The sequence below is a fragment of the Zestosphaera sp. genome, from assembly GCA_038727705.1.
In the GTDB taxonomy this organism is placed as follows: domain Archaea; phylum Thermoproteota; class Thermoprotei_A; order Sulfolobales; family NBVN01; genus Zestomicrobium.
On sequence record JAVYVJ010000002.1, the window covers coordinates 37,964 to 94,178 of the forward strand.

Consider the following 56,215-nt stretch of genomic DNA (forward strand, 5'->3'; position numbering starts at 1 on the left):
TATTAGTCAGCTCCTCAATTCTTTTGCTGTGCTCGCCTAAGATTCTCGAATGCTCCTCAATCCTCTTAGTCAGCTCCTCAATTCTTTTGCTGTGCTCGCCTAAGATTCTCGAATGCTCCTCAATCCTCTTAGTCAGCTCCTCAATTCTTTTGCTGTGCTCGCCTAAGATTCTCGAATGCTCCTCAATCCTCTTGCTGTACTCTACTGTCTGCTGTTGAAGTGATTTGATCTCCTTCAATACCTCCCCAAGCCCGAGAAACCCTGCCACAGCATAACGGAACTCCTCGTCCTCCTTCAGGAGTTTCAGAAATCCTGTCTTAAGCCTTGACGTCACACGTGTTCCCTGCTACATTACCTCTAAGGGCGTTTTTAAAGCTGATTTTATCCGCCCTTCGAGAAGGCAGACGTTCAGCCGCGGTCCTCTAGTGCATCAAGAAAGCGAGAAATAGGTTTGCGAAAGTTACTATCAAGAGTAGGATAAGGAGTGCTTTAAACGATCTCGACGCTCCCTCCACATTCTCCACTATATATCACCTCTATACCTGCACTATGGGTTTAGGTGGCTTTTAAGCGTTTTTGCACAAGACGCTAGGGTTTTTATTTCTCCACTACCCCATTATTTATGGTGTTGGGCTTTGAGTTTCACAGCTCCGGATGCCAGGGTGTGGACTCACGTGATGGAGGCTGCCGGGAAGTTCACTGAGTCAAGCGTCTTCATTCTCAAGCCGGACGCCCTGTACGTTAAGGCTATAGATCCCTCCAGAACAGCCATGATAGAGTTCATAATTCCTGAGCAGGCCTTCGAGGAGTACAGAGTCGCTAAGGAGACGACCATTCACCTCAGCATGGAGGGGTTAAGCAAGATACTCAAGAGCGCTGAGAGCAGGGATAGACTCAGCATAGAGTTCTCTGAAGACGGTATGAGGATCGACCTCACCGACGGGGTGGTCACCAGGACTTTCAAGCTTCCACTACGGTCGGAAGTCGCTCATGAGGAGATACCTGAGCTGGAGCTCCAGTACCCGAACGAGTACGTTGTGGGTGGCGACATACTCTATGACGCCATCGCAAGCATTGAGAAGGTCGGCGACGTGCTGAAGGTCGGCGGTGATGAGTCGAGTCTGATGCTCAGGTGTGTGGGTGACCTGGGGGAGGCTGAGGTGGTGTTGAGCGTTGAGAAGGGGTCGCTGAAGGACGCTAGGGTCGGGAACCCGGGGTTCGAGGCCTCCTACAGCATCGACTACCTGTCCTACCTGAAGAAACCCATCAGCAGTAGCGAGGAGGCTGTGGTCAGGGTTGACAGGGATATGCCCATGCATCTAGAGCTGAGGTTCCCCTCAGGCAGCAAGCTGAACTACTATGTCGCGCCGAGGACGGAGTGAGGGAGGCAGGTCTTCAGGCCTTCAGAAGTTACTTAGCGAATACTACAGATCCCTCACTGAGATCCCGTTGCCGGATGACTTCATACTCAGGGAGTTCGCCTTCCAGCAGCTGGGGGGAGGCTTCGTCAGGCACCTCACGTTTCAGAGCACCGCCGAACTCAGGGAGTTCCTGGTTAAGGAGACGCCGAGGAACTCATACTACTCGACCGCACTCTACAGGGATCCGGCGGCGCAGAGGATGGAGGATAAAGGACTAATATTCTCAGAGCTGTTCTTCGACATAGACGTCGACCACCTGCCCGACTGCAGCGCCTTGGAGTATCCGCTGGAGCCTGAGGGTAGCCTCTCAGTAATTAGCGAGAAGTGCGTTGAGGTCGGTAAGCAGGAGCAGCTCAAGCTGCTCGACGTGCTGGCGAGCTTCTTCGGCTTCAGTAGCGGGGAGATAAGGGTTTACTTCACTGGACACAGAGGTTTCCACACGGTGGTCAGACCTAAGGATGAAGACTGGCTTAAACTCACCTCCAGACAAAGGAGGGAATTGGTGGACTTCATAAAGCTTAAGGGGGTAGATAAGCTCCTGCCCTCAGGCAGGGGGAAGTCGATGAGGTTCACGGCACTCTACTCCAGAATCGTTAAGCTCATGGACGTCGACCCAACAATCACTCCGGAGGAGGCCCTGACGAACGCCAGGGTGGAGATAGACGAGCTCGTGACGCCGGACGTCTCTAAGCTTGTGAGGATTATCTGGACGTTGAACGGCAAGACCGGGTTTAAGGTCTTCCCTGTGACAAGCGAATCCGAGCTCATCGAGTTCTCGGCCGGCCCACATCTCTCGCCATTCAGGGGTGAGGTCGAGGTCAAGTACCTGCGCACGTCGCTAGAGCCCATTAGACTGTTCAACGAGCTCTTCAAGCCTGTCAGGGGGGTGAGGTCGACTGTTTCCAGTTGGATCGCCGTCTACCTTGCCCTAAACAACGCGGCGGAGGTAGTGCTTGACTAGTATTTAAAAAGCTTGAATAACGGATTTATTTCATGATGGTGTCTCTTGAATGCTTAAAGACATACTTAAGAACGAGTTAAGCGATTCAAAGCCTGCCAGACTTGGTAGAGACCTCGTCGACAGCGCTCTAAGGGAGATATCGTCCCTCATCGACTGGTGTTTAAGCAACTCACTCATTGAGGCCTGCGTCAGGGAGTTCGAGATGGTCAACAACGTGGCTGAGAAGCTGGCTAACGTGAGGTTAGGTAAGGCTCTGGAAGCAGACCCCGCCTCGCTGGACCCCGCCAGCGTCGACAGCGAGCTGCTCGGGAAGGTCCTGACTATAGTTAGGAAGTATGAGAGGCTGGTCTTAACAGGGCTTGTTAACAGCGAGGGTTACGTCCCGGTGGTCGTGACTTCCGACGGCCTCAGGCTTAACAACCACCACTACTCCAAGGGGGCTGTAACCACCCTAAAGTGTAGTTTAGCCCTCCTCATGGAGGCGGCAGGCCTCGTCAAAGTGGTTGAGGCCTGATACTGACCTTCACCACCTCTCACCACATTGTAAACTGGGGGATTTGCAAGGGCATCCTAGCTTGTTAGGGGTGTATGGACTGCGTAAGCATCGACAAGCCCGAGGCTCGTGGACGGGCGCTAACCCATCACTTTGGCGCAGAGTTCGCATCCGGTTCTCTGTTGCGATTCCACACATTTATAATTGCGTCCTCACTAAAGTATGTGAGGCGATATTTGTTGTCCTCAGTGGAGGAGTACGTAGGGTACACGCTCGAGATTTTGAAGAAGCTTATCTCGATACCCACCGTAAACCCGCCAGGACAGGACTACAAGAGGTGTGCTGAGTACCTCGGGGGAGTGCTTGAGGAGTTAGGCCTTGAGGTGGAGCTCATAGAAGTGCCTGAGGACTTCATGGAGAAGTACTACCCCTACACCTCCCTGAGTAAGGGATATCCCAGATACATAGTGTACGGCAGGGCGAAGAGGAAGGGGAGGAGGATCATCCACTTTAACGGCCACTACGACGTTGTCCCGCCCGGCAGCGGGTGGTCTAGAGACCCCTTCACACCGCATATCGAAGGCGACAAGCTCTTCGGCAGAGGCTCCACAGACATGAAGGGAGGTATAGCCGCGTCGATAGCTGCTATAAGGGCGGCGCTTGAGAAAGGGCTTGATGTAGGGCTTGAGGCCGCGTACGTCCCCGACGAGGAGGCTGGCGGCACCGGGACGAGGTACTTCACATACAAGAACGTCTCGAAGCCTGACTACGTCATAATAGCGGAGCCCAGCACTTCCTCGAGAATCAACATAGGGCACAAAGGGCTTGTCAGAGGTGTGGTGAGGGTCTTCGGAAAGCAGGTACACGGAAGCGTTCCCTGGAAGGGGGAGAACGCCTTCATTAGGGCTGCAAAGCTGGCGAGCGAGTTCATGGATAGGTATGCCGAAGTCCTCAGCAGTAGGGTCACTAAAGCGCCTGTAATGGAGCCTGAGGCAAGGCACCCGACGATAAACCTAGGTGGTTACGCGGAATCCACCAGCAGGAAGGATAACATAGTCCCAGGCGAGTTCACATTCAGCTTCGACAGGAGGACCATACCTGAGGAGGACGTGGAGCAGGTGGCTAAGGAGTTAGTGGAGATCTTCACCGGCATAGCCGGAAGGCAGGGCGTGAGGGCTGAGGTGAAGATCCTCAGCTCGGTTCCTGCCTCACTAACTCCGTTGGACTCAAGCCTCGTGAGGGCGTCATCCGAATGCGTAGAAAAGGTCCTGGGCTCGGCACCCACAATCCTGATGAGTTACGGGAGAGACGACGGGGTGTTCTACAGGTCGGTGGGGATCGACACCATAACGTACGGACCCGGCGTCGAGGAGACCGCGCACATGCCGGACGAGTACACCTCCATAGAAGACCTGAAGAAGACCATTATCGTGTACGACTGTATGATAGAGAGTCTCTCAAAGACTTAGTGGATTCGCCGTTCGAGCTATCCAATCATCTGTTTAAAACTCAATCCTAAGAGGGCCCCTCCTGAATCGCGTACTTAAATTGGTTAAGGTAGTAGTTATTGCGGCGGAAAATCTATGAGGTACGATCTAATTCTCAGGAACGGAATCATAGTCGACGGGTCCGGCTCACCCCCTTTCAGGGCGGATGTCGGCGTGATCGGCGACACGATACACTCCGTCAAAGACCTCTCCGGCGCTGAGGCCGAGTCGGTCATCGACGCTAAAGGCTTGGTCGTGGCGCCCGGCTTCATAGACATTCACAACCACAGTGACATCCCGATATTCGAAGTCCCTACAGCCGATAACTACGTCCTTCAGGGCGTCACTACCATAGTGATAGGTAACTGCGGGTCCTCACCTGCTCCCTTAACGGACGTCAACAGGCCTGAGTACGTGAGCATGGTTAGGAAGGTTCATCCAGACGTCAGCGTTACCTGGTCCAGCTTCAGCGAGTACCTGAAGGCTCTTGAGGAGCTGAAGCCCTCGCTGAACATAGTGCCGCTGGTCGGGCACGGTGCTGTAAGGTCGGCCGTCCTAGGCTACGGGGACGTGAGGCCCGGTGAGAAGGATCTTGAGGCCATGAAGGCTCTTGTCAGGGAGGCTATGGAGGCCGGTGCGTTCGGTATGAGCACAGGCTTGATCTATGTCCCTAGCATGTTTGGCGACACGAGGGAGATAATAGAACTCTCCAAGGTGGTTGCGAGATTCGGTGGGCTCTACGCGACGCACATGAGGAACGAGGGTATAGGGCTTGTGGACTCTATCATTGAGACGCTAACGATAGGGCTAAACTCGGGCGCCGGCGTGGAGATCTCCCACTTGAAGGCCAGTGGAAGACCCAGCTGGGGGAAAGTCAACGTGGCTCTAGACCTAATATCGGAGTACGCCTCAAGAGGCTATGATGTGAGTGCGGACGCATATCCCTACGAAGCGTCCTCCACCTCACTCACGGCGGTCCTCCCGAAGGAGTTGAGGGAGGGCTCCAGTGAGGAGATTATGAAAAGGCTTTCAGACCCGGCTGTCCTGAAGGATCTAAAGGAGAGGTTGAGCGGTGCGGCAGTTGAGGAAAGGTTCATACTCTGGTCGGACATAATGATCGCTTACTCGCTTAAGCATAAGGAGTTCGAGGGTCTGAGGGTCACTCAAATAGCTGAGAGGCTAGGCCTGGACCCGGTTGAGGCGGCCGTCAGACTGTTGCTGGACGACGAGCTGAGCACTCAGATGATCCTCTTCGGGATGAGTGAGAAGGACGTCGATAGAGTCATATCGCACCCGCTCGTGGCTATAGGCAGCGACGAGTCGGTTGAGAAGTACGGCGTCGGGAAGCCCCACCCGAGAGGATACGGGACCTTCCCGAGGATAATAGCCAAGTACGTGAGGGAGAAGAAGCTCATATCACTGCCCGAGGCAGTCAGGAAGATGACCTCACTCCCTGCGAGGAAGCTGGGGCTGTGGGACAGGGGCTTAATCAGGCCAGGACTCAAAGCAGACCTAGTAATATTCAACCACAACACGGTGGCCGATACCGCCACGTACGAGAACCCGCACTCCTATCCTAAGGGGATAATGTGGGTTATAGTGAACGGTAAGGTGGTGGCTGAGGGCAGGACTGTGCTCAAGGACTCTAGGTGCGGAGCAATAATAAGAAGACCTACGAAGTAAGTTCTTAAAATATTTAAACCCTACCCCATAAAGTTATTTGTGGTGTATCCTTTGAAAGTAACAAAGGATATTTGGGTACTAGTAATTGTAGTACTCCTCCTAATCCTAGTATCAGCGGTGGCTTGGGTCTTTAGAATACAGCTCTACAACGCCGCCAGACCTCTCTCGTCATTCGTCATATTAGTGTTCCTGCTTGTCATGGGTTACATCTCAGTCCACCATGTCAAGGTGGGCGGTGTGATATCGGTCAGAGATATACCGGCGTTTAACGCCATTGAAGAAGGCGTTGCCAGATCTGTTGAGATGGGGAGGCCGGTACACATGACCATAAGCTACGGCACTATAGCGGGCTCCATGGCCCCCCAATACATAGCAGGCCTCGGCGTCCTCTCCCACGTGGCTAGACTGGCTGGCAAGTACGGCGCGAAGCTGATAGCCACTCTCGGAGTTCCTGAGGCGATAGCCGCTGTGGAGGAGCTCGTTAGGGAGGGCTACGCGTCAGCGGGCAAGCCCGAGCTCTTCGACCCCGTGTATAACGTCAGGTACTTCACGGATCAGCAGTTTGCGTACGCCTCCGCAGTCCAGGCAACCATAATCAGGGAGAACGTGGGCGCTAACATCGTGGTAGGGCCGTTCTACGCGGAATCGCTGATATTCATGGAGGCCGGGAATATGGTGGGCGCCTTCCAGGTTGCTGGGACAGCCCGTGAGACGCAGGTACCCTTCTTCGTTCTAGCTGCTGACTATGCCTTCATAGGTGAGGAGATCTTCGCTGCCGGCGCGATGGCGTCCGGCGATAAGGAGTCGCTCGCAGCGATAAGGGGTCAGGACGTAGGGAAGCTGGTTAGCATAGCGCTGATACTGCTGGGGATACTCATGCTGGCCGCCGGCTCCAACATAAACACCTGGCTTAACTGGGTCTGGAAGTTCGGGTGATAGCCATGAGCCTCGCAGTTAAGAGACTCATACCGCAGCTGATAGTCAGCATTATACTAATCATCATGGTAGTGTTCTACTTCTTCTACATAGATAAGAGCGTGGCCGACGCGTTCTCCACGTGGGATAAAGCCCTTAGCGACTGGGCCGTAATAATAACGGCCTTCGCGCTGATGGTCGGTGGTGCCGACATATTCAGGTATCACGTCATGCAGATCAGGAAGGCTGGCGTCAGGCAAGCGCCGTTCAGCGGGGTCACCATATCGCTGGAGTTGCTGATGATAGCGTTCGCATTAATAGGCTTCTACATCAGCTACGCCGACCCCAAGGCCGGCATATCGATAACCACGCAACCCCAGTTCAGGTGGCTGTACACTAACGTGTACGCCCCCTGCGACTCCGCAGTATACTCCATACTGTTGTTCTATATAGCGTCAGCGTCGTACAGAGCCTTCACGGCGAGAAACCCTATGGCCGCGTTGTTGCTGGTGGTGGCCGTGATAGTGATGCTTGGGAACACCAGCTTAGGAGGGCTTATATGGCCTGGCATACTGCCACTCCGCGACTGGATCATGACGGTGCCCAACACGGCAGCGTTCAGACCCATAACGATGGGTGCTGGGTTCGGCACGATAATATTGGGGCTGAGGCTACTCATATGGCGTGAGGTGAGCTGGTTAGGGAGGCGTGATTGAGATGGGCGCGCTCGCTTTAGTGGATAAGGTATTCGGATCTAGGATTGTGCTCTACGTACTGCTCATAGCGGCGCTAATATACCCGCTTACATACCCTCTAGGCATCCCGTTAAGCATCTCCAGCAGAACCGTGCAGGTCTACGACTACGTGAAGAACCTCAAGCCGGGGTGTCACGTCTACATGGAGATCTACTACGAAGTCGCTGCTAGAGGAGAGTTGGAGCCGGCCGTTGCCGCACTAGCAAAGCAACTGTTCGATAAAGGTTGTAAGATAGTCTTCGGTTCACTCATCAGCACAGGCCCCATAGCATTCTCGTTACTCAGATCTACAGCAGCAGATATCTTTGATGCTAAGACGTACGGAGTCGATTATGTATACCTAGGTTACGTGAGCGGTCAGGAGGCGGCCGCAACCTCCCTAGCGAAGAGCATTAAAGGAACTGTCAGCGTTGATAACTACGGCAACCGCATCGAGACATTACCATTGATGAAGGAGATTGATAAAGCCACGGACTTCGAGCTCGTTATAATAGCGTCCTCAGGAACCGACACGTTTAACTGGTACGTGAGGCAGTGGTACACACCATACAACGTGCCGCTACTCTTTGTGGCCCTAAGCGTCATAGCGCCGTCAGTGGAGCCGTTTGTCAGTGCTAAGCAGGCCATAGGCATGCTGACGGGGCAGAGAAGTGCGGCGGAGTACGAGCTCCTGGTAGGCAGGAAGGGCCTCGGAGTGGCTTCAATGGACGCTCAGAGCCTGACCCACGCCCTCATACTGGTGTTCATAGTGGTCGGCAACGTAGTGTATTGGGGTAAGAGATTAAGCAGTAAGAAGAATGGAGGTGGTGCGAGATGATCTCGTGGGAACTTCTAGGAGCTTGGATAGGGGCGTTTCTCGTAATCTGGATATATAGCTTTGCTTTCAAGGACAACGCCCTCTACAAGCTCGCCGAACACGTGTTCGTAGGTACGGCGGCAGGATATTCGGTAGCGCTGGCTCTCGACAGTCTGAACAGGGTCACTATAAAGAACCTCCTAACACAGCCCGCGGTATCCTGGCACTACATGATACCAGTCATCCTGGGCGCCCTGATGTTCCTGAAGTACTCCAGGAAGTACTACTGGGTGGCTAGGTACGGCGTCGCCTTCAACGTGGCGATAGGGACCGCCCTAGCAATGAGGACGATACCGATGGCAAACATAGTGAGGCAGATACAGGCCACTGTAGTCCCGCTGTGGGGTTCCGACCCGCTCACAGTATTCAACAACTGGCTGATGTTCCTGATAACCATAGGGGGACTCACGTACTTCCTCTTCACCATATTCCCCAAGAAGCCTGAGGCCGGAAAGACGTCAGCGACCTACACGATCTACAGGGTAATATCGATGATAGGAGTTTACGGCATGATGGTGGGGTTCGGCGCCCTCTTCGCTAATACCATAATGACCAGAGTAGGCTTCGTGATCTCCGTGTACCTAATATACCTCCAGCCCTACCTGGAGGCAGCGGTGATAGCAGTAATATTGGCTGTAATAGCAGTGCTAGTGGGGACTAGAAGGAGGTCTAAATGAGGGAGGACGCAAAGCTCGAGGAGGACGAGCTCATAGAGAGGGTGGCCAAGAAGATAGTCGACATAAAAATGGATTCAGTAGCCATTTTTTTACTTGAATCCTTCGGCCCTATGGGGCGGGTATGGTCACAGGTAGCTCTCCTCTACCTCCAGCCACTCCTAATCCTATTAGGCTCGTACGGGGAGGCGTTCCTTACCATACTCAGAGACCCTGCCAAAGTGGAGAGGCTGGTTAAACGTATCGAGGAGTTGAGCTCGTGATTTTTTTAACTCTCATCCGAGCTTTTGAGGTAGGGGTTAAGGATGGGTTCAGAGGTCTCGAGGCTCAAGATACGTGAGGCACGCTTAGAGGACAACCGACTAATACTTGCTGGGAAGGGCTTCGAGAAGGTCCTAAACGTTGAGGAGATAAGGAGGGTCGGTGTTGAGAAGTCCTTCAATAAGATGTTGGTGTTGCTGACCAGCGCTGTGGCTGTACTTACAGTCTTCTCTCAAGACCTGCCTCATCTAGTGACTCTCGTGATAATGCTTCTGATAACTACGGCCTACAGAGAGGAGAGCATAGTGCTAGAGTTCAAAGATGGTTCGGTGATAAAGGCTGGAGGCATGACCTCCAAGGAGGTGAGGAGGGTGGTTAAAACCCTCCTCAGCAAGGACTTCACTCGCCTATAATCTCTATGTTGGCTCTCGGGACTGACACAACGCTCCCGTCTTGAAGGCGTATCCTAACGATCCTCACCGGGGATTCAGTCTCTATTGTGTGGAGCTCCACCGGCAACTCTACCACAGTCCCTATAGCGCCGAAGTATGGGTACCTTATGATCCTCACGGTACTCCCTATCTTCACTCTACCTTCACCGAGAGTCTCAGCCCCTTCAACGCCAGCACGCACCTCCCTCTCCAAGGGGATCACCACCTCAGGCCTCACCACGCCTGCCCTGACCTGAGTGGTGCCGTTAACTGCTGCCTCCCTGCCCTCATTCTGCTTGAGTATGTTGAAGGCCCTCTCAGACATCGCGAGCTTTCCGAAGCCTTCAGTGAGGATTAGAGTGAATCCTATGTTCTCCCTACCTGTTATTGCAACACCTATCCTGTAGCCCACGAGCTTCTCCACATCGGCTATGTTAGCACCCCCCACTATAACTCCCTTAACACCTATCCTCTGGGCCTTGGCCAAGGCCTCGTAGGTTGTGAAGGACCCGCCCACCACTATCTTCCCTGCGTGTGACTCGTTGAGCTTGCTCTCGTCAAGCACCTCGTCAGGTCTTGAGACCGCTACCGATATCACGCCATGCCTCTCCCCGCCGAAACCTATTATGCCCTGAATGTACGCCGCTGGGGTCTCCACCACAGCCGCCTCGCCTGGGATTACCTCCTTCACAATCCCTCTGACGTATGCCGACACTTCGATCAGCTTAGGGGGTTCCCTGACCACGACGTGTCCTGTGAGCTCGTTAGCGGATTCAACAACCCCGTCCACGGGGGCCGCGACCTCCCTTCTCATCAGCCCTAGGAAAGCAGAGTATTTGGCGATGACGTCGCCGCGCCTCACCCTATCACCGACCTTCACAGTCATGTACTTAGATATCTCCTCGGGGTCCACGCCCAGAACCTCGGAGGCCTTCACTATGTAGGGCGCCCCTTCGAGGTAACACCTCCCCACTATCGTGTCGAAGCCCACCCTATCCCCCTGCTTGACGAGGATCTCTCCCTTGATGGGCAACGCCCTCACCTTAGTGACTAGGGTCATTGGGCTTGCAGCAAGTCCCGGTGTGTACGCGAAGCTCTCCTCGCTCATCACTCACCACCTCCCCGAATAAAGCTCTCTGGATACATGTTCATGGCCTTAAACCAGCTCCACAACAGCTTCGCGCGCTCGCCGTCCTGCGGCAGGACGACAGGCCTCCCCCTACCGTCAAACACCACCCCGACAACACCTCCCCGTATCTTCCTACTAACCTTCTTGCCAAAGCCCGCGCTAAAATCGAAGCTCTTGGCGGGAACCACCGTGACCGTCACCTCCTCACTCTGTGGGACTTCAACCCTCCTTATTTCACCTACATGCAGTGTGAAGGATTCCCTCCTGCCGTCAGCGTGCTCGACCGTCACGTCGCCGACCACGTCCCCGAGATTCCCAGCCCCCCTAGCCGCGACGACCGTGCCCAACGGCACGAGGCACTCCCTCTCAAATATCTCGACCGCTATATCCCTGTAGAGTTTCGTTAAGACGCCTAGGTGCGGTATCATGAAGACGCTGTCCTGCATTATGTACGTGAACCCTACCGGCTGGAACGCGTCGATCAGTATCAACATGGACTGAGCTCTCCTAGGAGCTCTTGAGAGTAATCCACCAGTACCTATTATGTAGTCAACCCTCTTCATGTCTATGTACGTCTCCTCCTCCTTGACCTCCTCGAATATGTCCGATATAGTTCTCTCCTTCTTAACTCCCTTAAGCTCCCTGGCCAAGTATTTGTGGTGGTTGAAACCCATCCTGATTGACTCCCTGGCCACGGCGTGCTCGACCATCAGATCAGTTAGGGTCATGGGTATGGTCGTCGGCCTGATCATCTTGTTGTAGATTATGCTCATGATGACCTCGTCGCTGAGGTCTAGCGGCACCCACCTCTTAACGCTGTCGAGTCCAGCCTCCTTCAGCACGTTACCGATGCTGTAGCTCATTCCCAAGTTAGCGCTGACGGTCCTCAGGAACCTCCCGTCGAAGTATGAGTAGAGGTTGGTGGTGGCCCCGCCCATCCCAACGCCGAGCACGTTAACGCCCCTCGCCTCCGCGAACGTCCTTATCATGAGACCTTCCGCTGCGGGGGTGGGCATTATCTCCGTCGATGTGAGTTTCATGAGCTTCTCGTAGCCCGGCGCGTGCGCCATTACGTGCTCCATGAACAGGTCTAGTATGGCGTTCCTGGCCGGCTCCACCCTCTCAACCTCTATCTGCGGTCTCAGGTTATCCACACACCTCAGGTCGAAGCAGTCCTGGGCGAAGATCTTCTTAACGTCATCGCGTGCGTCCTTATTCCCTGCATATACTATCGGGAGCTTGAATGTCACGCCGAACCTTGGCCTCGGCTTAGCCATCGCTATGGTCTCCGCTATCTCCTTGACGTGCGTCTTATCTCCCCCGTCAGTCCCTCCAGCTATCAAGACTATGTCTGGCCTGAGGAACCTAACGATGTTTATCTTCTCGTAGGGCTCCCTGCCATCGTCGACCGCCAGCACGTCCATTATGATCGCACCAGCGCCTAGAGCTGCCCTCTGAGCGCTCTCAGCCGTTATACTCTTAACGACCCCTGCCACCAGCATCTGGAGGCCCCCGCCCGCGCTGCTCGTCGAGACGTAGACATCTATCCCCTCCTTACCTCCCCTGTACGGCATGATGAACCCCAGCTCCCCGCTGGAGTCGTTCAAGATCTTGTGGCCAGTGAGCTCCTCAACCTCCCTCACGGCGTTCCTCACACCCTTAGTCACGTCCTCCACGGGCTTCTCAACCGTCGTGGGGGCTTCCCCGCTTGCGAGGAAACGCCACTCATCCCCGACCTTACCGAAGAACCTGGCTTTAGTAGTGGTGCTCCCAACGTCTGTAGCAAGGATGAACCTAGGATCATTCTTGAAATTCATTTTACGCGCCTCTACTATACATTACTCTCTCAAAACATAGGATTTTAAGTTTTGCTGTAACGATAACGTAATTTAGAGAACTTTCTCGTTTAATGATTTAAACAAGCTCATACCAAGTCACGCAGAGTTAGACAGCAACCCCCTCCGCTTAAACATGCATAAACGTTGAGGCAGGCTCCGTCCTGCACAACCTCTTCAACCAACCTAAGCTTATATTGGCCGACATGTATTGCACAAGGTCCCTATCATGGCATATATTACGGGGTATAGATGCGTTAGGTGCGGCACTCTCCACACACCTAAATCCCCTCACACCACATGCAGGTCGTGTGGCGGTCCCCTACTGGCGGTCTACGATATCGAGGCCGTGAAGGACGTGGTGGACAAGCATGTCCTCACCCGCAGAAGCCCTACGATGTGGAGGTATTCGGACCTGATGCCCGTATTCAATAAGAACAACATTGTTTCGCTTGGCGAGGGCTACACGCCCCTCATCAGTCTGGACAATGCTGGCAGGGAGTTGGGGTTGAGGGATCTCCTCATGAAGGATGAGGGCAGGAACCCGACCGCCACGTTCAAGGACCGCCCCGTCTCGGTGGCTGTGTCCGCCCTGAGGGAGCTCGGGGTTAAGTCTATAGCGATGCCAACCGCTGGCAACGCTGGTGCGGCTTTAGCCGCTTACGGAGCTAGGGCAGGTCTGGAGGTTCATGTAGTCATGCCTTCAGACACTCCGAAACCTATATATGTTGAGGCACTGGCTCGAGGTGTTAACGTGATCACCGTCGACGGTCTGATAAGCGATGCCGGGAGGATTGTTGCTGAGGGGGCTTCCAAGCACGGATGGTTCGACATATCGACTATGAGGACCCCCTATAGGGCGGAAGGCACTAAGACCATGGGGTATGAGGTGGCCGAGCAACTGGGTTGGGAGTCCCCTGACGTGATTGTCTTCCCTACAGGTGGGGGTGAGGGCGTTATTGGAATCTGGAAAGGTTTTAAGGAGCTCGTGGAGCTTGGCTGGGTTGACGGAACACCCAGGATCGTTGTGGTGCAGTCGGAGGGCTGTAGGCCCGTGGTTGAGGCCTTCACTAAAGGTCGTGAGTCCGCGGAATTCTTCAGCGCGTGTGAGACGATTGCGTCCGGACTCAGGGTTCCTAAGCCGTTCGCCGACGTGGAGATACTTAAGGCAATCCGTGAGACTCGAGGCACTGCTCTAGCCGTAAGCGACCTAGAGATCATGGACTCACTTAAGGAACTGGCCACCCTGGAGGGCGTTCTACCATGTCCCGAGGGTGCGGCAGCGTACGCGGCAGTCAGGAAACTCATGGACTCAAAGCTCGTCGACCGAGATGAGAGGGTGGTCATCTACAACACGGGCAGCGGGCTCAAGTACATCGACGTAATATCTAAAGCACTTTACGGGGGTTCAGCGTCGACGCGGAAAAACTGAGCCACGCCTCTGTCAGGTGGCAACTGCTTAACATAACCTCTTAGTGTGGTGCTTTATATGTCCTCATTCCCATTTATACCCAAGTCTTTACGCTATCTATTTCTCATTCTAATTTTCATCCCCATCAGCCAGTAACTTAGACACCGTCATCAGGGCTTCACAAAACCTTACGGTGCTCGGAACCCGGAGCATCATCAAAACGTAAACTTCCAGTTCACTCAGAATTAAATAAGGCAATGTACTATAGTCAGCATGTCAGAACCCCTGCCATGACTGTAGATGGGGTGGTTTCCTCCGGTGCCCGCCGAGACCCCTAGTTCCCTCCCACGACATTAAGTAGGTGCCAGGATAACAGAATAGCTACGTAACTCCTATACTCGTTGTCAAGTTCCTCGAACCGCTATCCTCAATGCGGGCAGAACGTACATGGGCAAAGGGTTGCGGTCGGTGACACGCCGAAGACCACATAACAGGTGCGCGAGCATCACTAGCTGCACAGCCTTGATAGCCGTTAGTCCTAGTAGAACGATCACTATACTACACTGATCTATGAGTGTGTTTATGCCCATGAGGGTTCTCATGCGAAATAATTGTGAAATATTAAGGACTGCTACCACACACTTCGCCATAGTTGATCAGACACTACCTCGTTATGTTCGACCTACTCACTAAGTCCGTTGGCAGAAAGCCTTGAGGAACCTCGATCAACGAGAGCGGGGTTATCATGAAGAACAAGGAGATCCTGGTCTTAGTTAAAAGTGCTAATGAGGCCTCCTACGCCTAAGAAAACCGGAAAGGATAAGGAAGCAGTATATTGCGTTCTATATAGGATAGGTGTCGATACTGTACAATCTCACCACTCCTATATAGGCAACCCGATTAGGTCCTTGAGGGGTCTGCCCTCCTTAACCACGGCAACTATATTGTCCCTGTTTAAGAGCGTCTTCACGTCGGCGAGCGGGTTCTCCCTGGTTATTATGATGTCAGCTAGCTTGCCACGCTCTATAGTTCCAGTTAGGCCCTCCAGTCCAGCCGCCTCCGCAGCGTTTCTGGTCGCACAAGTTATCGCTTCAAGAGGCGTCATTCCCAACCTCTCGACAAAGATTGCCAGCTCAACGGCGTTGTCACCGTGCCTGAGAGCCTTAACTCCTCCCGCGAAGTCGGTTCCCGTAGCCAGCTTAACACCAGCTCTGAACGCGTCCCTCACGTTCCTCAGGTGATCCTCATACACAGCCCTAGCCTTCTCCAACCCCCATTTAGGGGTTCCTAGTTCCTCACCGTACCTGACTATCTGATCAACTATGGCGAATGTTGGTACTATTATTGCGTTTCTTTCTTTAGCGAGTTCGATCCCCTCCTCATCTATGTAGATTCCGTGTGCTATGACTTTAACCCCTCCCTTCAGGGCGTTCGCGATTCCCTTACTGCCTTGGGCGTGTGCGTGTACGAATCTGTTTGCGTGTTCCGCTTCCTCTACTATTGCTTTTATCTCGTCTAGGGTGAACTGCGTGTATTCGGGTCTGTCCTTCTCTGATAGGACCCCTCCTGAAGCCATTATCTTTATGAAGTCAGCCCCCTCCCTCAAAGCATACCTAGCAGCCTTCCTACACTCATCAACACCATCACAAATTAGGGAGAAGCTCCTGAGCCTCGAGGTCCTGACGTCAACGTACTCCAAAGGCAGGTAATGCTCATCACCATGACCGAACGTCTGACTCAACGCATAGCCTGCGGTAACCACCCTAGGCCCTACAGCGCTTCCCTCCGTAATAGCGTACTTAACTCCGAGACCCACGTCACTGCCTGCATCCACCACGGTCGTGAAGCCCGCGTCAACCAGGGACCTGAGGTCCTGCAGGACCCTAGCCACTCGGGCCGCGTAGGGAACCAGCAGGGGCTCCTTAATCATGTCGAGGGACCTGTACCCGAGCAAGTGCAGGTGAGCGTCTATCAGTCCCGGCAGTGCTGTGAATCCCTTAAGGTCAATCACCTTAGCGTCGCCGGGAACCTCAACGGATCCGAGGGTCCCCACGTCCTTGATGTAGCGCCCCTCAATAACCACAACCCCGTTTTCTAGAGGCGCTTCACCTGTACCTCTCACCACTCTTAACCCGGTTAATGCAACTGCCCCAGACATGACTGAGACCTCACACTCCAATATATAACCTGGACTTAAAAGTGCGGTGAACGCTATTCGAAATGTAATTGAGGTCGTTAATGACAATTCATCGCCCTAGGGCATGATGAGCTACAGCCTCAAACCATCCATTTTCAGGTTGAACGGATTTGTAGAATAAGTTTAAATATGTTTTTATTGTGTTTACATAATCTAATATTGCCGATTTAATAAAAATATTCAATCAATCCCGAACCGCTATGCATGATCATTCAAGTTCAGTATGATCCTTAATGTAGTATAATCGCAACTCGGTTTGGGAGTGTGTCTCGCCGTGTCTTCCATGATTTTGTATTATTGTATTTTATATTACAGAAAATTTATTAACTCTGTAACTATGTATTTATTGTGACGCCTATGAACGAGGAGTTTAGGAGAGAGCTGGAGGGGTTCGTTGGGGAGGTCAGGTCCCGGGTGGAGGAGTTAGTCAGGAGGGTGGAGGAGTTAGGCAGTAGGGGTGACTACTACAGAGCCTACAAAACGTGGTCCGGAGGGATTACTGAGATCCTCAGAAGTATGAGGGGCTCTCTGGAGAGGTTGAGTAACCTGGCCAGGGAGTCTAAGTTGAGTGAGGAGGAGATCAGGGAGTCGATCGAGTACCTCAAGGACGGTCTTGAGGAGGTTCTGAATAAGGTGGACTACATGAACGAGAGACTCAGGGAGTACAGGAGGAAGGGCTTTGAGGTTTACGTGGGCTTCACCCCGCAGAGAGTGCTGCGCGACGTCTTCAAAGGTATAGAGGGGTCTGTGGAGGGTATCCTGGAGGGTGTAGAGAGAGCCATAGACTCGATCGAGGAGTCGCTGTCCTCCACCGTCGCCAGGACGAGTCAGGTGGTCTCCGTGAGGCTTAAGGAGGGGGATCTGGACGTGATAGACCAGTTGGTCGAGGCGGGAATATTCAAGAGCAGGAGTGAGGCCGTAGCCTACTTCACTAGGAAAGGTGTTGAGGCTAGTAGGGAATGGATCAATAAAGCGTTAGAGCAGGCGAGGAAGATCAAAGAACTGCAGGATCTAATAAGGAAGGAACTGAGAGGGGAAGACGGCGGGGTAGGTGAAGACAAAACCTAAAAACCCATAACCCCTAATATTAACTGGGGGCCGCCGTAGCTCAGCCTGGCGGAGCACCGGCCTCGTAAGCCGGGGGTCGCGGGTTCAAACCCCGCCGGCGGCTCCACACCCACGCGTAACGTTACAATAAATCATCATTTCATGGTTCACGCATACGCCATGAAACGTTTAAACAATATGGCATGATAATATTGGGGGGCTGTGAAGCCTTGGTATGAGGCACTGAACCCAGGGGTTTGGGCTATGGTGATAGGGTTGAGATTCTGCAGTATGTGGTTGAGTAAGCATGGTAAGGAGAAGGTTCAGGAGGTTCTTGGAGTGAGTAGGGTAACTATGTTGAGGTTCCTGAACGGAAAGGCTAGGGTGGATGACGAGAAGCTGGAGCTGTCTTTGAGTTCGACCACGGAGGACGAGTTTAGGGGGATATTGAAGGTTAGGGAGGTTCTGGAGGCGGCTGGTGTAATCTAAGGATGGTGGGTACATAGACTACTCCCTAGTGCTAGAGATTGTGAATGAGTTTGTTTAAACCGATGAAGGTTTAGACCGTACGATAGATGGTTAGCTTGCTGTAGTGAATAACTGTGATCTCTTAGGGTAGAGGGCTAGGATTGATATGACCGGCACGATGAGGCCGATGGTGGCTGTGAGTTGTATTGTTAACCCCCACACGTCAAAGACTATAGTTGCGATGCTGACTAGGATCGTGAGCCAAAAACCCCATCTCCGCCTTGCTAGGAGCCCGAGAGCGGCGATGAGTCCGAAGGCTCCTAAAGACAGGAACATCGTGAAGAGCGCAAACGAGATCGTATACGTGACTGGGGTATCTAGGAACCGTCCCATCCCTGTAGGTGTGCCGAGCGCTGCGAGGAAAAGTCTGCCAACTGATTGAATGACCCATAGGGAGCCGATGAAAGCAATTCTCCATGACCCTCCTACCTTCCCGTCCATCGCCTATCAGCCCCTCCTAAGCTGGGTCGCTATGTTCCTCCCGAATTCTCTGCATTTAGGGAGCTCACCTTCCGCAATAGGTCCCTTCAGCCCCTGCACCCTCACGGATAAGCCAGCTACCACCTGCTTCAGCCCTGGAGCTCTCTTACTCACTCGCTCAACAATCTTCATCACAGCCTTTCCGAGATCCCTCCCCATGTACGTGTCGAAGGTAGCGTACATAACCCCCTCCAGCCGTAGCCTACCGAGCTCATCAATGAAGGCTTTAATGCCTCTTGTAGGACCGCCCATATGGTTCGGAGAACCTATCAAGATCATGTCATAGTTAGAAACCTCCCTCACGTCCACATCCTTAAGTTCCTTGAGGACGACCTCCACCCCGTTAACCTCCTTCATCCCCTCACATATCTCCTCTGCCACGCGTCTCGTATTACCGTATTTCGTCTCGAAAACCACGATAACCCTCATGATCATAACCCCTTCAACATCCCTAGCCTGTGAATAGGCAACAGAATTATTAAATAACTAGGTCTGGAAGGAAAAGAGTTGCCATGGTTGAGTTCAGCGGTATTGTGGTCGGCTTTGCTATGGTCTATGAGCGGGGGAGGATCACATTCTTCGACAGTATCGCGGTAGATGAGGCTTGGTCGTCACAGTCACCTTGCTTATACCTCGCTAACGTAGGGTGATACTTCCCATGTCTCATTCAGCGTTAAAACACGCTCGAACGCGTCAGAAACACAACAATATCTCTGGGTGAGGACTACTAAATTCATCAAAGAGGAGTTCAGCTTTAAAGTCATCTCGTAGAGTACTGCGTGTTTAGTTAGGAGCGCGTCATAGGCCTCGCGGGTAGTGCGGTACTCCTCCGCCAGAGCTCTCAGAGTCTGGCTGAGGATGTCATGTTGCCGTCTCAGGTTCTGGTAGTTGCTGGTTAGCGCGCTGTACTCGGTGAGGAGTAGTGTGTAGTTGTTCAACAATCGCTGGAACTCTTGACTTAAGGCAGTGTAGGAGTTCATCAAACCTTAGGTATTCCTCAGTTAGTGCTGAGAGCTCCCTGCTCAACTCGTCGACTCTGCTCTGAAGTCTCGAACGCTCAGCCTGTAGCTCCCGGTAGGTTGAGTTCAGTTCATCGTGCCCTATGACGAGGCTGTGATAGCTCGAGTTTAGCCTGCTGCAGTCGACCGAGAGACCAGCGTACTCCTCTAAGAGACTATCGCACATGCCCTGCAGTTGGCTATATGCATTACTCATCATGATAAGGGTGGCGTTCAATTCACTTACGACGACCCCCTTTCCCCGGGACACACCACAAAGTACGTTAGAGCGAGTGCTTTGGTCATCGGAACTAGAAGTAATACCAATAACTAAATTGCGCGCGTTCCCGAAATACACCTGAAGATATGGACCTCAAAGCTAATTTTAGGTTTTAACCTTAGACACCTAGCGGTTGGTAGTGGATAAGACTATTCTTACTCGTATAAAAAAGTTTAAATACCTATATGTACTAATATTAGCGTATGTATGCATGTGGTGGTTGTTATGGCTGCATCCCCTAAAAGGGAGAAGCTAAGCGTTCTCATCGTGTTGATAACCCCTCTCGTCCTGATTCTTGGAGCGCCTCTCGTCATGACTAGGGTCGAGCCTTTCATGCTGGGCCTGCCGTTCAACATGTTCTGGCATATACTGTGGATGGTTCTCGGTGCCTTCCTGCTCACTATAGCCTACATAATACGCACGCGGGGTGAGTAGTGATGGACATAATAGCTCTTGTCATAATATTCACCTGGCTAATCATATCCACGGCTGTCGGCATAACGGCCGGCCTGCGCAAGAAGTTCAGTCTGGAGGAGTGGGCCGTAGCGTCGAGAGGTCTCAGCATGGTCGTTATATTCTTCACGCTGGCCGCCGAGATATACAGTGCTTTCACCTTCCTCGGCCTCGGTGGTTGGGCCTACAACTACGGAGCCCCGATATACTACGCTCTAGCGTACTTCGTCACCGCATACTCCACGGGGTTTGTGCTGTTCCCCTACCTCAATAGGCTCGGCAGGAAGTACAGATACATAACCCAGGCCGACTTCCTCATGGACAGGTACGAAAGCAATGCCCTAGGGATCTTGGCCTCAGTGTTGGGGGTCGCACTCCTACTACCATACATACAGCTTCAGATCCAGGGCACGGGAATAATAGTTCAGACAGCCAGCTACGGAGCCATAGACCCGACGACGGCCATAATGATAGCGTACTTCTGTGTTGTAGTGTTTCTCTTCATAGGCGGGTACAGAGGGCTTGCGTGGACCAACGTCCTGCAGGGCGTCCTGATGTTCGTGGCCGCGTTCATGATACTTGCAGTGCCCTTCATGGCCTTCGGAGGGACCGAACCCATGTTCAGGCAGATCATGAGCGTCAGCCCGCAACACCTAGTCCTCCCAGGCGCTAAGGGGATACATGGATTCCCATGGTACATGTCGACACTGCTCCTGACGACATTAGGGTTCTGGATGTTCCCGCACCTGACGGCCAGAATGTACTCAGCCAAGTCCGAGCGCGACGGCATGCGTAGTTGCGCCTGGATGCCATGGTACTCCCTCCTCGCAGTACCAATAGTCCTCGCAGGCTACTCAGCCCTACTCCTCTTCCCAGGGCTTAAGAACCCTGACCTGGCGGTCATGACGGATGTGGTCAACTTCTTCCCCCCAGCCATCGTCGGCATCATAGGGGCCGGCGGGCTTGCGGCCGCCGTATCCACTGGTGGTAGTCTAATCCAAGCTTCCGCAGTGATAATATCGAGGAACTGGATTCAGAAAGGCTTCGGAAGGGGCTTAAGCGACATGACTACCGCATGGCTAGCCAGGTTCATGACCATAGTGGTCAGCGTTATCTCCCTCATCCTCTCACTCTACTTCCCGACCCTCCTAGTCAACCTGCTACTGATAGCCTATTCATTGGCAGTGCAGTTCTTTCCGGGCATGGTGTTCGGCATAACCTGGAGAAGAGCAACTAAACATGGCATATTCGCGGGGATACTGGTCGGAACTATAGTCGTCATATTGACTACATGGGTGTGGGTGAACCCATACCAAGTGAACGCCGGCATCTGGGGGCTTGCCTTCAACTTCATCACGGCGATACTGGTGTCTCTGGCCACTAAACCCCCGTCCACCGAGACGCTGAAGAAGTTCTTTACAACTGTTTGACCTAAAAATTGTTTTTAATCTGAAACCTAAATTTAACTCCTTATCCACTACTCCCTATAGCCTAAGAAGTTGAGGACCGTCAACGCGTAAACCTTAGCCCCGACGACTAGATCCTCGATCGGTATGTGTTCGTTCGCAACATGTGCCTGCGTCATACTTCCGGGACCGTAGAGTATGGTGGGTGCTACCTTGTTGAAGAATCTCATATCAGTGAATCCGGGAAGGCCTGTCACGATCGCTTCCCTGCCCAAGACCGTCTTGACCGCGTTCCTCACAATCTTGACCACCTCCTCATCCTCGCGGGTGTAGGCAGGCATAGCGGCCTCAAGCACTTTGACCTCTACCTTCAGTTCGGGATCCCCAGCCATTAACTCCTCAACTAGTCTAACCACCTCATCCCTGGCCTGATCCACGCTCTCCTCAGGTACTAGACGCCTGTCCACGGTCACGGTGCACCTGTCCGGAACCACGTTTATCTTCACACCACCGCGGATGAGACCCCCGATCATCACCGTAGGCGCCTTGGATTCGTCGGGCATAGGGGCTTTAGTCCTCCTCTTAGAGAGCTCGGCCTTAAGCCTGTCGAATGCCGCGATCACTTTAGCCATCTTCTCAACTGCGTTCACCCCCTTGTGCGGGAGGCTGGCATGGGCGGCCTTACCTAAAGTCGTTAGTTCAAGCCACAGAGCCCCCTTATGAGCCACAGCCACCTTATCCACCTCCGTAGGCTCCCCTACGATGCAGGCGTCACTCCTGACCAACCCCTTCTCAACCACGTACTCAGCACCTGCATGACCGCCTGTCTCCTCGTCAGGCGTCGCCACATAGATTACGTCACCACCCAGCTTAACACCGGCCTCCCTCAACGCCTTGACCGCTATGAGCATCGCGGCGTTGGCGCCCTTCATGTCAGCAGCGCCCCTGCCGTAGATTCTCCCCTCCCTAATCACGCCGCTGAAGGGCTCCACACTCCATCCGCTGCCGGGCGGAACGACGTCGTAGTGGCCGTTGTAGCACAGAGCACGACCGTAGTCAGCGCCCTTCAAGACACCGATCACGTTAACCCGCGGTAGCTCAAGCCCATAAGCCTTCAGCACCTCCTCAGGAACCCTCACACTCTCCACAGTGAAGCCCGAGTCTGAGAGTTTCCTGATCATGAGGTCCGCCATCTCCTCGTAACGCTCACCGGGAGGGTTCACAGTGGGTACCTGGATGAACTCCCTCGTCAGCTCGACAAGCTCTGAACGCATGTCATCGATAACCTTTAAAACCTCCTCCCACATAATACCACACATGATTTCTGCGGCGTGGAGTTAAAAATATAATACACTTCAAAACACTTAGGGCCCGCAAACCCCGAGAGTCTCAGAGTTTCATGTAATCAACTTATAACGTTATTACCGCATATAGTCTGGGGTTAGGTAGTGAGGCTGAAGGACATCAGCAGGTTGAAGGTAGTGCCTGGCGACGAGATATGTGTGGTCGAGGAGTTCCTGCCGGGTGACGGGGCCTACGAGGATAACGGCAGAGTTAAAGCCACAGTAACCGGTTACCCGAGCATCAACCTCGATCTGAGGGTCGTTGAGGTCAAGCCGCTGAGCGGTAGGACCCGCCTGCCGTCGCCGGGAAACCTCATATACGGGTTCGTCTTCTCGGTCAGGGATGAGTACGCGTTAGTGAGGATCTACAGTGATGTTAAGTGTTTCAAGTACCTCACAACCCTCACAGGGATCCTACATGCCTCTCAAGCGTCGGACAAGTACGTGAAGAGCGTCTACAGTGCGGTGAAGCCGGGGGACGTGATAAAGGCTAAGGTGCTCTCGGAGGCCCCGCCCTACCACCTAACAATCAAGGAGCATCAGCTGGGGGTCGTGACCGCGTACTGCAGCGTGTGTGGCGCCAAGCTGATCAAGCAGGGCAATACTCTGGCATGCCCTTCATGCGGGTCCACTGAGGGGCGGAAGACGTCACTCGAGTACGGGATCCTTAAGTGTCCCTGACCACAGGCTCGGACGAGTTCACTAAGCACATAACATCAAGGCACCCGCCCGGAGGTCCTCACAGTGCGCTCAAACCCTGTTAGGCTCTCTCTACCCTGCTCATCTCAAGAGGAGTGTCTGGAGGTGGCTGAAGCACTGACAGGGATTAAGGGAGTGAAGGCCCCCCTAATAAAGCAGAGGGTAAGGAAGAACTCGGTGGAGATAATGATAGTGGGCAGCCCTACCGAGGTCGCGCAGACTAAGAGGTTAATTATAAAGACGTACGGTGAGGTTAGGAGGAAGCTAGCCCCTCAGGTAATCGGGGGCGTGATGATGTCTGAAGTGATTAAGGAGGTAGGGAAGCCCCTCATGTCTCAAGCCTTGGTGGAGGTGCTGAGGCTGAGGGGCATTGACGTCGAGTTCAACGGAGGTGTCATTAGAGGGAGGTTCAGCTGGAGCGACCTACTCACTACCGCGAAAACCCTTGCGGACCTTCTGCTCCAACTCAACGCAAAGTACCCCAAAACACCGCAGTCTGTTAAGTGCTTGGTCACCGCATACGCAATGCTCAAGGGAGCGAGTGTGGAGGAGTCTGTGGAGGATCTGAAGCAACTTAACTACCTAATCGAAACCGATGAAGGCCTGCGGACCAACGGCGAGTGGAGGGCTCTGCTCAGGAGGTGTCTGACCCGCTGAGGGCTAACTTCACCTAGAACTGAGAAATATAAATCACTGAGTAGCGTTTAATGGTTGGAGGAGGACGGTGCAGGATGAATATAAGAGTCCGTAAGTACACGGACAGAGAACTCGTCTTGGCGATAGAGGGTGAGGACCACACCCTAGCAAACCTGCTCGCTAAGTCCGCCCTAAGCAACCCGCATACTAAACTGGCCACATACGTGGTCGAGCACCCGCTGGTCGGGACGCCCATCCTGAGGATAGTGACGGACGGTACTGATCCCGTTCAGGTCCTTAAGGAGGTTGTGGCCAGCGCTAGGGATGAGGCGAAGCAAGTGCTTAAACTGATCGTCGACACTCTAGGGGTCAGTGAGTGATGGTTGACGCTGATGGGGATGTTTCAGGAGGACTGTTTTCTCTTCGTTGCTCCGTTCCCGCAGGCGGGGCTGGGGAGGAGGTCGTTGAGAGGTAGGCTATGTGGAGGTTAAACACAAAAACACGGGAGACGGTGAAATACCGCTCGCCGAGAAACGATTCTCTAGCCTTCGGTGCTCTTTTTGAAGAAGGAGATCAGGGTAATGGTTTACGAGACGTTCAGATGCCCTGAGGGCAACGAGTACACGGCCTACGTGATTTTAAGGGGCACCCTATCCGTGGAGCATGTGGGCTTCATAGACGGGGGTCAGCGGGCTCTTGATGAGTTCCTCGCCGGGCCGGGGTTAGGCAGGGGGGTCAGGCTCAGAGTACGTCTCGACGCGATTAGTCAGGCGGACGTCGAGGGGTTGAGAGTCTACGAGGACTTCATCAAACGCTTCTTCGCTGAGGTATATAAGCTACTGTGCTGAATAATCCTCATAGCGAGGTGATGCCATGACGTACTTCTGTCCTAAATGCGGGTCCCTGATGACCGCCAGGAGGGAGGGAGACAAGGCTGTGCTGGTCTGCCCTCGATGCGGCTACAGGAAGGAGCCTCAGCAAGGGAAGGCGTTGCCAACCATCTCTAAGAAGATAACCCACAGTGAGAAGGAGAAGCTCTACGTAATATCCCCCGACGATTCGTACAGGACGCTTCCTAAGGTTAGGAACGTCAAGTGCCCTAGATGCGGAAACGATGAAGCCTACTACACAGTCCTCCAGACGAGGAAGGCCGACGAACCGCCGACGAGATTCTATAAATGCGTTAAGTGCGGACATACGTGGAGGGAATATGAGTAACCCGTAGTTCAAGTCTCTGCCCTCAAGGTCGAGGCTTAATAATCGGGTGGTCTACGAATTGCATTCAAACAAGTGCACGTCTAAGAAGGAGTTGGAGATTCTGCTCTCGAAAGTCCCGGACTTCAGGAACCCTAAAGAGGGTCTCGAGCAGTACGTGACTCCGGCCGACATAGCCGCGGAGCTCGCTTGGGACGCGTTCATGCGGGACGACTTGGAAGGCAGGGTCGTCCACGATATGGGGTGTGGGACTGGGAGGCTTGCTCTAGCTGCCTCCATGCTTAACGCGAAGTACGTCGTGTGTAGCGACGTGGATCTCGACGCTCTTGAGATCGCTAGGGAGGTCCTAACCACCATGTCATCAACCCTCCACGACGTCGTGCTGGCCGACCTGAGGGAGGCGCCACCCTTCCGAGCCAGCGACTGCGTTGTAATGATGAACCCCCCGTTCGGAGTCAAGTCCAGGAAGGCTGACACCGACTTCCTTACCGCGTCTCTCAAGGTTTGTGGTACTACTTACTCGCTACATAAGCTCAGCGAGGGCCTGAAGGACGCCCTGAAGAGGCTCTCCACCACTCTGGGCTTCAACTACGAGGTGCTTAAGACATTCAAATTCCCGCTCAGGGCTTCCCTACCCAAGCACCGGAGGAAGGTTCTGCAGGTGGACTCCGTAATGATCAGATCCGTTAAGGGTAGCAACACATTTAAGGATGCAGAGCGGGAGTAGTCTTGGATGATGTGTTTGCCGAGTGCTGAGACGTGATGTAGGGACGTAGAGACTGACAACAACCGGGCTTCACTGCCTATTACGAGCAGAGGGGCTCGACCCCCCTACCTTGAAAAGTATTTAAGCACTCACCGCCAAATCATTTAGGATCGCAGTAGGTTAGGTGAAGCTAATGGCTAGGAGGAAGTGGAGTGCTCCACGTAGAGGGTCGCTGGGTGTAAGGCCTAGGAAGAGGGCCGCCGAGTTCGTGCCTTCTGTTCGGAGCTGGCCTGAAGTAGGGTTTGAGACGCCTAAGCCCCTGGCTTTCTTGGGCTATAAGGTAGGTATGACTCACGTAATCATGGTCGACGACCGTGAAGGAAGGCCGACGCACGGGCAGGAGATATTCGTCCCTGTGACGGTCATCGAAACACCGCCAATGATCCCTCTGGCAGCAAGGTTCTACGAAGCTACTTTAAGCGGCTTGAGAACGCTCACCGAGGTATGGAAGACGCCTCCGGAGGATCTGGAGATCCACAGGAGGGTCAAGACACTCTCAGTATCGACAGACGCCTTTGAAAGGGCTGTTAGGCGGCTTGAGGAAATGAGGGATAGGGTCGCTAGAATCTCTTTGATAATGTCATCGCAACCTAAGCTGACTGGGGGCCTGAGTAAGAAGGTGCCTGACGTGATTGAGGTTAGGCTGGGCGGTGGTGACCTGGAGACTCAGCTGAGTTACGCGCTGGAGTTGCTCGGTAGGCCTGTGAGGATAGCGGACGTATTTAATGCAGGGCAGTTCATAGACGTCATAGGAGTTACTAAGGGGAAGGGCTTCCAGGGGGTCGTCAAGAGGTTCGGCGTCAGGGAGCTTCCCAAGTGGCACAAACACAGAAAGGGGTACAGGAGGATAGGCGCCAGGAGCCCCGCCTACGGGACCGTGAGCACGGTCCCTCAGCCAGGCCAGATGGGCTTCCACAGGAGGACGGAGTACAATAAGAGGATCCTGATGATCGGTGAGGACGGGAGTAAAGTAACGCCCGTCAGTGGCTTCCCACACTACGGCCTCGTTAAAACGGACTACGTCGTTGTGGCGGGCTCCGTGCAGGGAACCCCCAGAAGACCTCTGATCCTCAGATGGCCTGTGAGACCGCCCAAGTGGGCGCCTGGGAAAGCGCCGAAGGTAGTCTATATAAGTCTCGACAGTAAGATTTAGAGCTAGGTGATGGATTGTGGCAGACAGGATAGTGGTATTTGAGGCGGTGGAGAGGAAGGTTCCGGTACTCAGCGCTGGCGGTGAGGTGATCGGTGAGTTGACTCTTCCCCCCATTTTCTCACTCCCGATCAGGAAGGACTTAATAAGGAGGGCTTTCCTAGCGGCCTTTACAGCCAGGCTCCAGCCTAAGGGGAGGGACCCCCTAGCAGGGAAGAGGAGAGTTGGTGAGTCGTGGGGGATAGGCCACAGCTCCGCCAGAGTTCCAAGGCTCGATAACGGGCGTGCTGTGATAGCCCCGATGACTAGAGGGGGTAGGCCAGCCCACCCACCTAAGGTCGAGAAGATCCTTAGGGAGGATATCAACAGGAAGGAGAAGTTGAGGGCACTGGCGTCAGCCATAGCGGCGACCAGCGTACCGCAATTAGTTAGGCAGAGGGGACACGTCTTCGGCAGGGAGGTCCTCCCAGTCATTGTTGAGGACAGCGCGCTCAAAGTCTCCAAGACTGGTGAAGCAAGGAAGGTGCTAGCGAGCATAGGCGTTATAGCGGACGTCATGAGAGCCGGTGAGAGAACCAGAATCAGAGCCGGTAAGGGCAAGATGAGGGGCAGGGGGTACGTGACACCCAGGTCCGTCCTCATTGTAACGCACGAGGATGACGTGAGCACCTACAGGGCCTTCAGGAACTTGCCCGGCGTTGACGTAGTTTCAGTTAAGATGCTGAGCGTACTCCACCTGGCTCCGGGAGGGAGTCCTGGGAGGCTGACTGTATATACTAAGTCAGCCGTTGACGAGCTTAAGAAGAGGTTCGAGGTGATTACGGTATGAGCATCCCCATCATAAAGAGGGCGCTGGCAACTGAGAAAGCGCTCACATTAGTTGAGAGGGAAAACACTCTGGTTTTCATAGTGGAGCTGAAGGCAACTAAACACCAGATCCGTGAGGCTATTGAGAAGCTGTTCAGCGTTAAGGTCGAGGAAGTGCGTACAGCCATAACTATGGAGGGGGAGAAGAAAGCATACGTTAAGCTCAAGCCGGAGTATAAGGCGAGCGAAGTAGCTACTAAGTTAGGACTTATTTAAGTGGTGGTGTGAGTGGGTAAGAAGACTCTTCAGCAGAGGGCTGGCCGCGGAGGGCAGAACTTCAGGAGCCCTGCACACACTAGAGTCGCTGAAGCTAAGTACCCTCCGCCCTCCGACGTGACTTACAGAGGAGTAGTCACTGAACTAGTGCATGACCCTGGGAGGTGGGTCCCCCTAGCTCGAGTGAGGCTGGAGGGCGGCGGTGAGTACTACATACCCGCTTCGGAAGGCATGTATGTAGGGCAGGAGGTATTCATAGGTCCTGATGCCCCGGCAAGCCTGGGTTGCACCCTACCGCTGGGGAAGATACCTGAGGGGTCGAAGGTCTACAACGTAGAGCTCAGGCCCGGCGACGGCGGCAAGCTAGCGAGGCAGGCGGGGAGTTATGCAATAGTCCTTGGAAAATCCGGTGCCTACACTATACTCCTCCTTCCTAGCAAGAGGCAGAAGAGCGTGCTCAGCACAGCGAGAGCAACTGTAGGAGTTACTGCGGGTGCGGGAAGACCTGAGAAACCTCTGCTTAAGGCTGGCGCTTCCTACCATAAGTGGAAGGTGAAGGCACGCAAGTGGCCTAAAGTGAGGGGAGTTGCCATGAATGCAGTCAGCCACAAGTTCGGCGGAGGCCACCACCAGAGGAAGTCTCACCCGTCCACTGTGTCCAGGAACGCACCGCCCGGCAGGAAGGTCGGGCACATTGCAGCCAGGAGGACAGGCCTCAGAAAGAGGTAGCCCTCCAACCCATCTCCAGCCAGGACGTTTGTCCTCCCTGAATCCCTTCCTATAGGCCACTGCAGATCCCAGAAACCCGAGGTCGCTCAAAACCTGGGAAAGATCTACGATATTTGCTGGTTGTGTTGTTTCTGGTTCTTTTGGATACCTGGACTACCTCTAGTGATTTCGGCTCTAGACCTAGGTATCTTGTTACGGACATGCATGCTGATGCTGTCTGTCTGAATCAAGCTTTGTATATCTTGGCAACATTAGAGATTACTCGGAGTCTGTGAGCTGGTGAGCCGTTGGCGAGGGGCGGAGCTCTGTGAACCACTCCCCGCCGAAGGCTCTGTAGCCGCAGGTGGGGGACAGTGCCAGAGGAACCGAAGTAACCGAAGTACCCAGAATATTTCAGCCAATGGATACGGGCAACCACTGAAACATTACTGAATTTGATTGACGCAGTATCTCTGAAGGATCCCCTTAACTATGCTTGAGGTGGACATGAGGGGGCCTTCAACCCTTTTCCTCAACCTCTCCACTGTAAACTTAAGGCCTAACTCCTCCCCCCTCTTGATGAGGGTCGTTTCGTCAACCGGCTGATCCGCTCCCAGCAGAATCACGTCCGGCTTAATGATAGTCACGGGCTTCATAAAGTCCTCCTCATCCCCCAGTAAGGCGCTGTAGACGTGCTTGACGGAGGAGACTAGCTCGAGCCTGGACCTCTCGTCGAACAGCGGATCCCTCCCCTTAACCCTCCTGACGACCGAGTCCCTGGCGACCACGGCGAACACCAGACCCCTCCCAGACGCTTCACGCATGTAGTGGAGGTGTCCTGGATGGAGTATGTCGAAAGTGCCGCCGATCAGCACTCTGGATGGGCGGCTCCTGGTCCACTCAACCTCAACGCTTCCTAACATCCTCAACGCGTCTATCAGGCCCTCACTGTATGCAATGCAGGAAAGTGAGGTCACGTAGTCGCCGACGCTGAAGTAGTGCTTAGCGTCCTTCAGGTACAGGCCAGCTAGACCGACGATCTCACCGACCTCTCTGCCGCCGGACTTGAGGACCAGCCTCTTCAGAGCATTCTCAACCATGTCTATGTAAGCCCTGACCCTGGCCGCGAGCTCCTCTGATGCCATCTTACCAGGCCCCGGAGAATTAACTAAGCCCAACGGTATTTAAAACAGCCAGCCCCTAAGGGGTGCTGAGTAACTTCTTAATTAATCCTGCGAGGGAGATACATTTGGTGGTTTAAGTGGTTACGGAACTGCTCTTCCAGAGGGACAGCTACTTAAGGAGGTTTGAAGCCACCGTCATCGAAGTAACGCGTGAGGGCGTAGTCCTCGACAGGACGGCATTCCACCCGACCTCCGGCGGCGTGGCTAACGACACGGGCTGGCTGTACTCGAGTCAGAGAAGGTACGAGGTCAGGGACGTGGTGGTGGACAAGAGCTCGGGGGAGGTCATACACATCTTAGACACTACTGAAGGCCTGAGCCCCGGAACCTCCGTCACCGGTGAGATCAACTGGGAGAGGAGGTACAGATTGATGAGACTCCACACAGCGGCGCACATACTCTCCGCGGTGATGTACAGTGACTACGGATCTCTAGTTACGGGAGGGGACGTCGAGCCGGATAAGGCGAAGGAGGACTACGACATACAGGGTGATGAGAGGGAGATCTTCAGCACTGCCGCGGGGAAGGTCAACGAGATAATCAAGCGGGGGGTGGAGGTCAAGATATACTGGCTCAGCAGGGATGAGGCCATGAGGATTCCCGGCATCGTCAAACTAGCTGCCAGAACACCCCCAGAAGTCAAAAACCTCAGGATAGTTGAGATTGAAGGAGTAGACATACAGGCAGACGGAGGGCCGCACGTCAGGAACACCGCGGAGATAGGGAGGTTCGTGCTTCTGAAAACAGAGAACAAGGGTAAGAGGAGGAAGAGGATATACTACACGGTTGAGCCCGGTTGGTACTATCTCAGTGAAACGACCCATACAATCAACGATTTGCGTGCTTAAACTAATCAAGACTGTTTGATTTTAACACCTCTTCATGAAATTTGTGCTAACAGTTATAATTTATAATATACATAAAACCTATAGTAATTCAAAAGTTAAAGTCATTATTGCTAGTGAAAAACTTAAATACCTTAATATCATTATATTATATGGTGAAATAAATGCCTGGATTGATACCCTTGATAGGCGAACCCTTCCCTAAAATTGAGGTAGTTACCAACTACGGTAAGAAGGTTCTTCCTGACGAGTATAAGGGCAAGTGGTTCATCCTCTTCAGTCATCCAGCAGACTTTACGCCAGTGTGCACAACCGAGTTCGTGGCGTTTACAGTCAGGTATGAGGACTTCAGGAGGCTCAATACGGAGTTAATAGGTCTGAGCATAGACAGCAACTACAGTCACATTAAGTGGGTTGAGTGGATTAAGGAGAAGCTGGGTTATGAAGTGCCGTTCCCTATAATAGCTGACCCGAGGGGCCAGGTGGCTGAGAAGCTCGGGCTACTTCATGCGCAGTCGTCGACGGCGACTGTGAGGGCTGTGTTCATAGTGGATCCGGAGGGGATCATAAGGGTAATCCTCTACTACCCGCTGGAGCTAGGCAGAAACATGGACGAGATACTCAGGATAGTTAAAGCGTTGCAGGTCCACACTCAGAACCGTGTTGCAATGCCCGCCAACTGGCCTAACAACGAACTCATAGGTGAGAAGGCGATAGTGCCGCCGCCATCCACCATGGTCGACATACCTGAGAGGCTCAAGAAGTACAGTTGCTTCGACTGGTGGTTCTGCTATAAGGAAGTGCCTCACGAGGATGCCAGCGAGGCAAGGTCCTTCCTAAGGAGGGTTGCCGAGGAAAAGAGGTAAATTAAAGCAACATCGCTGCAAACCCTCGACCTTAAATTTTTCCAAATATAAGAGAAGCTCATAATTTAAGATTAGGTGTGATTCATGAGTCACGTGGCAATTCATAAGGTGATGAAGAACTTAGACCTCATAAGAGTTACTGACACCGAGGTGAGGTACTTTGAGGCTATGTGGGAGATACCTGAGGGAGTGTCCTACAATTCCTACGTACTGCACACCGACGAGGGCGAGGTCATCTTCGATACTGTCAAATCCGGCTTCTCCAGGGAGTACCTGGAGGCGTTGAAGAGCGTTGTCGACTTCAGAGACATAAGGTACGTTGTAGTCCACCACATGGAACCCGACCACAGCGGCTCCCTGAAGGATCTGGCCGGAGTGGAGGGCTTTAGAGCTGAGGTGCTAGGACATCCCCTCACCTCAAGACTGATTAAGGCACTCCTCAACATTAACGTCAGATTCCGTGAGGTCAGAGATGGTGAGGAGGTTAGGCTGGGCGACACTAAGCTCAAGTTCATCCATACGCCGTGGCTCCACTGGCCTGAGACTATGTTCACCTATGTCGAGAATTCCAACGCTTTGATGACGTGCGATGCCTTCGGCGCCTACTCAACGGCGCCGTATGTGGTAAGCAGCGTTGAAAACCTTAAAACCGAGTACGTTCGGTCTATGCGCAAGTACTTCGCAAACATAGTGGGGCATTATAGGGAGAACGTGGTTAAAGCTCTGGACAAGCTTGGGTCCCTCGGGCTAGGCGTGGATCTAGTGGCCCCGTCGCATGGGGCGGTGCTCTCAGGCGCTGACATCGTCAGGAAGGTCGTGGAGCTATATCGCTCCTGGTCTGAGGGCAGAGCTGAAGGCGGTAAGGTCGTGTTGCTCTACACCTCAATGTACGGCTACGTCGGGAAGCTGGTCGAGGATTTCCTGAAGTGTTTTGAGGGCGGGGGTGTTAGGGTTGAAGTGTTTAGGTTCACGTCAACGCAGAGGGACAGCGTGGCAGACTTCCTTGGGGAACTGCTTGACGCTGATGCTTTCGTTGTGGCGACCTCGACGTATGATGGCGGCCTCTTCCCCCTAACCAAGCACCTGCTGAATCTGGTCGTGGACAAACTGAACGTGATTAAACCTGTCTACCTGATAACGGCATACGGCTGGAGTGATGCCGCCGCAAGGGAAATTAAGAAGATCCTCTCAGGCTCTAAGCTAGTGGTGAAGGGAGAGCTGGCGGTGAACAGCACGCCGACGAGTGAGGATCTAATCAAGCTGAGGGCGATGGTGAAGGAGGTGCTCGCCCAAGCCGGGGTCAGCTCTAAATGAGTGACTCCTTACTCAGTAAAGTACACAGCTTTCTGGAGGATGAGGAACTGGCTAGGATCGTCTACGAGTACTTAGCCAGCCGAGTCAGTGATGCCGACGTGAGAAGGAAGTTAAGTGATTTGGCCTTGATGGAGGCGACGCATGCGAGCTTCTGGAAGGACTTCCTGAGCAGGAGGGGACACACACCAGCCGTGAACGTAACGAAGCTCCGGCTGAAGGCGGCCCTGCTCAAACTCACACACATGTTGTTCGGCACAGGCTTCACGATCAAGTTGCTGGAGCATGATGAATTCAACGCGGTGAGGAACTACATGGAATTCATCAACTCAGGACCCCTGAGTGAGTCGGAGAGACTCGTCTTAAGAATGGTGATAAAGGACGAACTAATCCATGAAAGCAACTTCAAGAAAATCGAGTCCAGGTTCAGGGGTTTGTTAGAGCACGTTAGGGAGGTGGTTCTAGGGATGAATGACGGTCTGGTGGAGGTCCTCTCAGTATCCGCCGGACTCTCAGGCACTTTCACCTCCTCACTCTACGTAGCTGTTGGAGGGTTGCTAGTAGCTGTTGGAGGGGCACTCTCAATGGGCATCGGTGCCTACGTCAGCACTAAGTCCAACGTCCAGATCAAGAACGAGGTGGCGAGGAACGTAAGGGTCAGTGCTGAGGCGGAGCCTGAGCTCAGCGCCGAGGAGCTAAGGGAGTACTTAATCAGGAAGGGCTTCACCAGAGAGTTGAGCGATATGATAGTAGCTGAGTCGCTGAGGGACCCCAGACTACTCTCATCACTGCTGATTGAGAGCGAGCTAGGACAGAGCGAGGAGGCTTTGGAGGAGCCAGCGAGGGCCGGGCTCTACACTGGGGTCTCCTACTTAATAGGTTCCGCAGTACCATTGTTACCTTACATTGCTTCAGTCCCCCCGCCCTTCTCAACAGTCTTATCGCTCATCAGCGCCGCCCTCGTGTTGAGCGTGACCGGGTTCATAATATCGGTTTTAGGCGGTCTGCGTATCAGACGCAAGGTAGTCGAGCTAATCACGTTAGGACTGACAGCGGCTGCAGCAACCTACACTATCGGCAAGATGGCCAACATAGTTCTCGGAATCGAGATCTAAAGGGCTTACAGTAGCGATCCCCATCACTGTAGCGGGCTGGGCTCAATGGCATGCGGGTTAGGGACTGCGGCCCTGAGAACCTGGAGGAGAAATGAAGGGTTAGGAATACCTGTTTTCAGCAAAACCGCGTGAATTCGGGTGAAGGCCGTTTACCAGGTATTACCTTATCCGGTTTATTTGGTTACTCTGCGTTTTATGGGCACGGGAAATTACTAAAAACCTAGTCTGACAACCTTACCTCTTTCCTAGCCTCCCACAGACCGTGCAGGTTACAATACTCTACGGCGTATATGACGCCGCCCTTCCTGACCTTAACTTTGAACCTGATGTCCGGTTCGCTGTAGACGGGCTCTAGCTCAACTGCTGCCAGCCTCACAGGATTGAAGGGCCTGCCTTCCTCGTAGAAGTAAAGCTCAACCCGTCTTATCGAGTGCTCCACGACGTTGGGGTGGGGACCTACAAACACTCTGACCTCAAAAGGCTCGTTTGCCTTAACGACTTCAGGCGCTTCAATTTTCGGCGTGTGAGTCTCGACCTTCGTTATGGCCTCGCCCGACGCCCTCTCAGGACTGTATATCAATTCACTGAAGTTTTTCATGTTAAGACACCATAATAAATTGTACTCAAAAATTAATAAACACTCTAGATTTAATAGACATATTTAGATCTTAAGTTATGTCATGCAACGTCACAATTATCTAACTATGCCTTGTGAATGCGTTCGAGCGTTGCTAGCTCTTAAACCTCTCCTCACTCCATGCGTTGCCTCTCTCATGATATCCTAGTGCTTCCCAGTATCCGTCCTTATACTCTCGTGTGAAGATGATTTCAGTAACCCACTTAGCGCTCTTCCACCCATATAGGTGGGGTATGAAGATTCTAGCTGGAAAGCCCTGCTCCACACTTAGGGGTCTCCCGTTGACCTTGAGAGCTAGGATAGCTCTCTCGTCGTTGAAATCGCTATAGGGTATTACGGTAGTGTAGTTGTCGAGACTCCTTACGAAGACCCAGGAAACCTCCTTGGAAGGGTTGACCTCGCTGATCAGCCTCCTCAGCGGGATGCCCTCCCAAGCCACGTTCCTGACCGACCAGCCCGTGACGCAGTGGAAGTCGGAGACGTAGGACATGCTGGACATCTCAAGCAACTCCTCGTACGTGTAGGTTGTGGGTGAGCTCACCTCACCACCAACCCTTAGCCTCCACTTCACTACATCCACATCAGGCTGTCCTAGTATCCTGTAGATTATGAAGTTAGGTATAGCCTTCTGACCCGGAGGGAGACCCTCACCGCCTCGCATAACCTCAGCCCTCACCGACTAATAGTGCATAGAGACTTAATTAGTTTGCTCCCCAGGACCACGAACCTGCACGAGCCGACGTACCCTCCACTGCTGAACAACCTGTACGTGTAGAGGACGTAGTCAGAACCTATGGCCTCGTTCTCGCTGAACACCGCACTCAAATCCTTTAAGCCTAAGTGGTCGCTGAGCACCTCTTTGACGAGTGCCACGTGTTTGTGTAGATCCCCCAGAAACACCACCTCCTTAGGTTCGTGAATGCATGTGAAGACCTCCTTAATGCCCTTCGGGTGAAGGGCCTCAGGACTTGAAGCCCGACACTCCAACCGAACGACACCCCCTAAAACATGTTTGGATTAGATTTAAGGGTGTGGTAGCCGGGCGGGGATTCGAACCCCGGTCACGGGGGTTCCTCCTCAGGTCCAAAGCCCCGCATCCTTGGCCGCTAGACGACCCGGCTCCACCTACCTACTTTCACTCAATGCTTAAATGTTTTCCGCCCGCTTGGACGTGATCAGATACAGCACTACAGCCAGCGCTGCCTGAGGGGGTAGAGACTCATCGAACCCGGCCACAGTCACGTGCTCTCCCAGAGCAAGCTCGGCTTTAGTCGGCGGCGAATCACTGCCGTTGACCAGTACTGCGACCCTGCCCTCCAACCTGCTCACCACTTCCCCTACATCCTTGGAGACCTCGGTCTTGGCGAGAACTAAGACCCTGTCAGGCCTCAGCATGTCGAGGGCATCCTGCAACGACGGCAGGACGAGGAAAGGCCTCCCCCTCCTGAAGGCGTACTTACTCACCTCAGGCACCCCTGACTGAGCAGCCATCCCAGAGACCCTAGTCACGACTAAGCCGGCCTTCAGCCCGCTCAAACCGTACACCAACTTAGCCACATCCGTCAGTCTCTGAGGCGAGGAGACGTTGTTCAGCACCACCACCAGCTCCAGACCCACTACAGCTCACCAATATGTTTAAGGATCTCTAAAGCTATAACCCTGGCCAGCGGCGGGGGCACGGCTTCACCAACCTGATTGTACTGCTGCTCCCTACCCCCCATGAACACATGGTCGTCGGCAAAGCCCATCAGCCTGGCCTGCTCCCTCACCGTCAGCAACCTGTTCTCGTAGGGATGTATGAATCTAGAGGCCCCCAACACCGTAGGAGCCACTCTATGCGGATGCAGTCTTATGAGGTTAGGTAACGCACGCCCTCCAGCACCCTCATACATAACCATAGAGCCGCCCCACTTAAGCCTGGATGACCTCTTCAACTTAGACTTACTGAGGTTCGGGGGAGGCTCATGATTGGGTATTACCGGGTCGTGCGAGGGTTCGGGAAGGTCTGAGAGGGTCTCCCACACGGTCCTCGTCCTACCTGCCCTAGGCGGCTCCAGCCTCAGGTTTGATATGAAGACCCTGAGCCTACGTGAGGGGGTTTCATAGTCTTCAGCTCTGAGTAAGTTAAAGTGTACGCTGTAACCCGCCCTACCGAACTCATCCCTCAACGCACCCCTCAAATCACCTTCAAGTATGGCCGGGACGTTCTCCATGACGAAATAGTCGGGGTCCAAGCACTCGAGGACCCTGATGAACTCCAGAACCAGCCGCCCCTCCTCATCCCTGTAAAGCCTGTCCAGCGGGTCTTCCATTCTCTCTGGATTAGATCCTGTGAAAGGCTCGCACGGCGGCGACCCTATAACAACCTCCACCCTACGGCGTCCAATTAAGGCGCGTATGCTACCGCATTCGAGACTGCGTATGTCCTCAACAACTGTCAGTGCTCTTGGGAAGTTCGCGACGTAAGTCCTGGCGGCTGCGTCGTCGACCTCTACCGCTAGAACGGATTCGAAGCCGACCTCGTGGAAGCCTCTGGTGAAGCCCCCTCCACCGGCGAAGAGGTCAGCCAGTAATCTCCTTCTCCTCATTAAGTATTTCCTCTTCCAGCCTCGATATGGTGTTCTCCAGGTAGTCCTTCACTACAGCGTTATCCTCGGCTCTTAACTCGGAACCGCACTTAGGGCATTTGAAGTCATTCTCATATGCCTCGTCGAACGTGAGCCTCACTCCGTCGTTATCGCATGTGAAGAAGGTGTGGCTCCTCTCATAGTCAAGCCTCGTCCTCAGCTTGCCTAGGACTTCCCTCTTCCTCTGGAGGAGGACTTGATTGAGTCTGCCCGCATCTATGAACCAATGGTATATGAACCTCCCGTCCTCAGGGCTCTGCCTCCTCTTGTAGGCGACTATGCCGAGGGAGTGGAGTTCGTAGAGAATCCTTCTGACCTCCTGATCACCGAGCCCTGTCTCAGTTATTATGTCCGCGTCGGTCAACTCCTTACTACGCTTCACTAAAACCTCGAAGACCACCTTCCCGCTCTCGCCGACGTACTCCTCAATAAACCTGGCAAGCTTCTCCATCTTTCCAACCTTACTCAACCTTGACCACCTTCTTACCTCGGTCCGTCGGCTCTATATAATACTTAGCATCGGAGAAAATAAGGTGAAGCTCCCTCCCATCGAAGAGCCTGTCAAGGAAGATGGCTAAAGCGGCCACCTCGGAGTGCGGCTGGTGCCCGACAGCCACGTTGAAGTCCGCCAGCTCGTAGAATACCCTCGGGACCTTTGAGGCGCCGACCACCACTAGGATATCCTTACCTGAGGACCTGATCGAGTCTATCACATCGTTTATGTGGAGACCGTACATGGTCAGGTGGGCAACCACACCTCCGGAATCCCTCCACTTAGTCGCATACTCAACGCTGGGAACCCCTAACACGTAGGTGAAGGAACCGCACCCCCACCTCTCACAGACCTTCCTAACACTCTCGCCAACCTGCAGATCCTCAACATCGCCTAGTATGAAACAGGAGGCGCCGAAAGCTCTGGCGGTCAGCGCCACGTGCGTGGTGACCCTTTTATCTCTCTCGGGCCTGTGCCCCACCCTCAGGACGCAGACCCTGCGTCCCTTCAAGACCGCACCCATCAAACGGGGAACACCTATAGCATGTCAGTGCAACCTAATGTAAGTCCTCCCAACAGTTCTGTGTGTGAGTAGTTCATGCACGGTCTGCCTCAACTCCTCCAACCCCTCCCCCCTGAGGGCCGAGACCCGGACGACACGCCACTCCCACAGGTACCTGGCCGCCAGGTAGTCCCTGACCATCTCCTCTACAGCCCTAACGTCACCGCATAAGTCCGTTTTATTTAGAGCGACTATGAGGGGCTTTCCGAAGTAGCCAACCCGCGTCAGTATGTCCAGGGACGCTTCCATCTTCCCTCTAATCACGTCTAGAGCCTCGGACGAATCGATCATGAGTATCGTGAAGTCTGAGTGGGATATCTCCTCTAGCGTCGCGTAGAAGGCCTCGATGACCTCGTGCGGTAAGTCCCTCACAAAGCCTACCGTATCGACAAACATAACCCTCAACCCGTTCACGTTAGCCGCCCCAACCTTAGGGGACACAGTAGTGAACATCTCAGGTCCTACGGGCTTCCTTAACCCGGTCAAAGCGTTGAAGAGGGTGGTCTTCCCAGCGTTGGCGTAGCCGGAGATCGCCACTTGCGGGAACCCCTTGGAGGTCCTCAAGCCCCTCTCCCTACCCCTCCTGACCCTCAGCTCGTTCAACTCCCTCTTGATCTTAGTGAGCCTCCTCCTCATGTGGTTGTAGTAGGTCTCGGTAGCGTACTCACCAGGTCCCATGAAGCCGGGAAGCTCCCCCAGCTTAGCCTTCCTTATCCATTCCTTGACTATAGGTAGCTGATGCGATATCTCAGCCATCTCTATCTGGAGCTTAGCCTCCCTAGAGCCGGCGTGCTCCGCGAATATTTCAAGCACTGTCAGTATCTTGTCCTTGACTTCGAGCCTCAGCTCCCTCGTCAGGTTCACCACCTGCCTAGGGTGGAGGACCTCATATATGTAGACCGCATCAGCGCTGCCCGAGTCGGAGTTAAGGAACTCCTTAACCTCATTCAGTAGCCGTGGGTTGAGGAAGTAGTTCCTGTCGGGTCTGTAGTTATTGCGTAGCTCGAACTTCCTCAGGACGTTGAGATGTAGGGTCTCAGCAAGTGAGATGGCCTCACTCATGTCGGCCTCTCTGGAGATCAGTAAAGCCCTCCGAACCATCAATCACTCCTTCTCTCCCTTCTTTCTTAAAATCATCACGTCGCCGATGGTGAGGCTCCTCTCAACATTTTTGACGCTCTTCACCCCCTCCACCCCCTTGTCGGCAACAGGCTCAAGCAGCTGTGTTTTGAGCGTTTTCTCCAGCTTACGTGCCAGCTCCAGCGAGGGTACCAGGCGTCCGGACTCTATTCTCTTGATGACGTTCTCACTCTCCTTGACCGCCTCGGCTAGAACCTTCTGAGTCCAGCCGAGCATCTCCCTAGCCCTCCTAACCCTCTCATGGTAGTCGGGGACGACTTCATATTCCTCTATCAGCTTACCCCCCGTAACGCCCGCCCTCCTCGAGGAGGGGGGTTGCGCTACGGACTTCGCTCTGCTGGGCTCTGTTCTCCGGGCCTCCTGAGTGACCTCCCTAACCTCGTTAGCGACGGCTCTCCTGCCTACTTTAGCGTGGCACGAGGAACATAAAACAAGCCTCACACCCTCAACGTACACTACGTTAGCCTCCCTCTTCCTCATCGGCTTACCACACATCTCACAGTACGTTATATCGCTACTCATTAGCCAGCCCTTACAATACTCGCTAAACACACTATTAAGCATCCACCATATCTAATGGCTTTTGATGCGATAAATACAGACCTGCTGGGGTAGGTTTTGAAGGTCTCGCAAAAGTGCTTGCAGGGTTTATATGCGGAGGTAGCTTAGCGACTAACGTTCAGCGTTCTTGCATAGACCTGCACAGTACATGTTGGATCTCCTTAACTGCAGTAACGGGAGTCGATGCCTGACTTCATTCACTAGATCCATGTCTATGTCGATCTCAACGTACTTCTCCCCCACCCCTAGGTCAAGCACCTGAGTCCCCCAGGGATCTATCAGTCCCGACCTCCCGGTGTAGTCCTCCCCGTACTGTACTGACACCGCCACGTAGACCGTGTTCTCATGAGCCCTCGCCCTAGCCAGGAAGGACAGGGTCTCCTCCTTCAAAGGCCCCTTGAACCATGCTGAGGAGATCGTTATGAGGTCAGCCCCGCCAGTCGAGTAGATTCGAAAGAGTTCTGGGAACCTTATATCGAAGCATATAGCCATGGCGACCTTAGCCTTGCCGATGTCCACGACTGGTGAGGGTCTGTCGCCGTGCATTATGTAGTCCGACTCACGGTATCCGTATGCGTCGAAGAGGTGCGTCTTCCTGTACGTGGCAACTACCTCACCCCTCGGATCTATCATTACTGCGGTGTTGTAGACCTTAGGTGGTTCAGGACTCTTCTCGAAGGTCGTGGTTACGAAGTAGGTTGAGTGTTCGCGGGCCAGCCCCCTGAAGAACGCGATGAAATCGCCTTCAAGGCCGTCAGCCATCCCGTACGCCTCCTCCGGCCTCAACCTGACTATGTTGAACGCGGCGTATTCAGGCAGAACGACTATATCAGCGGAAACCCTCCTGAGTAGCCTGCCCACCTTCTCCACGTTACCCTCTTTGTTCGCCGTAGCGCCGAACTGAAGTATCCCGACCCTCAACTCACGTGTCAAATCACAACCACCACTACAAGTCATGGGGGCCGTTTAAATATTCGACCTAGAACGTGCAGGCGTCAAGCCTCACCACACAGTCCGGATTGAATTGATGACGCATGTCATGCCCCAAGTTGAAGATTGAAATTCGATTAATGACGGTTTGTTGCAGTAAATTATGTGTATTCCATACCTGTGTTGAATAGTCTTAACTATTCCATGAATTTTGAGTTAAAAACTGTTTCAAGAATAAGGCTTTTATATTTCAGCCTGAAATCTCTGTGTTGAATAATCAATGTCTCAGAGGCCAAACATGTTGAGCATTGTCTTAGTAGTCTTAATTGTTGTTGCAGGTATTGCCGGTTACTTCGCTGGTTCGGCAACGGCCCCCCAAGCCCCGCCATCCGGGGTTGCCACAGTGACTGTAACGGCCACGAAAACTGCGACGGTCACAACGACAGCGACCCAGGGCACTCCCTCAACGGTCTACAAGTGGCGTATGGTGTCTGCGTTCCCGTCGGGCGAGCCGAGGTTTGACGTGGAGAGTACTTCGTGAATCTAGTGAAGAACATGTCCAATGGGAGGCTGATTATAGAGCTTTATCCTGGCGGGGAGCTCTTCCCCGTCCCTCAGACCTTCGACATGGTTTCGAGGGGCACAATTGACGCGGCTGCCATATTCCTCGGGTACTGGGTGGCTGAGGACCCAGTCATGGCGTTGGGCGCCAGTATTCCAGGACCTCAGAGAACGCCGGACGACGCCCTGTACATATACCGTGCTACAGGACATCTTAAGGAAGCACATCGAGGCCCGCGGCGTGCTGCTGGTCGGACCTCTCGACATAGTTCCCTCGGAGGTGCTTGTGAGCAGGGTGCCAATAAGGACTCTCGACGATATCAAGGGCAAGATAATAAGGACGGCAGGCCTCTCAGCCAAGATCTACGAGAAGCTGGGGGCGAAGGTCGTCACTCTGACGGCGGGCGAGATTTACCAGGCATTGCAGTTGGGCACTATAGACGCTCTCGAGTGGGGTGATTACGAGGCTGACTACATACTGGGCTATCACGAGGTAGCTAAGTATGTTCTTGAGGCACCGCCTGGGTACTCGTTACATTCTGGGGCGTACCCTGACAGCATACTCATACTCAACCCCAACTCCTGGAACAACCTGCCCGACGACCTGAAGGAGATAGTTAAGGGTGCTGCTAAGGCCGCCTACACGTGGGGGATCGAGCGCACATACTCCATGGCTGAACTAAGAGGGAGGCAACTCTGGGAGAATGCAGGGGCTGAGATCACTGTGCTCTCCCCCGAGGAGTGTAAGAAGATTATAAGTGTAAGCATGGACATATACGTAGGGCTCGCCAAGCAACATGCCGACGCGAAAGACTTTATAGTGAGGCTAGCTAAGGCTTGGAACGACTTAGGATATGCGGAATGAGCTAGAGCCCTCGAGAACGCGTTGCGGGCTGAGGGACTGATATAATGGCTAACCTGGTTGACAAGCTAAGCACAAAGCTAGCTTTTTTGAACGGATACCTAGCCTTAGTGCTGACGTTTCTGGTCACCTACGGAGTTATCTGCAGGTATTTTCTACGGGAGCCCGACGTGCGGGTCTTCTTCATATCCAACTGGATTCTGGGCATCGTCTTCCTTTTCGGTTTCGGATATACGCTCCTTACGAAGGGGCACATAAGCATGGACATAGTGTACATGCACCTCCCCCCTAAGGCCAAACACGCGCTTGATATACTTTCCCTGCTCTCCATAATTGCCTGCTGCATCGCTATACTGCCCAACACCGTCGTCCTATCCTGGAGGTCGACATTGATGTGGGAGATGGGCTCAACCATGCCGGTCTTCGCCCCGCCCATCTGGTGGTATAAGTGGATCCTAGTTTTTGCCCTAATTTTAGCCGTACTTCAGGCGTCTTCACTCCTCGTGAAGACCGTGCGGAAGAGGAAGTAGGTGATGTACGATGGAAATACCGCTCCCAATCTTCATGTTCCTATTCCTAGTCGTACTGCTCGCTTTAAACATACCTGTAGCCTTCGCTCTATTCATAACCGCCATTGTGTTCGGGCTGGCTGCGTGGGGGTTGACGAGCCTCGACATAATCTTCCAGGGCATATGGAGCACCATGAACAACTGGGCACTCGTCTCAATAATCCCGTTCATCCTAATGTCTGCATTGCTTGAGGAGTGCGAGTTGGTCGATGAGAGGTATGAAGCTCTGTACAAATGGTTAGGAGGGATAAGGGGCTCGCTCCTGGTCATCTCCGTGATCCTGGGGGCCGCTATAGGTGCCATGTCCGGTGTAGCGGCGGCGGGCATGGTAACCCTCGCAATGCTTGTCTACCCCATGATGGAGAAGTACAACTACCCGCGGAGGGTCTCGATAGGCACGATCGTGTTCGCCGGGTCTTTGCCCCAGCTAATACCTCCTAGCCTTAACATGGTGATCTACGGAACGATGACAGGGGTCTCGGTGGGCAAGTTGTTCGCCGGCGGTCTAGGCATGGGCATAGTGATGACCCTGCTAGGCATAGCGTACGTACTCATATGGTCCCACCTCCACAAGGACGAGGTGCCGGTGCTTGAGGTGAAGTACACGTTGAAGGAGAAGCTACAAGCCACTAAGGGACTCATAGGCCCGACTGTAATCATAGTTGGGACTTTAGGCTCGATATACAGCGGGATGGCTACGCCGACTGAGGCTGCCGGCGTTGGCGCGTTGCTGACGTTGATGTACGCGGTCGCTAGGAGGAAGCTGAACAGGAAGGCGCTAACCAACTCGCTGATCACCACCACTAGGCTCACCGCGATGGTGTGCTGGATAGCCTCCGGCGGCCTTGCCTTTGGATCCGTCTTCAGCGGCATCGGCGGCAGGAGGATGGTGGTGGACTTCATGACCTCATTACCTGAGGCCAGGATATCCGCACTAATAGTCGCTCTGGCATTGGTGTTTATCTTGGGCATGTTTATCGACACGACCTCTATAGCCATGATAGCGGGGCCCATACTAGCACCGGCCATAGTAGCTCTTGGCTACAACCCTGTCTGGTGGGGGATCATATTCTGCACCATCCTGTTAACGGGGTTCATATCCCCGCCTGTGGGTATGTCCATGTTCCTCTTCAAGGGGGCAAGACCCGATGTATCGATGGAGGACATCTATAAGTCAACCCCACCGTTCCTGCTAATAATGGTGGCAACTACGATAGTGGGTATAATGATTCCTGAGATCCCGATGTTCTTTGTAAGACTCTTCACAGGAACCTGATTCTAACCCGCGGTCAGGAAAGAGCGTGAGGAAGTTTTTTATCTCTCCCTAGGTTAGATTAATGTCACTTCTCGACGGCAAGCCTCAGTCCGTGCGACGCCATAACCAGCAACTCCAAGATCCTGTAAGCCTCCACAGGATCTTTGGCCTCGTACTCCACCGTCACGCCGTCAACCCTCCTAACCAACGGCAGGTACTCAGCTACATCCGCGAACCCGCTCTCGTGAAGCACCAGCCTGACCTTAACGGGCGTCCCCACGTTAAGGGGCCTCACCAAGCCCTCGGCGTAGGCCCTCGCCGCCCTCTTAAGACCGGATTCAAGCTCCTGAAGTATCTTGGTTAGGGACGGGCTGGCTGCTGAGTACCTGCTGAGGGACTTCTTCAGCGGGACGAACGTGACCCAGGGCGTGTACCTCGCTACCTCCTCACCCAGCTTCTCATCGCCCGCTAGGAATATGACCGGTATGCCTAGATGACCCAGCGCCGAAGCGTTGATGAGGTACTCACTGGACCTGATCCCATTGAACTCCACGGACCTGATGACCGCCCCGCTGTATGTGTGATCGAAAGTGGCTCTAGGGGTTCCGTAGCCTGCGTGATACCCGAGCATCAGGGCCACGTCACTACCCTCGGCACCAGCGACCATTGAAGTGGGTCTCGGATAGCCCCTGACTATGGTCACGTATTCTGGGAGCTCCCCCACCTCAATGTTAACCATGTCCCCGTGGCTGTCGGCCACAACAACCTCCTCAAACCCGCTTCCCCTCAGCACCTCACACGCCTTCACGACCACTCTGGTAACAACCCTCCTAGCCTCTTCCCAAAGAGTCTTACCGGGGGTCAGGTGAAGCCTGCTCACGACGTAAGGCAGGCCCTCTAAATCCACTGACACGAAAGCCCTACCACCAGGCATGCCCAAAACACCTACCAGGTATAAGTTGGGTCAGGCGTTAAAAGCGACTTCGGAGCGTATGCTACCAAGACCTACAACAATCTAGGATGGGAACGGCAACGCGGTGAACCCTTATATTCGCTGGCTTGTTAAGTATGTGTAGGTGTAAAGGTTAATGGATTATGAAGCACTGCATAACGAGGCCGTAAACCTGCTAAGACTTAAGGGGGATCCGGTCGGGTTCAAACTCTCCGAGGACGTCATTAAGGGGGTTCCCTACCTGAGTAAGAACTTGGCCCTATGCCAAGTCATTAAACTGGCGGCTGTATATGGCATGACTGTAGGCGTTAACGGCGATAATGTTGACGCGTGCGTTGTAGGAACATACATCTTGGGCTTCAAGACCCCCTCAGAGGATCTGATGATGAGGTGGGTTAAGGGCTTCGCGTACAGTGAGGAGCTCTTCAAGAAGCTCGTGGAGGGGGTCCACGCCCTCCCCGCAGGAAAGTATAAGTCAGGAGTCTTCGCACCCCTCAAGCAATTCAACAAGCTGAGGCTGGACCCAGACGGTGTGTTGCTAGTGGCCAACTCAACCCAAGCATATCTACTCCTCGTAGGGTATTTCGACAGCACCGGCGTCAAGCCCGCGTCGGACTTCAACGGGCACGCGGCCTGCGAAATAGTAGCCACCACCGCGAAGGGCAGGACTCCGTGGCTGACGTTGCCCTGCGGCGGTGCGAGGGCTATAGCTGAAGCGCAGGACGACGAGCTCTGGCTGGGTATGAGGGTGGAGGAGCTACAGGCAACCCTCAATCGACTGAAGACCGTTAACCTAAGGTACCCGCCAGCCGTCTACCAGATGCTGATGACCCCGCCAGCATCAGACCACCCGCTGACCTACCTAATAAGGAGGTAAGCCCCCACCCTAGGAAGCGGTTTTTATATTCTTTCAAATTCAACATGCTAACTGCGGACCCCATCCAGAATCCTTATTGGGGGGTTAGGTCCTTCTGGAACCCAAACACCACATGATGTTATGGAGACCCAACCTTACTAAGTTGCGTGATTTAAGTAAATTAGAGTGGTTGAGGCGGTCGATGGGAGGTGGTTTGTCGCATCCTCAGTATGGGATCCTCTAAGCAGTCGGTCCGCCCAGCCTGGAATGCGAGGGCTTCAGCTGATGAGCACTGACCCCTGCATTAGTCCCTAGGACTACTTGACGACGTCCTTAATCTCGAACCTTATATCCCCGTACCCCCTAGCAGAGCTTGAGATGACTATCCTGTGCTCGCCTGGCTGGAGCCTTAATCCCTCCACTACGATCGTGGCGGAGGAGTTAACGCGGAAGTCGACCGGATTCGTCTCGGATATCTCGGAGTTAGGAATGACCTTCCCCTCGGACAGGAGCTTCACCCTTGCAGGGTCGAGGGGCTGTTCGTCAACGGCTAAGCTCAGGGGCTTGACGAGCGTTGCATCGCCTAACGAGTTAGTTAGAGTGAATTGAAAGCCGCTCTCAACGTTGGTCAGGCTTCCCTTAACGTACAGCCTCCTGAGGATGAAGGGTGGGATGAAGCTCATTGAACCACCACTATAATATTACGATAAAGCCTCAATAAATATGCTGCTTTAAAGCCAACATGGACTAGAGGACCACGCGGTCGCTGAGAACCTCCTTGAGAAGACGCTTCAAACATGAACGCAACTCAATCTTCATCTCACCCCTTAATCGCTGTGGCGAGTGCGTTGCCTTGGCGGATCTGAGGCTAGTTAAGGTAGTCCAACACTTCTCTTAGCAAGGATCTCCTTGATCTTGGTCTTGTCCTTAACGTACGTTTTGAGCGCCGGGAGCCAGAGGAGGGCGCACGGCACCCAGAACAGGCTTATTGCGATCATCCCGTACAGCATGTTGTTAGGTTCCGGGATCCCGGTGCTGAGGAAGAACGTCATTAAGAGGCTCGCTATGGTGGGGCCGAACGCCGACCCTATGTTATCAGTTATGTTGAACAGGCCGAAGATAGTCCCTCTATGCTCCGGTAGGGAGACCTCGCTTAAGACTGCCGGCACGTTGGGGGCTGCCCAAGTGACGAAAACCATTCCAACCAGCCCGAGAACCACCACTGGAAGCAGCGCATTCAACGATTCATTGCCGTAGGGGTAGGGGTATGACAGCAACGCCACCATCGTTAGAGTGCCCAGCAACACTCCCGTGAAGGCTACGACTAACCTCCCGTTTTCGAACCCCAGCCTAAGCAACCTGTCAGAGAGTAACCCACCGGCGAAGTAGCCTACCATCATGCCTAATCCAGCGGCGAAAACTATGAGTGTGGAGGTAGCCTCAGAAAGACCCCACCTCTCCTGGAAGAACGTGGGGGCCCAGTAGGGTATGGCGCCCCACGGGAATGTGCCCGGAACCCCCTGCAGGTAAATGAATATAAGGGTCGGTGTTGAAGCAAGTGCTAGGACGAACTCCCTCAACCTAATCCTGTACCTGTACCCCAGCCCAGAGTCGTACATTCTCTTAAGCTCCGGTTCCGCATACCCCACCCCGATCTCCTTGATTAGGATGAGGAACAGAGGTGCGAGCACGAAGTTCGGGGCTGCCGCAAGCATGAAGGGCACCCTCCAGCTGACCCTCATCGAGAGGGCCGTCCCAGCCATCATCATGCCTACCAACACCCCGAAGCCCGTGCTGAAGTTGTATAATGCGTACCCCTTCCCCCTCTCGTGCGGGGGGTACAGGTCGGACACGAGCGCCCTAGCCACCGGTGCGGCGCCGTTTATGCCTATTCCCGTGAGGGCCCTCAACAGGAGGAGTTCGTAGTAGTTCCTCACGAAGCCCGTGAGGAAGCAGGGGATCTCACCGGCCAGAACAGCCACCGCGAAGAGGATCCTCCTGCTCAGCCTGTCGGCCAAGTAACCCCACAGAAACGTCGTGGCGATGCCGGCCAGAACGGGTATAGTCCCCACCATCCCAGCATAGATGTACCACTCAGCCTCCCCGCCGATGATCATGCCGTCCTCCCTAAGCCTGGTCAACATTGGGGCGACGAGGTTTTCATCAGCATACAGCATCATTAACGAGGCCACGAGGAAGAATATGACTACCCCTCGTCCACTCATGCAACCACCCCGCAATCAAGTAAGGTTCCGGGCCCGAGGACCTCCTTAACCGGCCCACCACCCTCGTGGTGGGCGGGTCTCCATAGCATCCACATGTACACGTACCCAATACGGAACCTGTCAACGGCGTAGAGGGATGGCGGATCCATCAAACACACCACACCCACATCTCTAATCATTCTCGATGTGGAATCGCTACACGAACAGCAGCTCCTCAGGTATCTCCTTCCTAGAGGCGATCTCCCTGTAGAGGAGCGCGCTGGGTCTTAGGTATCTCCTCTTAGACCCGAAGTCCACTTTAACGAGGCCGAACCTCATGTTGAAGCCTGAGGCCCACTCGTAATTATCTGTTAAGGCCCAATGTAGGTAACCCCTCACGTCAGCGCCTCTCTCAATGGCTTTCGCCGTACTGATTAGGTGGGTCAGCAGGTATGAGGGCCTCAGCCTGTCGGTCGCGTCAGCCACCCCGTTCTCACTCACTATTAGGGGTAGCTTGTACCTCTCGTAAGCCTCTGCAAGCACTCTCTCCAGACCCTCAGGGTAGACCTCCCACCCGAAGTCGCTGCAGGGTCTCCCGTCCCTGCTGACCCCGCCTGGCTGGCAGATGAAGCCGTAGCCGGGTACGTAAGTCCAACCCGTGAAGGCGCCCTTAACGCCGGAGACCACCATTCTCGTGTAGTAGTTCACGCCTATCCAATCCACCCTTCCTCTTAGCGAGTCGGAGCTCGCCAGCATCGACTCACCCTTCGTGACCGAGTCCAGGAACAGGTAATTGTACATAGTACTGGCGGTTTCGGCCGCCGAGGCGTCCTCAGGCCTGTCCATGCTGGAGGGCTCGAAGCACATGAAATTCTGTATGACTCCGACAGGCTTTCCGGACACCTCCTTCAGTATATCGTACGCACGTGCGTGAGCCACGACCTCGTTCCTAAGCGCTTGGAATACGTAGTTCATGCTCGGGATGCCGGGCGGGAACCCTGACCTGACGTTCAGGTATCCGGCAGTGGCCACGACGTTAGGTTCATTCATGGTGCTCCACATGTCGACGTACTCGTCGAAAAGGCGAGCTACTGCATACGCGTACTTGACGAACTCGGGGATTATGTTCTCGTTCAGCCAGCCGGACAAGGCTGTGACGGGGTCCCTCCTGAACTCCACGGGGTTGTGGAGCCACAGTGGGAGGGTGAAGTGATTTAGGTTCAGTATCAGCTTACCGCCCCTCTCAACCCAGTCCCTGAACAGCATCCTATACCGCTCAACAGCACTCATATTCACCTTCTCGAGCAGGGCCTTCACACCTCCCTCACTCAAGTCAACTCTGGTCACACCCCCCTCCTCATCCTTCTCAACACTCGCTGGGACGTCACGGGTGGATTCAGGGAAGAGGCGGCTCCACTCCACGCCCAGCCTTAAAGCGTTGGCGCCGAGCCCCCTCGCAATCTCGTGGTCCGACCTATACAGCCGGAGATAACCTGGCCCGTCCTCAGGTAAATGCCCGCTAACGACTCCTGAAGCGATGTTGTCGGGATCGTGAACCCACACCCACCAATCACTGTGGGCATCCTCAAGGCCTGGAAAACCCATCTCAAACTGAAACCCGGCCTCACTGAACCCGAATAGGAAGCGGTCAGGAAGCCTCAATAAGGCACACCAAGTATACCTTACGTGGAACCCCAATATATAGTCACCTCGAATGGGTGAAGGAGGAAGCAAGCTTTTTTATGCTGAATACGGTAGGATGTCTGTAGGTGCGTACGTGATGGATTCACCGCTGAAGCGTGTTCTAAGCAGGGTGGACTCACTTCAGGATTACGCTGTTAACCTCCTGTCCGAGATCGTTCGAAGGCCTGCCGTTAACCCCTCCTTTGGCGGGGAGGGCGAGTACGATAAGGCCGCGTTCCTCCTGGAGGAGATCAGGTCGTGGGGCTTCAGTGACGTGAGGGTGATTAACGTGCCGGACGCCCGCTCCAAGAACGGCGTCCGGCCGAACATAGTGGCCTACATAAGGGGGGAGGTGGAGGACAAGCTTTGGATCCTCACACATCTGGACGTAGTGCCTCCAGGGGATTTGAACGCGTGGGTCGTTACGAAGCCCTTCGAGCCGATCGTCAGGGATTCCAAGATCTATGGCAGGGGCAGCGAGGACAACGGGCAGTCTATGGTTGCCTCACTGATGGCGGCTAAGGCCCTGCTGGAGGAGGGGGTCAAACCTAGGAGGACGGTAGCGCTGGCGCTGGTCAGCGACGAGGAGGCCGGCTCTAAGCACGGCATCGAGTACCTCATCAGAAACCATCCGGAGCTATTCGGGTCGAGCGATGTGGCGTTGGTGCCGGACGCTGGTGAGAGCGACGGAGGCTTCATAGAGGTTGCTGAGAAGTCCAGCCTCTGGGCCAGACTCAGGTTTAAGGGGCTTCAGGCACACGGCAGCATGCCGCACAGGGGCTTGAACTCACAGAGGGTTGCGGCTGAGTATATAGTGCTGCTGGACAGGCTCGTGAGGGAGAAGTACGGTAGGGTGGATCCGCTGTTCGACCCGCCAATGACTACGTGCGAGCCGACGATGGTTAAGAACCCTTGTGGGTCCCCCAACATAATCCCGGGAGAGCATGAGGTGGTGTTTGACTGCAGGATCCTGCCGGAGTACAGTGTAGACGACCTGCTGAAGGATATGGATGACGTGTTCCACGTACTTAGGACAGTGTATGGGAGGAGGAGCGGTGGGGACACCTACCCGCAGCTCGAGGTAGAGGTCATTAGGAGGTCTGACGCCGCCCCGCCAACCCCGCCGGACTCCCCGATCGTCAAGGCGCTGGTTGAGGCATTAAGGACTCTCAGAGGGATCGAGCCAAGAGTTGGCGGAATTGGGGGAGGGACTGTGGCGGCTTTCTTCAGGAGGATCGGCGTGCCGGCCGCAGTGTGGTCCACGGTGGATGAGACGGCCCACATGCCGAACGAGTACGCGAAGGTAGATAACATGCTCGCGGACGCCAGGGTAATGGCTTATCTCATGCTGAAGGTGTGATTTTCCCTCGACATCGTTGACTCCGCGGGGTTCGGGGCGCGGGTGTTGAGGACTCAGCTGAAGTGCTTAGCCATCTCCTCATTCCCCGGCAGCTTAAGCAGGGCGTCTATCGCCTCCTCGACCTGCTTGGTGCTCTTGGTCCTCACATCCACTATCAGCCAGTTGAGGAGGTGGTCTCTGCCGCCGGTTCGGAACGCCTCTAAAGCCCACTCAGCCCTCATAAGTCTGGGCATCATCGCGTACTTCATTATTTTGGTAGGGAGGGTCGTCACGGGCTTCCCGTGAACACCCTTCCCGTCAACTACGGCCGGCACTTCGACGGTGACGTCGCTGGGCACACCAAACATTACGTCCTTGTTTAACGTGTTGACCTGTATGGGCACCGGTATCGGTGGCGCTCCGGGTACGGGTATGTGGAGGTGGTAGTGATCCTTAGGAACCCCTGTCGCGATGGCCTCGATGATCTCCACGACTGACTCACCGCTGGTCACCGGCGGGTACCTACGTGTTAGGGGGGTGCTCCAGTCGAGCACGTTGACGGCCAGCTCACGCAGGCGCCTCTTCAGGTCGGCTGTGTACATGGCCCACCCCACCTCCGAGTCCGGGCCTCCGTAGGGGCCGTACCAGTACTGCTTGGTCTTTAGATCCCAATGGTACTTCCACGTACCGGCTCTGACTGCATCCCCTACTGGGAGGAGGCCGTAGGTAGTGTACATGTCTATCGCCGCCGGCGCTAGGTCCACCTCAAACGGGTCGTCAACACTCTCTCTCCAAGCCCTCCAGTACGCCTCGGAGTCCTCCCTCACCCAGTCACCGAGGTACTCGTAGGCGTCCTCCCCTTCGTATTTGAACTTCGTCAGCCACACTAGGTGGTTGAACCCAGCGATCTCGACCTCGAGCTCCCTCCAGTCTATCAGGCCTGCCACCGTTGCGTAGCACTTTAGGTCGCCGGCCCCGCATTCAGGAACCACATTAACCGCGAGCCTCTTCCTAGCAAGCCTCATGCCGAGGGCGAGGACCGCCGACCTCAAGTAACCCAGATGACCGTGGCAAAGCCCGACGGTTCTGACCTTGCTCACCCTACCGGCCAGTGTGGTGAGTTCGAAGACGGGGTTGGCCACGTTTATGAGCCACGCGTCGGGGGCCAGCTCCTCCACATTCCTCAGGATCTCGGTAAAGAGCTTGAACTGGTAGTACCCCCATATCGTGTGATAGTCGGAGACGTAGTTCCACTCCACGCTGTTCACGCCGCGGTAATACCCGTGCCTCTCCGAGACTTCCCTCATCAACTCGTAGTAGTCGTGCCCGCCGGCCATGGCTGAGTTCACGACGAAGTCCGCATCCTTGACCGCCTCCCTGATGTCCGCTGTCCTGTAAACCCCGGCTTTAACCCCTAGCTCCTCCGCGTACCTCCTCGAGAAGTTGTAGATGACGTCAAGCCTCCACGGCGACACGTCCATAAGCCATATGTCCACCGCGTTCCTTAACTCTTCCTTGATTAGGATGTCTCTCACAATGCTGTTAGACCAGACGGCGCTGCCCGCGCCTATGAAGGCTACCTTCAAACGCTCCACGCAAACACTCCTCCAAGTAAAATTACGGCACTGCGGGAATTATATTGGGTGGGGAAACTCTGTGGGGTGTGTGGGAGGTGCTCAGGGCCTCTTACTCACATGAATGCTGAGACTACGTCAGCATATTGGAATACTATCGGAGTTCCTCCTGTGTGTATGAACACTACCTTCCCTTTGATCTCTCCCCTGTTAACTAGGTCCATGAGTCCGTACATGCCTTTAGCTGTGTACACTGGATCCAGCAGAAGCCCCTCCAACGACCCCACAGTCCTCATCGTCTCAACGACCTCCCTAGTTATGACGCCGTACCCCCCGAACGTGTACTGATCGTAGACTGTGAAGTCGTCTGCCGAGATGTGCAAGTCTACGTTCAGTAGCCTGCCTGCGGACCTGACCAGCTCCACTCCGTGCTCAGCAATGACGCTCGCCCTGCGGCCGCTAGATATACCTATAACCCTGACGTCATCCATGCCTAGGAGCTTCAGCCCGAGGACGAGTCCTGCCTGCGTTGCGGCCGTGCCGGACGCGTGTACGATGTAGTCCGGCCTGAACCCCCTCTCAAGGGACTGCTGAACGATCTCCAGAGCGGCTAGAGCGTACCCCAGCACGCCGTACTCACTGGCTCCGCCTGCCGGGATCACGTACGGACGCCTGCCCTCGGCCTCAAGGTCTCTGGCCACCTTACCCATGAGTTCCTCGGCCTCCTTCGCGGACTCAGCATAGACTATCTTCCCGTCAAGCAGGCGCTCCAGCAGTATATTGCCCTGCATTTCCGGAGGGATGTCTGGCAGGTGCCTGTACAGCACCACGTAGGCGTCCAGGCCAGCCCTCCTGGCAGCCGCGACCGTCAGCCTCGCGTGGTTTGAGTGGTACGCACCCATTGTCACGAGTACGTCGCGCCCGCATGACAGTGCGTGAGCCAGTATGAACTCCAGCTTCCTGACCTTATTGCCCCCCATGACGAGCTCCATGACGTCGTCCCTCTTAACCCACAGCTCCACGCTGAGCTTCCTACCCAGTTTAGGAGCTTCCTCCATTGGCGTGGGCAGAGACGTTAACCTGAAGCGTGGGAAAGACAATATCCTCCCGATCAAGCTCCCGCCCCGCACAAGTAATAATAGCGGCAGGAGTTAAAAACGCGGGACTCCTATCAGTCAGTGAGCGTGTGTTACTAGGAGATATGCAAACGTTGCATAGCGGAGGGATCTCCTCAGAGATCCCCTCATCGATTACAATGAGGTAACTGAAAGAGATTCAAGTTTTAAGATCTGATATGCATTACTATTGGTGATTTTTGCCGAGGAGTGAGTACTTAGAGAGGCTGTACAGGGTGTTTCCCTGGGTTGAGGACCCCTCCACGCCTGAAGGTTCTAGGAGGTATCAAGACACGGTCTCCGAGTTCAAGAGAGTCATTGAGCACACGTGGTTTAAGGAGCTCGTGGGCGGGAGGAGAGAGCTTAGGCTGGTTGACCTCTGCAGTGGTACAGGGGTTGGGGGGTTATGACCCCCATCATCAGGGAGAGAGTGGCCTCCAACCTATTCGGCGGGGTGGTCTACAACACGCTCAACGCCTCAGGCGGCAGGGACTTTATAACGCTGACTATGGCCCTCGACACGTCGCTACTTACCTTCCTCTCAAGGATTGTTGAGGACCTGATAATTTACTCCATGCCACAACTGAATTACGTCAGGTTGCCAAGCGAGCACCTGGCCACAAGCAGTATCATGCCCCACAAGAAGAACCCCGTGACCTTGGAGGTCGTGAGGACGAGGGCGGCTGAAGCAACAGGACACCTCGTCGCATCTCTATCGGTACTGAAGGGCCTCCCCTCAGGCTACAGCCTAGACCTCCAAGAATAGACAAGCACGTGTTCAAGGTTCTCCAGAACACAGCGGAGACTGTAGAGATCCTCACGGACGTGGTTGAGAAGCTGGAAGTCAACAGTGAATCGGTTATGAGGGATCTGAGGAATTACCCAGTGCTTGCGTCAGAGCTGGCCGAGTTAATAACTATTAGGTCAGGAAGGCCCTACAGGGAGGTCTATGAGGAGATGGCCGAACTCGTGAGGAACTCGAGAGAAGCTGTTGAACTCTATGAGGCGGTCAGAGCTAAGTACGGAATAAATCTAAGCTATGAGGACGCAGTGCTGTTAAGACCCGTTAAAGGCTCTACGAGTAGCGAGAGTGTCTTGACCTACTTAAGCATGGCTGAGAGGGAGGTGGAGCTGTACAGGTCAAAACTGAGCGGGTCACGCTGAGCTGAAGTGAAATACCGTTCACCCTTAGATTCAGGAGGCCCGCCCATAGCTGGAAGCCCGCTCCTCAGGGCATGAGGTTCCCAGCCATGTAAATTTAAATTTAAGTACCCCTCACACCTTAGGGGACAGCTACGTGCAGGATCAGGAGGCTCGCGATCTTGAGGAGAGGGTTGAGAAAGTGAGGATCTTAATTAAGGCTCTTGAGGAGAGGATAACAATGGTTGAGAAGGATTTGGCCAGGATCTACGAACTGCAGGGAGTGTTTAAGAAATGTATTGAGGCCAACTCCCATGGACTGTGAGGAGGCCGCTCTTAGGAGGCTCCTGCTGGATCTCTCATCGAGAGCTGCCTCCCTCCACTTCAGGCTGGTCACGCTATATGAGGAAGCAAGAATCGAGACCATAAGACTCTCAGGCCTCTTGTCCTTCTGTGAGACGTACGTTGGAGGACAACACCCCCTGAGGAAGGAGGTTGAGATATTCCTAAGGAAGTACGTCCTCACATCCGAC

The 56,215-nt window shown here is 54.1% G+C and carries 67 protein-coding genes and 2 tRNA genes (1 of these 69 only partly in view); 42 read left to right on the forward strand and 27 right to left on the reverse strand.

Going from position 1 to position 56,215, the window contains the following annotated elements:
- On the reverse strand, positions 1-334 hold a 334-nt coding region (locus tag QW772_04295; GenBank protein ID MEM0038127.1), incomplete at its 3' end, for a hypothetical protein.
- A gap of 301 nt (positions 335-635) precedes the next feature.
- Here QW772_04295 and QW772_04300 point away from each other — a divergent pair.
- The 11 genes from QW772_04300 (at position 636) to QW772_04350 (ending at position 9,919) form a co-directional block, all read left to right on the forward strand.
- Positions 636-1,382 carry a hypothetical protein gene (locus QW772_04300; protein MEM0038128.1) on the forward strand — a complete coding sequence of 249 codons (747 nt, stop codon included), beginning with the start codon at positions 636-638 and terminating at the stop codon, positions 1,380-1,382.
- Positions 1,360-2,382, forward strand: coding sequence for a DNA primase small subunit domain-containing protein (locus QW772_04305; GenBank protein ID MEM0038129.1), 1,023 nt, complete (start codon positions 1,360-1,362; stop codon positions 2,380-2,382). Before QW772_04300 ends, QW772_04305 begins: the two co-directional genes overlap by 23 nt.
- Before the next feature lie 49 nt (positions 2,383-2,431).
- Positions 2,432-2,896: a hypothetical protein gene (locus tag QW772_04310; protein ID MEM0038130.1), complete on the forward strand. Its 465-nt coding sequence runs from the start codon at positions 2,432-2,434 to the stop codon at positions 2,894-2,896.
- Positions 2,897-3,123: 227 nt separating this feature from the next.
- Positions 3,124-4,344 (forward strand): M20 family metallopeptidase, encoded by a 1,221-nt coding sequence (locus QW772_04315; GenBank protein ID MEM0038131.1) that lies wholly within the window; start codon positions 3,124-3,126, stop codon positions 4,342-4,344.
- Between the two features lie 114 nt (positions 4,345-4,458).
- Positions 4,459-6,045: a D-aminoacylase gene (locus QW772_04320; GenBank protein ID MEM0038132.1), complete on the forward strand. Its 1,587-nt coding sequence runs from the start codon at positions 4,459-4,461 to the stop codon at positions 6,043-6,045.
- 51 nt (positions 6,046-6,096) lie between these two features.
- The gene (locus QW772_04325) at positions 6,097-6,981 is read left to right on the forward strand and encodes a DUF6754 domain-containing protein (protein ID MEM0038133.1); all 885 of its coding nucleotides are present in this window, start codon (positions 6,097-6,099) and stop codon (positions 6,979-6,981) included.
- Between the two features lie 5 nt (positions 6,982-6,986).
- Positions 6,987-7,676: a hypothetical protein gene (locus QW772_04330; GenBank protein MEM0038134.1), complete on the forward strand. Its 690-nt coding sequence runs from the start codon at positions 6,987-6,989 to the stop codon at positions 7,674-7,676.
- Position 7,677: 1 nt separating this feature from the next.
- A complete protein-coding gene (locus QW772_04335; GenBank protein ID MEM0038135.1) occupies positions 7,678-8,532 on the forward strand; it encodes a hypothetical protein in 855 nt (284 codons plus the stop codon).
- Positions 8,529-9,248 carry a hypothetical protein gene (locus QW772_04340; GenBank protein ID MEM0038136.1) on the forward strand — a complete coding sequence of 240 codons (720 nt, stop codon included), beginning with the start codon at positions 8,529-8,531 and terminating at the stop codon, positions 9,246-9,248. Before QW772_04335 ends, QW772_04340 begins: the two co-directional genes overlap by 4 nt.
- The gene (locus QW772_04345) at positions 9,245-9,508 is read left to right on the forward strand and encodes a hypothetical protein (protein ID MEM0038137.1); all 264 of its coding nucleotides are present in this window, start codon (positions 9,245-9,247) and stop codon (positions 9,506-9,508) included. Before QW772_04340 ends, QW772_04345 begins: the two co-directional genes overlap by 4 nt.
- Positions 9,509-9,550: 42 nt before the next feature.
- A complete protein-coding gene (locus QW772_04350) occupies positions 9,551-9,919 on the forward strand; it encodes a hypothetical protein (GenBank protein MEM0038138.1) in 369 nt (122 codons plus the stop codon).
- On the opposite strand, the gene QW772_04355 is transcribed toward QW772_04350, so the two are convergent.
- Both QW772_04355 and QW772_04360 read right to left on the reverse strand, forming a co-directional pair.
- Positions 9,906-11,045 (reverse strand): hypothetical protein, encoded by a 1,140-nt coding sequence (locus QW772_04355; protein ID MEM0038139.1) that lies wholly within the window; start codon positions 11,043-11,045, stop codon positions 9,906-9,908. The two genes, QW772_04350 and QW772_04355, sit on opposite strands and share 14 nt — an antisense overlap.
- Entirely contained in the window at positions 11,045-12,883 is a 1,839-nt protein-coding gene (locus QW772_04360; GenBank protein ID MEM0038140.1) for a glutamate mutase L, read from the reverse strand. Before QW772_04360 ends, QW772_04355 begins: the two co-directional genes overlap by 1 nt.
- A gap of 229 nt (positions 12,884-13,112) precedes the next feature.
- Between QW772_04360 and QW772_04365 the strand changes: the two genes are divergently transcribed.
- Positions 13,113-14,333 (forward strand): threonine synthase, encoded by a 1,221-nt coding sequence (locus QW772_04365; protein MEM0038141.1) that lies wholly within the window; start codon positions 13,113-13,115, stop codon positions 14,331-14,333.
- 862 nt (positions 14,334-15,195) lie between these two features.
- On the opposite strand, the gene QW772_04370 is transcribed toward QW772_04365, so the two are convergent.
- A complete protein-coding gene (locus QW772_04370; protein ID MEM0038142.1) occupies positions 15,196-16,470 on the reverse strand; it encodes an amidohydrolase family protein in 1,275 nt (424 codons plus the stop codon).
- Between the two features lie 396 nt (positions 16,471-16,866).
- Here QW772_04370 and QW772_04375 point away from each other — a divergent pair, with 396 nt between their 5' ends.
- The 3 genes from QW772_04375 (at position 16,867) to QW772_04385 (ending at position 18,045) form a co-directional block, all read left to right on the forward strand.
- Complete coding sequence (locus tag QW772_04375; GenBank protein ID MEM0038143.1) at positions 16,867-17,577, forward strand: ribbon-helix-helix domain-containing protein; 711 nt, start codon at positions 16,867-16,869, stop codon at positions 17,575-17,577.
- 29 nt (positions 17,578-17,606) lie between these two features.
- Positions 17,607-17,683 (forward strand) — tRNA-Thr (locus QW772_04380).
- Positions 17,684-17,778: 95 nt separating this feature from the next.
- Complete coding sequence (locus QW772_04385; GenBank protein ID MEM0038144.1) at positions 17,779-18,045, forward strand: hypothetical protein; 267 nt, start codon at positions 17,779-17,781, stop codon at positions 18,043-18,045.
- A gap of 90 nt (positions 18,046-18,135) precedes the next feature.
- Here QW772_04385 and QW772_04390 read toward each other — a convergent pair whose 3' ends face one another.
- From QW772_04390 to QW772_04400, 3 genes are all read right to left on the reverse strand, one after another.
- Complete coding sequence (locus QW772_04390; GenBank protein ID MEM0038145.1) at positions 18,136-18,525, reverse strand: hypothetical protein; 390 nt, start codon at positions 18,523-18,525, stop codon at positions 18,136-18,138.
- Positions 18,526-18,531: 6 nt separating this feature from the next.
- Positions 18,532-18,993, reverse strand: a complete 462-nt coding sequence (locus QW772_04395) for a flavodoxin domain-containing protein (protein MEM0038146.1) — start codon at positions 18,991-18,993, stop codon at positions 18,532-18,534.
- A gap of 197 nt (positions 18,994-19,190) precedes the next feature.
- A complete protein-coding gene (locus QW772_04400; GenBank protein ID MEM0038147.1) occupies positions 19,191-19,544 on the reverse strand; it encodes a hypothetical protein in 354 nt (117 codons plus the stop codon).
- Positions 19,545-20,049: 505 nt separating this feature from the next.
- On the opposite strand from QW772_04400, the gene QW772_04405 reads away from it, so the two are divergent.
- Together QW772_04405 and QW772_04410 are read left to right on the forward strand one after the other, a co-directional pair.
- Positions 20,050-20,277, forward strand: a complete 228-nt coding sequence (locus QW772_04405) for a DUF3311 domain-containing protein (GenBank protein ID MEM0038148.1) — start codon at positions 20,050-20,052, stop codon at positions 20,275-20,277.
- Between the two features lie 2 nt (positions 20,278-20,279).
- Positions 20,280-21,725, forward strand: a complete 1,446-nt coding sequence (locus tag QW772_04410) for a sodium:solute symporter family protein (GenBank protein MEM0038149.1) — start codon at positions 20,280-20,282, stop codon at positions 21,723-21,725.
- Positions 21,726-21,772: 47 nt separating this feature from the next.
- Here the strand turns inward: QW772_04410 and QW772_04415 are convergent, their stop codons facing one another.
- Entirely contained in the window at positions 21,773-23,008 is a 1,236-nt protein-coding gene (locus QW772_04415) for a M20 family metallopeptidase (protein ID MEM0038150.1), read from the reverse strand.
- 141 nt (positions 23,009-23,149) lie between these two features.
- On the opposite strand from QW772_04415, the gene QW772_04420 reads away from it, so the two are divergent.
- From QW772_04420 to QW772_04465, 10 genes are all read left to right on the forward strand, one after another.
- Positions 23,150-23,725: an exosome complex RNA-binding protein Csl4 gene (locus QW772_04420; protein ID MEM0038151.1), complete on the forward strand. Its 576-nt coding sequence runs from the start codon at positions 23,150-23,152 to the stop codon at positions 23,723-23,725.
- Between the two features lie 63 nt (positions 23,726-23,788).
- The gene (locus tag QW772_04425) at positions 23,789-24,400 is read left to right on the forward strand and encodes a DUF2067 family protein (GenBank protein MEM0038152.1); all 612 of its coding nucleotides are present in this window, start codon (positions 23,789-23,791) and stop codon (positions 24,398-24,400) included.
- A 50-nt stretch (positions 24,401-24,450) separates the two neighbouring features.
- Positions 24,451-24,759, forward strand: coding sequence for a DNA-directed RNA polymerase subunit L (locus QW772_04430; protein ID MEM0038153.1), 309 nt, complete (start codon positions 24,451-24,453; stop codon positions 24,757-24,759).
- Positions 24,760-24,939: 180 nt separating this feature from the next.
- Complete coding sequence (locus QW772_04435) at positions 24,940-25,227, forward strand: hypothetical protein (protein ID MEM0038154.1); 288 nt, start codon at positions 24,940-24,942, stop codon at positions 25,225-25,227.
- A 25-nt stretch (positions 25,228-25,252) separates the two neighbouring features.
- Positions 25,253-25,597, forward strand: a complete 345-nt coding sequence (locus tag QW772_04440) for a transcription factor S (GenBank protein ID MEM0038155.1) — start codon at positions 25,253-25,255, stop codon at positions 25,595-25,597.
- Between the two features lie 58 nt (positions 25,598-25,655).
- The gene (locus tag QW772_04445; GenBank protein ID MEM0038156.1) at positions 25,656-26,321 is read left to right on the forward strand and encodes an METTL5 family protein; all 666 of its coding nucleotides are present in this window, start codon (positions 25,656-25,658) and stop codon (positions 26,319-26,321) included.
- A 172-nt stretch (positions 26,322-26,493) separates the two neighbouring features.
- Positions 26,494-27,513: a 50S ribosomal protein L3 gene (locus QW772_04450; GenBank protein MEM0038157.1), complete on the forward strand. Its 1,020-nt coding sequence runs from the start codon at positions 26,494-26,496 to the stop codon at positions 27,511-27,513.
- Positions 27,514-27,529: 16 nt separating this feature from the next.
- Complete coding sequence (gene rpl4p / locus QW772_04455) at positions 27,530-28,339, forward strand: 50S ribosomal protein L4 (protein ID MEM0038158.1); 810 nt, start codon at positions 27,530-27,532, stop codon at positions 28,337-28,339.
- Positions 28,336-28,593 (forward strand): 50S ribosomal protein L23, encoded by a 258-nt coding sequence (locus tag QW772_04460; protein MEM0038159.1) that lies wholly within the window; start codon positions 28,336-28,338, stop codon positions 28,591-28,593. The genes rpl4p and QW772_04460 overlap by 4 nt, the downstream gene beginning before the upstream one ends.
- Positions 28,594-28,605: 12 nt before the next feature.
- Positions 28,606-29,322 carry a 50S ribosomal protein L2 gene (locus tag QW772_04465; protein MEM0038160.1) on the forward strand — a complete coding sequence of 239 codons (717 nt, stop codon included), beginning with the start codon at positions 28,606-28,608 and terminating at the stop codon, positions 29,320-29,322.
- Between the two features lie 425 nt (positions 29,323-29,747).
- Here QW772_04465 and QW772_04470 read toward each other — a convergent pair whose 3' ends face one another.
- Positions 29,748-30,446 carry a DUF357 domain-containing protein gene (locus QW772_04470; protein MEM0038161.1) on the reverse strand — a complete coding sequence of 233 codons (699 nt, stop codon included), beginning with the start codon at positions 30,444-30,446 and terminating at the stop codon, positions 29,748-29,750.
- A 116-nt stretch (positions 30,447-30,562) separates the two neighbouring features.
- Between QW772_04470 and alaXM the strand changes: the two genes are divergently transcribed.
- From alaXM to QW772_04490, 4 genes are all read left to right on the forward strand, one after another.
- Positions 30,563-31,333 (forward strand): alanyl-tRNA editing protein AlaXM, encoded by a 771-nt coding sequence (gene alaXM, locus QW772_04475; protein MEM0038162.1) that lies wholly within the window; start codon positions 30,563-30,565, stop codon positions 31,331-31,333.
- Positions 31,334-31,494: 161 nt separating this feature from the next.
- Positions 31,495-32,196: a peroxiredoxin gene (locus QW772_04480; GenBank protein MEM0038163.1), complete on the forward strand. Its 702-nt coding sequence runs from the start codon at positions 31,495-31,497 to the stop codon at positions 32,194-32,196.
- A gap of 84 nt (positions 32,197-32,280) precedes the next feature.
- On the forward strand, positions 32,281-33,510 hold the full coding sequence (locus QW772_04485) for an FprA family A-type flavoprotein (protein MEM0038164.1): 1,230 nt from the start codon (positions 32,281-32,283) through the stop codon (positions 33,508-33,510).
- Entirely contained in the window at positions 33,507-34,622 is a 1,116-nt protein-coding gene (locus tag QW772_04490) for a VIT1/CCC1 transporter family protein (GenBank protein ID MEM0038165.1), read from the forward strand. Before QW772_04485 ends, QW772_04490 begins: the two co-directional genes overlap by 4 nt.
- 220 nt (positions 34,623-34,842) lie before the next feature.
- Here QW772_04490 and QW772_04495 read toward each other — a convergent pair whose 3' ends face one another.
- From QW772_04495 to QW772_04545, 11 genes are all read right to left on the reverse strand, one after another.
- Positions 34,843-35,220: a class II SORL domain-containing protein gene (locus QW772_04495; GenBank protein ID MEM0038166.1), complete on the reverse strand. Its 378-nt coding sequence runs from the start codon at positions 35,218-35,220 to the stop codon at positions 34,843-34,845.
- Positions 35,221-35,353: 133 nt separating this feature from the next.
- The gene (locus tag QW772_04500; protein ID MEM0038167.1) at positions 35,354-35,935 is read right to left on the reverse strand and encodes a sulfite oxidase-like oxidoreductase; all 582 of its coding nucleotides are present in this window, start codon (positions 35,933-35,935) and stop codon (positions 35,354-35,356) included.
- Positions 35,932-36,246, reverse strand: a complete 315-nt coding sequence (locus tag QW772_04505; GenBank protein MEM0038168.1) for a hypothetical protein — start codon at positions 36,244-36,246, stop codon at positions 35,932-35,934. Before QW772_04505 ends, QW772_04500 begins: the two co-directional genes overlap by 4 nt.
- A gap of 45 nt (positions 36,247-36,291) precedes the next feature.
- Positions 36,292-36,380: transfer RNA gene (locus tag QW772_04510), tRNA-Gln, on the reverse strand.
- A 25-nt stretch (positions 36,381-36,405) separates the two neighbouring features.
- Positions 36,406-36,876, reverse strand: coding sequence for a RecB-family nuclease (locus tag QW772_04515; GenBank protein ID MEM0038169.1), 471 nt, complete (start codon positions 36,874-36,876; stop codon positions 36,406-36,408).
- On the reverse strand, positions 36,876-37,847 hold the full coding sequence (locus tag QW772_04520) for a DNA cytosine methyltransferase (protein ID MEM0038170.1): 972 nt from the start codon (positions 37,845-37,847) through the stop codon (positions 36,876-36,878). Before QW772_04520 ends, QW772_04515 begins: the two co-directional genes overlap by 1 nt.
- The gene (locus QW772_04525; GenBank protein ID MEM0038171.1) at positions 37,822-38,355 is read right to left on the reverse strand and encodes a transcription factor; all 534 of its coding nucleotides are present in this window, start codon (positions 38,353-38,355) and stop codon (positions 37,822-37,824) included. Before QW772_04525 ends, QW772_04520 begins: the two co-directional genes overlap by 26 nt.
- Positions 38,348-38,902, reverse strand: coding sequence for a tRNA (cytidine(56)-2'-O)-methyltransferase (locus tag QW772_04530; GenBank protein ID MEM0038172.1), 555 nt, complete (start codon positions 38,900-38,902; stop codon positions 38,348-38,350). The genes QW772_04525 and QW772_04530 overlap by 8 nt, the downstream gene beginning before the upstream one ends.
- A gap of 24 nt (positions 38,903-38,926) precedes the next feature.
- Positions 38,927-40,042 carry a GTPase HflX gene (hflX, locus tag QW772_04535; protein ID MEM0038173.1) on the reverse strand — a complete coding sequence of 372 codons (1,116 nt, stop codon included), beginning with the start codon at positions 40,040-40,042 and terminating at the stop codon, positions 38,927-38,929.
- 3 nt (positions 40,043-40,045) lie between these two features.
- The gene (locus QW772_04540; protein ID MEM0038174.1) at positions 40,046-40,603 is read right to left on the reverse strand and encodes a multiprotein bridging factor aMBF1; all 558 of its coding nucleotides are present in this window, start codon (positions 40,601-40,603) and stop codon (positions 40,046-40,048) included.
- 150 nt (positions 40,604-40,753) lie between these two features.
- On the reverse strand, positions 40,754-41,575 hold the full coding sequence (locus QW772_04545) for a carbon-nitrogen hydrolase family protein (GenBank protein ID MEM0038175.1): 822 nt from the start codon (positions 41,573-41,575) through the stop codon (positions 40,754-40,756).
- A gap of 298 nt (positions 41,576-41,873) precedes the next feature.
- Between QW772_04545 and QW772_04550 the strand changes: the two genes are divergently transcribed.
- From QW772_04550 to QW772_04565, 4 genes are all read left to right on the forward strand, one after another.
- On the forward strand, positions 41,874-42,113 hold the full coding sequence (locus QW772_04550) for a hypothetical protein (GenBank protein ID MEM0038176.1): 240 nt from the start codon (positions 41,874-41,876) through the stop codon (positions 42,111-42,113).
- A gap of 219 nt (positions 42,114-42,332) precedes the next feature.
- A complete protein-coding gene (gene dctP, locus QW772_04555; protein MEM0038177.1) occupies positions 42,333-42,998 on the forward strand; it encodes a TRAP transporter substrate-binding protein DctP in 666 nt (221 codons plus the stop codon).
- A gap of 44 nt (positions 42,999-43,042) precedes the next feature.
- Positions 43,043-43,525 carry a TRAP transporter small permease subunit gene (locus QW772_04560; protein MEM0038178.1) on the forward strand — a complete coding sequence of 161 codons (483 nt, stop codon included), beginning with the start codon at positions 43,043-43,045 and terminating at the stop codon, positions 43,523-43,525.
- Positions 43,526-43,535: 10 nt separating this feature from the next.
- The gene (locus QW772_04565; GenBank protein ID MEM0038179.1) at positions 43,536-44,840 is read left to right on the forward strand and encodes a TRAP transporter large permease subunit; all 1,305 of its coding nucleotides are present in this window, start codon (positions 43,536-43,538) and stop codon (positions 44,838-44,840) included.
- 64 nt (positions 44,841-44,904) lie between these two features.
- On the opposite strand, the gene QW772_04570 is transcribed toward QW772_04565, so the two are convergent.
- Entirely contained in the window at positions 44,905-45,753 is an 849-nt protein-coding gene (locus QW772_04570; protein MEM0038180.1) for a M55 family metallopeptidase, read from the reverse strand.
- Positions 45,754-45,907: 154 nt separating this feature from the next.
- Between QW772_04570 and QW772_04575 the strand changes: the two genes are divergently transcribed.
- On the forward strand, positions 45,908-46,648 hold the full coding sequence (locus QW772_04575; protein MEM0038181.1) for a DUF169 domain-containing protein: 741 nt from the start codon (positions 45,908-45,910) through the stop codon (positions 46,646-46,648).
- Between the two features lie 296 nt (positions 46,649-46,944).
- Here the strand turns inward: QW772_04575 and QW772_04580 are convergent, their stop codons facing one another.
- The 4 genes from QW772_04580 to bgaS all read right to left on the reverse strand — a co-directional run bounded on the left by QW772_04580 (position 46,945) and on the right by bgaS (position 50,493).
- Complete coding sequence (locus tag QW772_04580; GenBank protein ID MEM0038182.1) at positions 46,945-47,310, reverse strand: hypothetical protein; 366 nt, start codon at positions 47,308-47,310, stop codon at positions 46,945-46,947.
- Between the two features lie 189 nt (positions 47,311-47,499).
- The gene (locus tag QW772_04585; GenBank protein ID MEM0038183.1) at positions 47,500-48,852 is read right to left on the reverse strand and encodes an MFS transporter; all 1,353 of its coding nucleotides are present in this window, start codon (positions 48,850-48,852) and stop codon (positions 47,500-47,502) included.
- Positions 48,849-49,001 (reverse strand): hypothetical protein, encoded by a 153-nt coding sequence (locus QW772_04590; GenBank protein MEM0038184.1) that lies wholly within the window; start codon positions 48,999-49,001, stop codon positions 48,849-48,851. The genes QW772_04585 and QW772_04590 overlap by 4 nt, the downstream gene beginning before the upstream one ends.
- Before the next feature lie 46 nt (positions 49,002-49,047).
- Positions 49,048-50,493 carry a beta-galactosidase BgaS gene (gene bgaS, locus QW772_04595; protein ID MEM0038185.1) on the reverse strand — a complete coding sequence of 482 codons (1,446 nt, stop codon included), beginning with the start codon at positions 50,491-50,493 and terminating at the stop codon, positions 49,048-49,050.
- A 97-nt stretch (positions 50,494-50,590) separates the two neighbouring features.
- Between bgaS and QW772_04600 the strand changes: the two genes are divergently transcribed.
- Complete coding sequence (locus QW772_04600; protein ID MEM0038186.1) at positions 50,591-51,874, forward strand: M20 family metallo-hydrolase; 1,284 nt, start codon at positions 50,591-50,593, stop codon at positions 51,872-51,874.
- A 53-nt stretch (positions 51,875-51,927) separates the two neighbouring features.
- Here QW772_04600 and QW772_04605 read toward each other — a convergent pair whose 3' ends face one another.
- Together QW772_04605 and QW772_04610 are read right to left on the reverse strand one after the other, a co-directional pair.
- The gene (locus QW772_04605; GenBank protein ID MEM0038187.1) at positions 51,928-53,448 is read right to left on the reverse strand and encodes an alpha-glucosidase/alpha-galactosidase; all 1,521 of its coding nucleotides are present in this window, start codon (positions 53,446-53,448) and stop codon (positions 51,928-51,930) included.
- Between the two features lie 95 nt (positions 53,449-53,543).
- Positions 53,544-54,542 (reverse strand): D-cysteine desulfhydrase family protein, encoded by a 999-nt coding sequence (locus QW772_04610; protein MEM0038188.1) that lies wholly within the window; start codon positions 54,540-54,542, stop codon positions 53,544-53,546.
- 200 nt (positions 54,543-54,742) lie between these two features.
- Between QW772_04610 and QW772_04615 the strand changes: the two genes are divergently transcribed.
- The 5 genes from QW772_04615 to QW772_04635 all read left to right on the forward strand — a co-directional run.
- The gene (locus tag QW772_04615; protein MEM0038189.1) at positions 54,743-54,952 is read left to right on the forward strand and encodes a hypothetical protein; all 210 of its coding nucleotides are present in this window, start codon (positions 54,743-54,745) and stop codon (positions 54,950-54,952) included.
- A complete protein-coding gene (locus QW772_04620) occupies positions 54,949-55,308 on the forward strand; it encodes a lyase family protein (GenBank protein ID MEM0038190.1) in 360 nt (119 codons plus the stop codon). The genes QW772_04615 and QW772_04620 overlap by 4 nt, the downstream gene beginning before the upstream one ends.
- Positions 55,309-55,316: 8 nt before the next feature.
- Positions 55,317-55,706 (forward strand): hypothetical protein, encoded by a 390-nt coding sequence (locus QW772_04625; GenBank protein ID MEM0038191.1) that lies wholly within the window; start codon positions 55,317-55,319, stop codon positions 55,704-55,706.
- 133 nt (positions 55,707-55,839) lie between these two features.
- A complete protein-coding gene (locus QW772_04630; GenBank protein ID MEM0038192.1) occupies positions 55,840-56,007 on the forward strand; it encodes a hypothetical protein in 168 nt (55 codons plus the stop codon).
- Positions 55,997-56,215: the 5' portion of a hypothetical protein gene (locus QW772_04635; GenBank protein MEM0038193.1), read on the forward strand. The gene runs 3 nt beyond the window's last position; only the first 219 of its 222 coding nucleotides appear in the window; the start codon lies at positions 55,997-55,999; its stop codon lies off the right edge, out of view. The genes QW772_04630 and QW772_04635 overlap by 11 nt, the downstream gene beginning before the upstream one ends.

Bases quoted from the DNA above. Each gene is read 5' to 3' on its own strand.
- QW772_04450 (MEM0038157.1), top strand. From the start codon at position 26,494: ATGGCTAGGAGGAAGTGGAGTGCTCCACGTAGAGGGTCGCTGGGTGTA.
- QW772_04540 (MEM0038174.1), bottom strand. From the start codon at position 40,603: ATGAGTAGCGATATAACGTACTGTGAGATGTGTGGTAAGCCGATGAGG.
- QW772_04410 (MEM0038149.1), top strand. From the start codon at position 20,280: ATGGACATAATAGCTCTTGTCATAATATTCACCTGGCTAATCATATCC.
- QW772_04405 (MEM0038148.1), top strand. From the start codon at position 20,050: ATGCATGTGGTGGTTGTTATGGCTGCATCCCCTAAAAGGGAGAAGCTA.
- QW772_04395 (MEM0038146.1), bottom strand. From the start codon at position 18,993: ATGAGGGTTATCGTGGTTTTCGAGACGAAATACGGTAATACGAGACGC.
- QW772_04375 (MEM0038143.1), top strand. From the start codon at position 16,867: ATGAACGAGGAGTTTAGGAGAGAGCTGGAGGGGTTCGTTGGGGAGGTC.
- QW772_04530 (MEM0038172.1), bottom strand. From the start codon at position 38,902: ATGGGTGCGGTCTTGAAGGGACGCAGGGTCTGCGTCCTGAGGGTGGGG.
- QW772_04415 (MEM0038150.1), bottom strand. From the start codon at position 23,008: ATGTGGGAGGAGGTTTTAAAGGTTATCGATGACATGCGTTCAGAGCTT.
- QW772_04480 (MEM0038163.1), top strand. From the start codon at position 31,495: ATGCCTGGATTGATACCCTTGATAGGCGAACCCTTCCCTAAAATTGAG.
- QW772_04600 (MEM0038186.1), top strand. From the start codon at position 50,591: ATGTCTGTAGGTGCGTACGTGATGGATTCACCGCTGAAGCGTGTTCTA.
- QW772_04400 (MEM0038147.1), bottom strand. From the start codon at position 19,544: ATGAACTCCTACACTGCCTTAAGTCAAGAGTTCCAGCGATTGTTGAAC.
- QW772_04495 (MEM0038166.1), bottom strand. From the start codon at position 35,220: ATGAAAAACTTCAGTGAATTGATATACAGTCCTGAGAGGGCGTCGGGC.
- QW772_04580 (MEM0038182.1), bottom strand. From the start codon at position 47,310: ATGAGCTTCATCCCACCCTTCATCCTCAGGAGGCTGTACGTTAAGGGA.
- QW772_04490 (MEM0038165.1), top strand. From the start codon at position 33,507: ATGAGTGACTCCTTACTCAGTAAAGTACACAGCTTTCTGGAGGATGAG.
- QW772_04570 (MEM0038180.1), bottom strand. From the start codon at position 45,753: ATGCCTGGTGGTAGGGCTTTCGTGTCAGTGGATTTAGAGGGCCTGCCT.
- QW772_04390 (MEM0038145.1), bottom strand. From the start codon at position 18,525: ATGGACGGGAAGGTAGGAGGGTCATGGAGAATTGCTTTCATCGGCTCC.
- QW772_04350 (MEM0038138.1), top strand. From the start codon at position 9,551: ATGGGTTCAGAGGTCTCGAGGCTCAAGATACGTGAGGCACGCTTAGAG.
- QW772_04620 (MEM0038190.1), top strand. From the start codon at position 54,949: ATGACCCCCATCATCAGGGAGAGAGTGGCCTCCAACCTATTCGGCGGG.
- QW772_04355 (MEM0038139.1), bottom strand. From the start codon at position 11,045: ATGAGCGAGGAGAGCTTCGCGTACACACCGGGACTTGCTGCAAGCCCA.
- QW772_04590 (MEM0038184.1), bottom strand. From the start codon at position 49,001: ATGGATCCGCCATCCCTCTACGCCGTTGACAGGTTCCGTATTGGGTAC.
- QW772_04460 (MEM0038159.1), top strand. From the start codon at position 28,336: ATGAGCATCCCCATCATAAAGAGGGCGCTGGCAACTGAGAAAGCGCTC.
- QW772_04485 (MEM0038164.1), top strand. From the start codon at position 32,281: ATGAGTCACGTGGCAATTCATAAGGTGATGAAGAACTTAGACCTCATA.
- hflX (MEM0038173.1), bottom strand. From the start codon at position 40,042: ATGGTTCGGAGGGCTTTACTGATCTCCAGAGAGGCCGACATGAGTGAG.
- QW772_04585 (MEM0038183.1), bottom strand. From the start codon at position 48,852: ATGAGTGGACGAGGGGTAGTCATATTCTTCCTCGTGGCCTCGTTAATG.
- QW772_04345 (MEM0038137.1), top strand. From the start codon at position 9,245: ATGAGGGAGGACGCAAAGCTCGAGGAGGACGAGCTCATAGAGAGGGTG.
- QW772_04430 (MEM0038153.1), top strand. From the start codon at position 24,451: ATGGTTGGAGGAGGACGGTGCAGGATGAATATAAGAGTCCGTAAGTAC.
- QW772_04360 (MEM0038140.1), bottom strand. From the start codon at position 12,883: ATGAATTTCAAGAATGATCCTAGGTTCATCCTTGCTACAGACGTTGGG.
- QW772_04310 (MEM0038130.1), top strand. From the start codon at position 2,432: ATGCTTAAAGACATACTTAAGAACGAGTTAAGCGATTCAAAGCCTGCC.
- QW772_04330 (MEM0038134.1), top strand. From the start codon at position 6,987: ATGAGCCTCGCAGTTAAGAGACTCATACCGCAGCTGATAGTCAGCATT.
- QW772_04340 (MEM0038136.1), top strand. From the start codon at position 8,529: ATGATCTCGTGGGAACTTCTAGGAGCTTGGATAGGGGCGTTTCTCGTA.
- QW772_04560 (MEM0038178.1), top strand. From the start codon at position 43,043: ATGGCTAACCTGGTTGACAAGCTAAGCACAAAGCTAGCTTTTTTGAAC.
- QW772_04575 (MEM0038181.1), top strand. From the start codon at position 45,908: ATGGATTATGAAGCACTGCATAACGAGGCCGTAAACCTGCTAAGACTT.
- QW772_04370 (MEM0038142.1), bottom strand. From the start codon at position 16,470: ATGTCTGGGGCAGTTGCATTAACCGGGTTAAGAGTGGTGAGAGGTACA.
- QW772_04520 (MEM0038170.1), bottom strand. From the start codon at position 37,847: ATGAGGAGAAGGAGATTACTGGCTGACCTCTTCGCCGGTGGAGGGGGC.
- QW772_04470 (MEM0038161.1), bottom strand. From the start codon at position 30,446: ATGGCATCAGAGGAGCTCGCGGCCAGGGTCAGGGCTTACATAGACATG.
- QW772_04440 (MEM0038155.1), top strand. From the start codon at position 25,253: ATGACGTACTTCTGTCCTAAATGCGGGTCCCTGATGACCGCCAGGAGG.
- QW772_04320 (MEM0038132.1), top strand. From the start codon at position 4,459: ATGAGGTACGATCTAATTCTCAGGAACGGAATCATAGTCGACGGGTCC.
- QW772_04335 (MEM0038135.1), top strand. From the start codon at position 7,678: ATGGGCGCGCTCGCTTTAGTGGATAAGGTATTCGGATCTAGGATTGTG.
- QW772_04305 (MEM0038129.1), top strand. From the start codon at position 1,360: ATGTCGCGCCGAGGACGGAGTGAGGGAGGCAGGTCTTCAGGCCTTCAG.
- QW772_04565 (MEM0038179.1), top strand. From the start codon at position 43,536: ATGGAAATACCGCTCCCAATCTTCATGTTCCTATTCCTAGTCGTACTG.